Origin of the sequence: Herbidospora sakaeratensis, assembly GCF_001570525.1 — a bacterium.
GTDB lineage: Bacteria > Actinomycetota > Actinomycetes > Streptosporangiales > Streptosporangiaceae > Herbidospora > Herbidospora sakaeratensis.
Genome location: NZ_BBXC01000013.1, coordinates 225,995 through 281,882 on the forward strand (window position 1 = coordinate 225,995; position 55,888 = coordinate 281,882).

The window sequence follows — 55,888 nt, forward strand, 5'->3', positions numbered from 1 at the left end:
GCCGCTGCAGGGCACCGGCCTGATCTGGGAGAAGACGGTCCTGGACGTCCCCTCCGGCGGCCAGGCGGTGGTGACCCTCCCCGACGGCCTGGCCGACGGCGGCCTGCAGGTCCGCTGGCGGGTGGGCGCGTATGGCGGGCCGTTCCAGTCGGGCTGGTCGGACTGGCGGAAACTCACCCTCGACATGTAACCGGCGGCTGTCGAAGCTTGCCGCCGGCTAAACGGTGACGGAACATGACCGAAATCGAGCCGGGCAAAGTCTTTAAATACGGAACGTGAAATCGGGCGCCTGTCTCGATTCGGAAATCCGTCGAATGACGGCGACACCCAGCGGTGGCGGCTGAACCGAGCCGACGACGGGCGGCACCTGGTGAACGTCGGAACCGGGGAATGCCTCAGCACCGCGGAGCGGACGTCGCGCCGCCCCTCCGGCCGCCCCGGAGGGGCCGCTGTCCTCCGACGGGCCGGTCCCCGGCCGGGAACGGCCGCGAACGCCGTGGCTGCGGCGTGTGATCACGTCTTCGCCGTTGCCGTGGCGTCGTAAGCGCGCTGGTGATCGCGGATTTCGCAGTGATTGCCGGCGGACCAGGCAGCGAGATCCAGAACGATGGACAGCAACGAGGTGCCCAGATCAGTCAGGGAGTACTCGACGCGGGGAGGGACCTCCGCGTAGACGGTGCGGTCGACGAGCCCGCTGCGCTGCAGGTGTTTGAGGGTGAGGGTGAGCATGCGCTGCGAGATTCCGGGGATGTCGGCCGCGAGGGCGGTGTAGCGGATCGGGCCGTCGGCGAGCGTGCCGATGATCAGTACGCTCCATTTGTCGCCGACCAGGTCGAGGACCTGGCGGATGAAGTCGGCGTCCTCGTCCTCCCAGTGGGCGCACGGGCTGGGGATCCGCCGCACGTTGCCGCGCACGTTGGTGCGCTCCGCTCCGATCTTGCCCGCGCTCATGGCCGCCGTCTCTCCTGGTCACGCACATGGATGTGCCTTTTGTACGGGTCTCGATACTAATGCACAGTGGGGCTGCACACATTTTGTAAGTGACCCACGAGGTGCCGCCATGAAGATCGAGATCTGGTCTGACATCGTCTGCCCTTTCTGCGGGCTGATGGACCATCGGCTCCACCAGGCGCTGGAGCGTTTCGAACACGCCGCCGACGTCAACCTGGTCCACCGCTCCTTCCAGCTCCACCCCGGCCTGCCGCGCGAAGGCGTCACTCAGCTCGAACTGCTGCGGATGGCGGGTGTGCCCGAGGTCGCCGGCCAGGTCCTGCGGCCGATCGAGAAACAGGCGGCGGCCGAGGGGCTGACGCCCTATCACGTGCTGGAGCGCACACTCGGGCCCACCGACCTGGCGCACGAACTGCTCGCCCACGCCACCGAGCAGGGGCGGGGCGACGAGGCGTGGACGGCGATGTTCCGCGCCCACTTCGGGCAGGCGCGCAAGCTGTGGACCGAAGGTGAGGTGCTCGGCTTCGCCGCCGAGCTGGGCCTGGACGGTCGGCGGGCCGCCGAGATCCTCGGTGAGCGTCGGTACGAGGCGCAGGTGGCGGCCGACCAGCGTGACGCCGTCCGGCTGGGCGCGCGGGGGGTGCCGTTCCTGGTCATCGACGGCCACCGGCCCATCAGCGGGGCCGTCGGCACCGACCGGCTGCTCGCCGCGATGACCGAGGCGTGGGACGCCGGCCACGCCGATGGGCTCTGCGCTCCGGACGGCTGCGCCGTTCCCGGCCCGCAGATCTCCTGAGCACATCCATCACCGCCATTCAGGAAGCACCACAATGTCCTACCTTCTGCGCATCGACGCCTCCGTCTCCGGCCGCGCCTCCTTCTCCCGGCAGGTCGCCGACACCTTCACCGACGCCTGGGCCGGCGCCGTCGTCCACCGCGACCTCGCGCTCACCCCGGTTCCGCACCTGGACGCCGCGGGCGTCTGCGCCCGGGCCGTCCCCGCCGACCGGCACACCCCCGAGCAGCGGGCGGCGGCGGTCCTGCAGGACGAACTCGTGGAGGAGTTCCTCGGCGCCGGCGCGTACCTGTTCGCCGTCCCGCTGTACAACTACTCGATACCCTCGGTCTTCAAGGCGTGGCTCGACCACATCATGATCGTCGGCAGGACCATCGCCGTGGGTCAGGCCACTCCCACCACCGGGCGCCCGGCCGTCATCGTCTCCGCCCGCGGCGGCGGATACGGGCCCGGCGCCCCGCAGCACGGCAAGGACTTCCTCCTTCCCGCCCTGGAGACCATCCTCGGCGACACCCACCTCTTCGGCCTCGACGTCCGCTCCATCACCGCCGAGCTGACCTATGCGCCGACCATCGAACCGATGCGGCACCTGATACCGCTCCACGAGGCATCCCTGGCCAACGCCCACGACCTGGCTCGCCGCCACGCCGCGGACATGTCCCCGCTGTCCGAGCCCGCACGCCGGTGACCATGCCGAACCTCGCGCGGCGGAAGGTCTCCGTACACGAGATCGTCGTCTGTCGCCAGCCATACCGCCGATCGTCCGGTTGTCGGTGCCGGGATCTATTGTCCCGATCATGACCTCAGCCACCCCCGCCGCCCTCTGGGCGGAGATCACCGACCTGGTCGTCCGCAACCAGGCCGCCACCCTGGCCGATCGCCTGGTCGCGCTCGGCGATGCGGAGCGCGCCGAGATCGGCGCGCGGTTGCCCGGCCTGGTGAAGGAGGTCCGCCGCCGCGTCGCCGAGCAGACCCCGGAACCGGCCGCGTGGGAGGTCGACGGCCTGCTCGACGATCGGGCCGGGGCGCTGGCGCTGGCGCTGGCCGGTGTCGGCTGCATCGGCGGTTCGGCGGCCGCCGTGACGTGGCTGACCAGCCGCGACGTCAACCGCCGCTGGGCCGGCGACCTCGACGTCGCGGCGGTCGTGCGGGTGGCGGCGGCCCGGCCTGAGACGTGGCGGCTCGACGTGGCCGACCGGCTGGCCCGGCGCATCCGCCGTCCCGCCGACCGCATCGCCCCGCTGGCCATCGCGCTGCTCCGCCATTCGGGCGCGACGCCGCCCGACCACGACCCGCTGGTGGCCGCCTGGCTGACCGTGCCGAGTGTGGCCGGCGACCCCCTGACCCCCGTGTTGTTGCCGCGCGTCTTCGACGCCGACGGCGCGGGCCGGGCTCTCCGGGAGGAGAGGCTCGACCCGGAGCCGACCCGCTGGCTGGCGGCCGCCGCCCGCGACCTGCCGAGAGAGCGGGCGCTCGACGGGTGCGTGAGCCGGTTCCTGCGCGGCGGCGACGTCCAGGACCTGCGGTTCTTCGTCCGCCTGCACACGCTGCTCGACCCGACGCCGCAGGAGGCGGCGGCGCGGTCGCGCGACTACCTGCGGCTGCTGCCCTCGGCCCCGGGCCCGGTCGCCGAGCTGGCCGCCGCGCAGGTGCGCAAGGCGCTGCCGCTCGACCACGCCGACCTGGTGGAGGCGGTCGAGGCGCTGACCTTCCGCGCCGAGGCGAAGCTGGCGGCGGTGGGGCTGCGCTGGCTCGACCAGTGCGTGAAGTCCGCCGGCGAGAGCGCCGGTGACCTGCTGCCCGCGCTGACGACCGCCTACGCGCACACGTCGTTCGACGTGCGCAACCGCGCCGCCGACCTGACCCTCAAGCACGCCGGGGCGTTCGCCCCGCACGCCGGGGCGATCCTCGACGCGCTGCCCCACCTGGGCGCCGAGCTGGGCGCCAAGCTCGCGGCGCGGTTCAGCGGAACGGCCCCGGCCGAGGATCGCGCCGAGCGCAGGGAGTTCCCGCCGCTGCCCGACATACCGGAAGTGGGGCGTTTTCCCGAGCCGTCGTTGTCGCCCGACGACGAGGCGGGCTGGGTGGCCGGGGAACGCTGGCTGGCGGCGTTCGTGGCGGCCGTCGCCGGCGACCGGGAGAAGGCGCGGCGCGACGTGAAGCCCTGGCACGACCAGGCGCCCCACTGGTGGCGGTCGACCGAGGCGCGGACCGACCTCGGCGAGTGGCGGTTCGCGCTGGCCGACGAGCTGGCCGAGCCGGGCCCCGGCGGGCCGCCCGACCTGCCGCCGCGCGAACCGAAGACCGTGTGGATCCCGTGCGCCTCGTCCCACGTGGTCCGCCGGGTCACCCGGGGTGAGGCGGCGCCCGAGGTGAGCATGCCGGTCCCGGCGCGTTCGGCCCGGCGGCCCGACTACGTCTTCGCCGACGAGGTGACCCCCCGCACGGTCGTCATCACCTGGACCACCGACGAGGGCCCGGCCGGGGCCCTCGCCACCGAAGAGGGGCGGCCGCTGCCCGTCGTCGACGGCACGGTCAGGGTGGACGCCGGGAAGCACGTCCTGGACGGCCTCGACGCCATCGCCGCCGAGCTCCTGGAGCTCGGCGTGGACCCCCGCCGGGCCGAGGCCATGCGGCGGTCGCGGCCGGTGCCGCCGCCGGGCCCCGGTGAGCCGTGCGTCGCCGTGACGATGTTCCACACGCTGGGCCACCGGCGGGTCCTGGAGCCCGAGCCGCTGTCGCCGTTCGAGGAGTGGCGGCGGCGCCACCGCATGCCCTACCCGGGGGCCGTGGCGCCGCCGCACGAGTTCCTCATCCACCGCCATCTGGAGCTGCTGACCGCGCTCCGGGACGACGCGCTGCCGCCCGTCCTGCTGGCCACGCCCACCTGGCTCGACGGCCACCTCGACCCCGGCGTCCTGGTCACCCGGCTGGAGACCTGCGCGGCCGCCGGAGTGGAACCGCTGCCCGCCGACCTGGCCCAGGCCCTGATGCGGCTGCCCCGGGGCGGCCACCCCGCCGCCGCCGCGCGCGCCGCGGCCCTCGGCTCCGACGCCGCCCGCTCGGTCGCGCGCTGGCTGGCGCGAGGCGGCCTGCCCGACCCGCGGACCGGCGTCACCTGGGAACACCGCTCCGACCGCAAGTGGGTCGAGCTCGGCGACGACGAGCCGGCCGGCTTCACCACGGCCCGGATCGTCCCGGTCCTCACCGCACCGCCCACCGGCCACCCGCTGATCGACGAGATGCTGCTGAAGCCGCGTGACGGCGCCTTCTCCGCGGACTCGGCCGGGTGGTGGTCGGCGATGATGCCCGCCCACCGCGAGGTCGTGTCCGTCCACCTCCTGCCCGCGCTGCTGCGCGGCCGGTGGCTGCGCTGGACGCAGGTCGCCGAACTGCCGGGGCTGGCCATGGCCGACGGGCCGCTGGGCGAGGCCACCGCCGTGCTGGCCGCCGTGATGCTGGCCGACGGCACCTCCGACGTGATCGCGACGGCGCTGCGGCTGGCCGCGAAGGGAGAGCTGCCCGCCGAGTCGATCGGACGGCAGATGGCCCTGGCGATCCGCCGCACGTCCTGGCTGGAGATCCGCCCCGCCATCGCCGCGCTCACCGACCTGGCCGAGCGGGGCGGGCACCACGAGGTGTGGCGCATGCTGCGCGTCCTGCTGCCCGCGCTGCTGCCCCGCGCGGGCGAGCGTGTCACCGTCAGCCACGCCGACCTCGTCGCCTTCGCGGCCGACGTCGCCGGGTGGACCGGCGCGCGGGGGGAGATCCCGCAGATCGCCGAGTACGCCAACAGCGGCCGCACCACCCGGTTCGCCCACGAGTGCCGTCGGCTGCACGCCCAGCTGACCTGAGCCGGGTCAGGGGTCGTCGTCGACGATGTGGCGCATGTAGAGGTCGGGGCGGGCCAGGAATCGGCGCCAGTCGTCGACCAGCGGTAGTTTCGCCCACTCGCCGGTCCGCGCCCCGTGGTCGCCCAGTTCGACGATCTGGGCGCCGGGCAGGGCGGTCAGGATCGGTGAGTGGGTGGCGCAGACGACCTGGCCGCCCTCGCCCGCCACGCGGTGCATCAGCCCGGCCAGGCGCAGGCAGGATTGGAAGGAGAGGGCGGCCTCGGGTTCGTCCAGGAGATAGAGCCCGGGGCCGTCGAGCATGTAGTCGAGGACGGTGACGAAGCCCTCGCCGTGCGACTGGGTGGTGAGGTCGTCCGCCCAGAAGCCCTTTCCCTCTTTGGTGAGGACGCCGCGGGCGAGGTTGACGAGCGTTTCGGCGCGGAAGAAGAACGCGCGCCGTTTCAGGCGGGGGCCGTGCAGGAGGCGTCCGCCGGTGACGGTGAGGTCGGCGTCGAGGACCTCGCCGAGCGGGGTGGCGGGGCCGGTGCCGGCGTATTTCGTGCCGGCCTTGCCGCCTTCGGCGTTGATGCCGCCGACGTCCGCGATCGCCTCCATGAGGGTGGACTTGCCCGATCCGTTGTCGCCGACGAGGAACGTCACGGGGGCGGTCAGCGGCACGCCCCGCTCGGCGAGGTGGCGGACCACGGGCAGGGCGGCGCACCAGCCGTCGGGGAGTCGCCGGGCGCTCAATCGGGTGATCAGCACGGGAGGTCTCTCGTTTGTCGGTGGGGGGATCTATTGTCCCGGCCATGACTTCTGCGACGCAGGCGTACACGTACGCCGCGCCCTCCTCTCTTGTCGACGGCCGGCTCGGGTTGGCGACCTCCGGCGGCCGGGCCCTGACCGGCCCGGCCGTGGCGCCGCGGTTCTTCAGCGGCGTGGTGACCCAGGCGGCGCCCGCCGCGGCGGCGCTGCTCGGGGTGGCCGACGTGGCGCTGGCGCGCTACCACCAGCCGCAGGCGCGCAGCTGGGTGCGCGACCCGGTGGTGACGTGCAACGGCGACCGGTTGCGGTTCGAGTCGTTCTCGGCCTGCGGCGGGGTCTACTCGCGGCTCGACCTGCTGGGCGGCGCGCTCGACGGCGAGGTGTTCGACCGGGGGACCACCAACGTCGACGTGAACGCGCCGCTGCGGGAGGCGCTGGCGCGCGTCGGCGCGCGTGATCCGCTGCACCTGGGGGTCGGGCTCGACGAGCTGGTCGTGACGACGATGGACGGCGCGGTGGTGGAGAAGAAGGTGCCGCTGCCCGAACGCTGGTTGCGCGGCTTCGCCGAGGTGCAGGTCATCGCCTCGCGCATGGACCAGCGCGGCGAGCTGGCGGGCCTGGCGGCGGTGCGGTTCCTGCGCGGGCTGCCGAAGAAGGGCATGGTGTGGGTGACCCCGTCGGGGCGTGACCTGAAGGTCTGCGACCGCGAGGTCGCCGGTTCGGTGCGGCTGGCCGCTCCGAACCGGCTCGGCACCCTCCTGCCGCTCCTGCGCTTCGCGAAGAGCCTTCGGGTGTACGGCCCCGCCGACGCCGCCTCCAGCGCCTGGGAGCTGGAGCTGCCCGGGATGCGCTACACGCTCGTGTTGTCGCCCGAACGCTGGCGCGGCTTCTCCGGCGAAGGCGCGGTCCTCGACGACCTGGCGACCGACGAGGCCGAGAACGACGCCGACGTGGTGGGCATGCTGCTCAACTTCGAGCCCGAGGTCGAGATCGGGCTGCTGGCCGACCGCGCGGGCCTGCCCGCCGACCGGGTGCGGGCCGCGCTGACCCAGCTCGGCGTCGCCGGGCGGGTCGGCTACGACCTGGCCGAGGCCGCCCACTTCCACCGCGAGCTGCCCTACGACAAGGACAACGTGCTCCTGCTCAACCCGCGTCTGGCCAAGGCGCGCACGCTGGTCGAGGCGGGCGCCGTGCGGCTCGAGGGCGAGCTGGCCACCGTCACCACCTCGGGCGGGGCCCGGCGCGTCTCGCTGACCGACGGCTCCTGCACCTGCGAGTGGTGGTGGGACCATCGCGGCTCCCGCGGCCCGTGCAAGCACGTGCTCGCCGCCCGCATCGCCGTCCGCGCCGCCGTGGAGGTCTCCCGGTGAGCCTGCTGGACGAGATCGCGCAGCTGCTCACCGGCCCGTCGATCACCCGGCTGGCCGACCGGCTGGTCACGCTCACCGAGCACGAGCGCGCCGAGCTGGCCGGGCCCCTGCCCGATCTGGTCAGGAGCGTGCGCGACCCGGACGAGCCGCCCGACCCCACCCTGGTGCTGCTGACCGCGGCGGGCGTCGTCACCGGCCCGGCCGCCGCCGTGACGTACATGACCGGCCGCGACGTCACCCGCCGCTGGGCCGCCCCCATCGACGTCGCCCTGGTGTGCCGGGTGGCGGCCACCCGGCCACCGCAGTGGCGGAGCGACGTCGCCGTCCGGCTGGCCCGGCGGATCCGGCGGCCCGGCGACCGCATCGCGCCGCTGGCCGTGGCGCTGCTGCGCGAGTCCGGCGCGACACCGCCCGACCACGACCCGCTGGTCGCCGCCTGGCTCACCGACCCGGGCGTGGACGGCGACCCGCTGACCCCCGTGCTGCTGCCGCGCGTCTTCGACGCCGACGGCGCCGGCCGCGCCCTCCGGGGGGAGAGGCTGGCGCCCGAGCCGACCCACTGGCTGGCCACGGCCGTCCGCGAGCTGCCCCGAGAACGGGCGCTCGACGGGTGCGTCAGCCGGTTCCTGCGCGGCGGCGACGCGCACGACCTGCGGTTCTTCGTCCGCCTCCACACCCTGCTCGACCCGACGCCGCAGGAGGCGGCAGCGCGGTCGCGCGACTACCTGCGGCTGCTGCCCTCGGCCCCGGGCCCGGTCGCCGAGCTGGCCGCCGCGCAGGTGCGCAAAGCGCTGCCGCTCGACCACGCCGACCTGGTGGAGGCGGTCGAGGCGCTGACCTTCCGCGCCGAGGCCAAGCTGGCGGCGGTGGGGCTGCGCTGGACCGACCAGACGATCCGGGCCGCCCCGGAGCGCGCGGGCGATTTCGTCACCGCGCTGACCGTGGCGTACACCCACGGCTCCTTCGACGTGCGCAACCGCGCGGCCGAGCTGACTTTGAAGCACGCCGGCCTGTTCGCGGGTCACGCCGAGGCGTTCCTGGCGGCGATCCCCGCACTGCCCGCCGAGCTCGGCTCCGTGCTGGCGAAGCGGTTCGGCGGGGAGATCCCGGCCGGGGAGGTCGCGGAACACAGGGAGTTCCCGCCGCTCCCGCAGCCGGCGGAGGCGCAACCGTTCCCCGAGCCGTCGATCACGTCCTCCGGCCTCGACGAGTGGGTCCGCTGGGAGTGCTGGCCGGCCGCCTTCGTCGCCGGGATCCACGCCGACCGGGCGGAACTGCGCCGCGTGCTCACGCCCTACGTCCAGCAGCGATCGGGCTACCTGCAGGTCGGCGACCAGCGCACCGACCTCGACGCGTGGCAGGCGACGCTGGCCGCCGAGCTGGTCTCACCCGGGAGCGTGCCGGTGGCGCCGCCGCTCGGGCCGCAGCGGTACTGGGAGGGCGAGAGCCACTCGACGCAGGTGCTCGCCGTGACGCGGGGTGCGCGGATCGCCGCGCCGAGACGGGTGGTCCGGGGCGTCAGCATCAGCTTCGGCGGCCCGGAGCGGGGCCGTTTCCTCGACGACGACGCCCCCGTGCGCTCCATCTCCGTCACGTGGACGAGCGACGAGGGCCCGTCCACGGCCGAGGCCCGGGAGAACGGCGAGCAGATTCCCTGCGCGAACGGCTGGGTGTCCCTCAACGGAGAACCGGTCGTCGGTGTCCCCGAGCCGACGTGGCACCGTTTCGACCACGAAGAAGACCACGAAGAAGACCACGGAGAAGACCACGGAGAAGAGCAGGACGAGGGCCCCGCCGCCGGGGAGGCGATGCCTGACCACGTCCTCGACGGCGTCTACCACCGCATGGCGGAACTCGGTGTCCACCCCGCCCGGATCGAGGCGATGCGCGCGGGCGGCCCGGTGCCCCCGCCCGGCGACGACGAGCCGTGCGTGGCGGTGACGGTGACCTACTTCCCGGCCCGGCGGCGCTCCTTCCAGCCCGACCCGCTGCCCGACGCCGAGGAATGGCGGCGGCAGCACCTGCTTCCCCATCCGACCATGCTCTCCCCGCTCCACGACTTCCTGCTGCACCGCTACGCCGAGATCCTCGACGCCCTGCGCGCCGGCACGCTGCCGCCCGTGCTGCTGGCCACCCCGACCTCGCTGCGCGGCCACCTCGACCCCGCCGTGCTGGTCGACCGCCTGGAGAGCTGCGCCGCCGCGGGCCGCGAGCCGCTGGAAGCCGACCTGGCCCAAGCGCTGCTCCGGCTCCCGAGGGGCAGCCACCCGGCCGAGGCCGCCCGCGCCGCCGCGATCGGCTCGGCCGCCGCCCGGCAGGCCGCCGCCTGGCTGGCCGGGGAGGGCCTGCCCGACCCGGAGTGCGGCGCCGCCCGGCCGAAAGGGGCCGAAGGCGGCGAAGGCCGGCTGACGCCCGTGCTCCGGGCCGCGCCCACCGGCGTCCGGCTCATCGACGACGTGGCGCTGCGGGAGCCGTTCTCGTGGACCGACTACGACAAGGGCGGGGCGATGGCCGCCTGGCCTGCCATGCTGCCGTCCCACCGGGAGGTCGTGGCGGTCAACTTCCTGCCCTTCACCTTCCGCACCTACTGGAGCGGCAACGTGCGCCAGCCGGAGGTCTCCCGGATGGTCGCCGCCGACGGCCCCCTGGGCGACGCGACGGCGCTGATCCTCGCCTACCTGCTCGGCGCGGAGCCGTCCCCGACGATCCCGCTGGTGCTGCGCATGGCCGCGCGCGGCGACCTGCCCGCCGAGACGATGGGAGCGCAGCTCGCGCTGATGATCCGCGGCACCCCGCTGGAGACCCGGCCCGTCATCGGGGCCCTGACCGCCCTGGCCGAGGCGGGCGGCCACCACGAGGTGTGGCGCATGCTGCGGGCGATGCTGCCCGACCTGCTCGGCGAAGGCCGCTGCATCACCGCCCCGCTGGCCGAACTGGTGGCCTTCGCCACCGAGGTCGCCCGATGGACCGGTGCGCGCGGGGAGATCCCGGTCGTCGCCGCGTACGCCAGGAGCCGGCGGACGATCCGCTTCGTCCACGAATGCGGGCGCCTCCACGCCCAGCTCACCGAGGGCCGGGAAAGCCCACCTTCGTAAGTTCCTGGGAGACCTGCCAGATACGCCGGGCCTCCTCGGCGCCGCGCAGGCGCGAGTAGAGGTCCTGCTCGCCGGGAGGGCCGCCCAGGTGCCGGAATCCGCGCGGCCCGTAGAACGCGCCGCGCCGGGCGTCGGGGGAGGTGGCGGCGTACAGGGCCGGGAGTTGCGCGGTGTGCACGGTGCCGGCCAGGACGCCGTAGCCCGACAGCAGGCGGATCAGGCGCGCGCCCATGGTGGCCCTGGCGCGTCCCATTTCGGGGCGGGCGGCCAGCAGGTTCGTCGGGGCGACGCCGGGGTGGGAGAGGTTGCTCGTGATGCCCCAGCCGCCGGCCTGGCTGCGCCGGTCGAGTTCGAGGCCGAAGAGGCCGAAGGCGATCTTCGACTGGCTGTAGGCCCGCATGCCGTCGTAGGAGCGGTCCCAGTTCAGGTCGTCCCAGTTGATGGCCCCCCGGTCCGCCGCGATGCTGACCTGCGAGGTCACGCGCGCCTGGCCGGCGCGCAGCAGCGGCAGCAGGTGGGCCACCAGGGCGACGTGGCCGAGGTGGTTGGTGCCGAACTGGAGCTCGAACCCGTCGGCGGTGGCCTGCCGGTCGGGCGGGGTCATGACGCCGGCGTTGTTGATCAGGATGTGGACGGGCCGGCCCTCCTCCAGCAGGGTCTGGCCGAGGGCGGCGACCGAGGCGAGGGAGGACAGGTCGAGCGTGCGCAGCGACACCTTCGCGTGCGGGGCGCTGCGGCGGATGGCGGCGAGCGCGGCCTCGCCCTTGCCGGGGTTGCGGACGGGCAGCAGCACGTCGGCCCCGGCCGCGGCGAGCCTGGTGGCCAGTCCGAGGCCGATGCCGTCGCTCGCTCCGGTGACGACGGCGCGCTTGCCGGACAGGTCGGGAACGGTGATGTCGATGGGTCGGCGTGGCATGGAGGCACTCCCTGGTCGTGGTGTTCCTCCACCGTCGCAGAAGGCGCGAACGCCATTCAGGGCCCCGCGATCCACTGATCAGGACGTTGAGGGGGACTGACAATCCGTGGATGTCGCCGGGCGCGGGCGGTAGACATGAGCATCGAATCCGGCACGTACGGTGAGGAAGCGCACGCGGTGATCGATCGAATTGGACTGGCGGAGTTCCTCCGGCGCCGCCGGGAGTCGCTGCAACCCGAAGACGTCGGCCTTCCCCGGGGGCGACGCCGCCGGACGAGCGGCCTGCGGCGGGAGGAGGTGGCCGGGTTGTGCCACATGTCGACCGACTACTACGCGCGGCTGGAGCGGGGGCGCGGACCTCACCCGTCCCCGCAGATGATCGCCTCCATCGCGCAGGGGCTGCACCTGTCCCTGGAGGAGCGCGACCACCTGTTCCGGCTCGCCGGGCACACCGCGCCCCCGCAGGGCGCGCACGGCGACCACATCAGCCCCGGCATGCTGCGCATCCTCGACCGCCTGCAGGACACCCCCGCCGAGATCGTCACCGAGCTGGGCGAGACGCTGCGGCAGACCCCGCTGGCCGTCGCGCTCACCGGCGACCTGACCGTGCACACCGGCCCGGCGCGCAGCATCGGCTACCGGTGGTTCACCGACCCCGCCACGCGGGAGCTCTACGCGGCCGGCGACCACGCGTTCCTGACCCGCATGTTCGCCTCGGGCCTGCGCGGCGTCGCCACGCTGCGGGGGCCCGGTTCCCGCGCGGCGCACTACGTCGACCTGCTGCTGGCGCGAAGCGAGGAGTTCCGTGCGGTGTGGAACGACCACGAGGTCGGCATCCGGCCCGACGACGTGAAGAACTTCACCCACCCCGAGGTCGGTGCACTGCAGCTGACCTGCCAGACCCTGCTCGACCCGCACCAGTCCCATCACCTGATCGTCTACACCGCCGTGCCCGGCAGCGAGAGCTACGAGAAGCTGCAGTTGTTGTCCGTCCTGGGCGCGCAGACCCTGCGCTGACTTCAGTCGATGACGCCGTGGTCGCGGGCGTAGACGGCCGCCTGGGTGCGGTCGCGCAGGCCGAGCCGCTGGAGGATGCGCGAGATGTGGTTCTTCACCGTGCCCTCGCTGAGGTAGAGCCGGTCGGCGATCTCCCGGTTCGACGCCCCGGCGGCCACCAGGCGCAGCACGTCGAGCTCCCGCTCCGTCAGCGGCGCCCGCGCCTGCGGGGCGCGGGCGCCGTCGGCCGCCACCAGGCGGGCGGTGACCGCAGGGTCGAGCTGGGCGACCCCGGCGTGCGCGAGCCGCACCGCGGCCGCCAGCTCCCGTACCGGGAGGTCTTTCAGCAGGTAGCCGACGGCCCCCGCGCGCAGGGCCTGCAGGACGTACTCCTCGTCGTCGAAGGTCGTCAGCATGACCACGCGGACCTCCGGCGCGCGGTCGCGGAGCGCGGCCACGGCCCGCACCCCGTCCAGGCGCGGCATGCGCACGTCCATCAGCACGATGTCGGGCCGCAGGGCGGCCGCCCGCTCGACCGCCTCGTGGCCGTCGGCCGCCGTGCCGACCACGGTGACGCCGGGCTGCACGCCGAGCAGCGAGGCGATGGCCTCCCTGATCAGCCCCTGGTCGTCGACGACCAGCACCCGCACCGGCTCGTCGCTCACGGCGCGCCCCTGCGGGGGATGGTGACGGTCAGCCGGGTGCCGCCGCCGGGCGGGCCGGCGATGTCGACCCGGCCGCCGGCGAGCTCGACCCGTTCGCGCATGCCGAGCAGGCCGTACCCCTCGCTCCCCGGCGCGAAGCCCCGTCCGTCGTCGCTGACCACGAGCTCCGCGGCCTGCGGGCCGAGCGACGCGGCGACCGACACGCGGGTGGCGCGGGCGTGCCGCCGGGCGTTGGTGATGCCCTCCTGCGCCGCGCGGTAGAGGGCCCGCAACGCGGCCGGGTCGTGGCCGCCCTCCTCGCCGGAGAACTCCAGGACCACGTCCGCCTGGCCGTCGACCAGGGCCGACAGGGCCTCTTCGAGGTGGAAGGACTCGCGCAGGGTGCGCACCGAGCGCCGCACGTCCTCCAGCGCCCGCCGCGCCGAGCCGTGCGCGTCGGCGACCGCGCGATCGGCCGCCTCGGCGTCGAGGTCGCGGAACGCGGTGGCCTTCTCCAGCAGCACCACGATCGCGGTCAGGTGGTGGCCGAGATCGTCGTGGACGTCCCGGGCCACCCGGTTGCGCTCGGCCGTGGCCGACAGCTCGGCGACCGCCGCCGCCGAGGCGGCCAGTTCCACGCGGGCCCGGCGCTCCTCGGCCGCCACCGCCGCCATGGTCACCGCCAGCACCAGCCCCACGCAGAACATCAGCAGGTCGGAGACCTGCCCGGCGTCGGCGAGCCAGTTGGGGTCGTGCACCGTGCCGGCCACCACGAAGACCACGACGCATGCCACGGCGAGCGCCACGGCGACCGTCCGCCCGAACACGAAGTAGGCCGTGAACGGCACCAGCACGAACAACACCCGCGACAACCCGGCCCCGTCGGCGGAGGCGACGAGCGTGAATAAGCCCACCCGCAGGGCCAGCAGCGGCACCGGGTCGATCCGGTGCTCCCACCGGTCGAGGACGGCCAGCGCCGCCAGCCCCGCCACGAACGGGACGGGCCGGGTGTCCCCGAGCCCGGCCAGCCAGGCGTACAGACCCGCGAGGAGGACCGCGCCGTAGAGCACCGGCGACACCCACGGCACCGGACGGGACAGGGCCATGCCCGAAAGACTACGGTCGGTCCGCATACCGCCGCACCGACAACGACAACCAGATGAGCGTCGCGGCGACCAGGACGTGGAGCAGGCTCGTCAGCACGCTGTCGGGCGACGACGCGGCCAGCGCCAGCGCCGTCAGCGTGACGCCGTATCCGGCGGCGGGCACTTTCGGGAAGACGCCCGCGCGCAGCATCGCCGCCGAGAACAGGATCGTGCCGGCCACGAACACCGCCGTCCCGCCCAGCAGGACGATCTTCGTGGGTCCCCGGAGCAGCTCCCGCGTCACCGCGTCGTCGAGGAAGAAGACGACCACGTTCAGCGCGAGGGCGAGGCCGGCGAAGAGGGTCAGACCGATCATGTTGACGGCGTACGCGACCGCGCCGAACCGCCCGGACACCTCGCTCTGCCGCAGGTGGAAGGCGGTGAGCGCGGGCGGCCCGAAGGCGACCCCGAGCCCGATGACCAGGCTGGTGGCCGTCGTCTCGCCGGTGAACGCCTCGACGGCGCCCGGGACGCCGACCGACAGGCCCATGACGACGCCGCAGACGACGCCGAACCGAAGGAGGGAGGAGGGCATGGGAGAACTCCTTGACCGAAGGGATTCCGACGGTAGGAGCGGTGGTCGGGCCGGATAAGTGCCGCAGGTCATGGTGACGTCACGCCTTCGGCGGCGACGGTCATGTGCCGGACGCGGCGAACGCGGTGACGATCCAGATCGCGGCGTCCAGACGCACCCCGCCGGGACCGGCGTGCTCCGCGAGGGCGGCCCGCAGGTCGCCGAGCGCGGCGTCCCGGCCGGCGTCGGCCACGGCGGCCAGCTGCGCCCGGACGGGCCCGGTGCCGGCCAGGTATTCGGCCGCGTCCGCGACCTCGGCCCCGACGTGGAGCGGCACCCGCACACCATCGAGGTGGACGTGGCCGAACCCGGCCCGCGTCAGCAGCCGCTCGACCACGGCGGGGTCGGACTGGCTGAACATGCTGCGCCCGCGCAGGTCGACGGGGGCGGCGGCGTGGCGCAGGATCGCCGTGCCCGGGACGGTGAGCCAGGGGTTGGCGTCGGGGGGCTGCCAGGTCGCCAGCACCAGCCGCCCGCCGGGGACCAGGCCGCCGGCCATCGCGGTGAAGGCGCGGGCGGGGTCGGTGAAGAACATGGTGCCGAACCGGCTGATCACCACGTCGAACGGGCCGGGCGGCGTGTGGGTCTCCGCGTCGGCGTGCACGAACCGCGCGTTGGCCGGGCCGCCCGACTCCTGACGGGCGCGGGCCACCCGGAGCATGGGCGCCGAGACGTCCAGGCCGGTGGCCGTGCCGCCGGGGGCGACCTGGCGGGCGGCCTGAAGCGTGGTGGCTCCGCAGCCGCAGCCGACGTCCAGCACCCGCTCTCCGGGCCGCAGCCCGGCGGCGGTGAGCAGCGTCTCGCCGACCGAGGCCAGCACCCGGTCGCGCCGGTCGGCGTCGGCGGCCCACCGTTCGCCGTCGTCGTCGTTCCAGATCTGCGCCATGCCCTCACCGTAGTCAGCGCGACGACGGGTGTCGTGACCGCCGGAACCGCACGAACGCCCAGTACGCGAGCGAGGCCACCGCGAACGCGGCGAACAGGCCCAGCATCTCCCGCACGGAGTCCCAGTCGAGCTCGACCGCCTTCTCCGACTCCTTGCCGTACACGATGTGCACGAAGGCGAACAGCGCGACCGCGACGATCACACCCCACACCCGACGGCTCCACCGGGTGAGCTTGTAGCCGTCGAGGAACGGCAGCGGGATCAGGCCGAACAGCACGCTCTGCACGCCCATCACGAAGACGGCGGCGAAGATCGTGTCGGCCCGCAGGACCGCGGGGTCGACGCTCGCGCGCAGCGCCTCGTCGTGCGAGGGGGTCCAGGCCAGCCAGGCGACCAGGCTCAGCGTCAGCGTGGCGACCGCCGCCACGAGCACGGCCCGCGCCCGGTCCTCCTCGGCGCCCCGCTCCTGCGCCGAGACGAAGACGGTGATGATCCCGTACACGTAACCGGGATCGAGCCCCAGCCAGAACGACCCGAGCGCGCAGACGGCGGCCACCGCCAGCCCTCCCGGCAGCACCCGGAACGAGCCCGCGATCCCGGTCGCCCACCGGATGAACACCTCGTTCACGACCGTGTACGTGAGGCAGGTCAGCAGGAACGCCACGAGATACCCCAGAGCGGTGTCGAGGGTCCGGTCGTCCGGCGGCGACACGAGCGTGAGCAGCCCCGCCCCCGCCGCCCCGGCCACCAGGAACTGGACGACGACCGGCACCCGGCCCAGCGCGTCGCGGACGCCCCGCAGCATCCGCGACCGCTCGCCGAGCTCCCTGCTGTGCTCGTAGGCCTTGTTGAAGATCTCGGCGGGGAAGCCGAGCAGCAGCACGATCAGCACGCCGAGCACCAGCGATCCGGCGAGGTGGCCGAGCCGCCACGACACCTCCCCGGGCCCCTGGACCGCCGTCGCGAACGCCGGCCTGACCCACACCTCGGGGATCGTGTACGTCGCCGCGGCCGTGGCCCGCCCGCCGCAGACCAGCGACACCGAATAGACGCCGGCGCCGCGGTCGGGGACGGTGAAGTCGCCTCCGGCCGGCACCTCGCGCAGCCGGGTCAGCGGCCGGTCCTCGTCGTCGAAGCGCAGCCGGAAGGTGGTGCACTCGGCGGGGAAGGCCCTGCCGATCGCGGTCACCAGGGAGCCGGGCGGGCCGACGTTCCTGACCAGCTCCAGCGTGGCGTCGGTCGTCGGAAGCACGTCGTACTGCTCGTGGCTCACCGGCTCGACGGCCCCGGCGCAGCGGGCCGCGACCTCGTGCCGCCCCAGGGGCATGTTCTCCGGGACGGGCAGCTCGGCGTGGAAGACCCCGTCGGCCGGCCACGCGCTCCGGGCGGGCCGGCCCGCCCAGCCGAACCTCACCTCGCCGCAGGCGAAACCGCTCCCGTGGAGGGTGACCCGCTCACCGCGCTCCCCGTGCCCGGCGCCGAGCCGGAGCCTGACCGGGGCCGGACGCGGCGTGGGCCGAGGAGCGTCGCGGGGCGTGACGGCGGTGACGGTGAGCCGCCCCTGGGCGGCGCGCCGTTCATCGGCCGCGCACCACGCGCGGATGGTGCGGGGACCGGGCCCGGCGTCGCGTGGCAGCCGAACGCGGGCCCGGAAGCCGCCGTCGCCGCCGGTGGTCGCCGAGCCCCAGGTGTGCCGCACCTCTCCGGCGGCTCCGGCCCGGTCGCCGCAGTCGAACATCGTTCCCTGGACGACCACCTCCGCGCCCGGCCCGGCGCGCTGCGGCCACACGTCCAGCCGGGGAGTGCGCGGGACCACGTCGAAAGACGCGGTGAGGGGCGTGCCGCCGCAGGTCAGCACGATCTGGCGGGGACCGAAAACGGCGTCGGCGGGCACCGGAACAGACGCGGTGAACGCCCCGCCGGTCACCGTGACGGGCCGGGCCGTCTCCTGGACGCCGTCCCAGGCCAGAGTGGCGTTCGCGCAGGTCAGACGGGTCCCGCGCACCGTCACGAGGCTGCCGGCCGGGCCCTTCGCCGGGGATCGGGCCAGCACGGGCCGCGCCGGCACCTCGACGACGCCCGTCGCCGCTTCCGGCGGCCGGGAGTCGCAGAAGGCGCTGATCCGATGCGTCCCCGGCGCCAGGTCCTCGGGCAGCGTCAGGACGAACGTGCCGTCGGGCCCCGCCGACGTGGGGATCGACCGGGTTCCGCCGATGGTGACGCGCATGGGCCCGGCGTGCGCCCCGGGTCCGGGGCCGCAGGAGAAGCCCGCGCCCGTGATCTGGATCGCCGACCCCGGGTGCGGGGACGGCGCCTGGCCGACGGCGACGACTCCGAGGGGAATGCGCGCGACCTCCTGCGTGCCCTCGGGGCAGTGCGCGACGACGTCGATCACGTGGTGGCCGGCCTCGACCTCCGGCACCGTCAGGGAGGCGGTGAGATCGCCTTTCTCGCCGACCCGGGCGTCGGTGCCCGTGCCCGCCAGCACGAGTCGCACCGCGCAGCGGTAGCCGTCGCCCCTGACGGTCACCGTGGAGCCGCGCATGGCCATGGCGACGTCGGCCGCGGCGGTCACGACGGTGAAGACGCCGCTGTGGTCGCCGAGCTCCTGCCCCAGGCAGCGGATCGTCACCTGGCGCGGCCCGGGGACGGCGTCACCGGGCACGGCGAACCGCACCGAGGAAGGGTCCGACTCCATCGGCTCCACGAAGGCGCCGTCGACCGACACCGAGTAGCCGGCCTCGCATCCACCGGCGGGCTCGGCCCTCACCATGGTGCCCGCGACACCCCACCGGGGTGTGAGCGTCAAGTCGGCCGCCGCCGGCCCGAGCAGGCTCGTCACGACGCCCAGACCGATCACGACCCACGTTCGCATCGGCGGATCCTCCTCCCACACCGCGCCCTTCATGAGTGGGGAGTGCGGGACCGGCCCGGAGATACAGGGGGACGTGAAATCATTCGGCACATGATCATTCGATTACTGAGCACGACGTAGGCCGCCGTGGAACGCGCACGGCAGCTGACCGGCGAGGTGCTTCTGTGCCTCTTCCTGGTCCTCCTGGCCACCGGCGTCTACTCGGCGACGCGGCCCACCCCTGCGATCCTCGACTACGACGGGTCTCTGGAGTCCGTGTACTCGATGGTGAGCTATTACAACGGGCACGAAGGCCTGTCCGCCTACGTGCTGCACGCGGACGTCTCCACGATGTTCCTGGCCGGCTCGGTCGTCTGGGCGCTGCTCGGCCGCTACCGCGAGGGCCCCGCCGTGTTCGCGCTCGGCCTGCTGATGCTCCTCGTCGGCAACACGTGGGTGCACCTGGTCGCCGCGCTGGTCATCGCGGTCATCCTGGTACGCAGCTCGTGGCTGGAGGCCAGAGTCAACCGGCGCACCCCGGGTTACCTGGCCGCGACCCTGGCCTTCACGGCGTTCCTGGTCGTCGTGATCTAGTGTCCTGAGGCGTTAATGCGTTGTCAGTGGGCAGCGAGGTCACATGCCGTTGCCGACAGCAGTACCGATCGTGCTCACTGACGACGAGCGGAAGCAGTTACTCGCCTGGTCCCGGCGCCCTTCCAGCGCTCAGGCCATCGCGTTGCGATCACGAGTGGTGCTCGCCTGCGCGGACGCATCCGGGACCACCAACGGGTCGATCGCCGAAGGCCTGGGGATTTCCCGCGCCACGGTGACCAAATGGCGCAACCGCTTCGCCGCCGATCGGCTCGAGGGGCTGCTGGACGAGCCGCGGCCCGGCCGCCCCCGGACGATCACCGACGCCGAGGTGGAGAAGGTGATCACCACGACCCTGGAGTCCGCCCCCAAGGACGCGACCCATTGGTCGACCCGGTCTCTGGCCGCTCAGGTGGGCTTGTCGCAGACCGCCGTGTCCCGGATCTGGCGGGCTTTCGGGCTCCAGCCGCACCGGCGCGAGGCCTGGAAACTGTCCAAGGATCCGCAGTTCATCGACAAGGTCCGTGACGTGGTGGGCTTATACCTCGACCCGCCTGAGCGCGCCGTCGTGCTCTGTGTGGATGAGAAATCCCAGATCCAGGCCCTGGACCGCACCGCCCCGGTACTGCCGATGCTGCCCGGCACCCCGCAGCGGGCCAGCCACGACTACGTCCGCGCCGGGACCTCCAGCCTGTTCGCCGCGCTGGACCTGGCCACCGGCAAGGTCATCGGCAGCCTGCACGCCCGCCACCGCGCGATCGAGTTCAAGAAGTTCCTGGCCACCCTCGACCGTCAGGTGCCGCCCGATTTGGAGGTGCACGTGGTGCTGGACAACGCCTCCACGCACAAAACCCCGGCCGTCAAACGCTGGCTGGCGGCCCATCCCCGCTTCGTCCTGCACTTCACCCCGACCAGCGCCTCCTGGCTCAACCTGGTCGAACGCTGGTTCGGCGAGCTGACCACCAAGAAACTGCAGCGCGGCACCCACCGCAGCGTCCGCGAACTGAACCAGGACATTCTCGACTGGATCGAGACCTGGAACGACGCCCCGCGACCCTACGTGTGGACCAAGACCGCCGACCAGATCCTCGAATCCATCGCACGCTACTGCAAGCGAATCAACGACTCACGACACTAGGTGTACTTGGTCATGGACTTGGTGACAGTCGGCTGATGGGCGGCCTGCCGCCAAGGGCTGAGTGTGGCCGGGTGGTGTTGTAGTACTCCAGCCAGGGGCCGAGAGCCTGGGTGCGGTGCTGGTTGCTGGCGTAGGGCCGGCGGTAGGCCCATTCGGTGGCCATCGTGCGGTTGAGGCGTTCGGCTTTGCCGTTGGTCCAGGGGCAGTGTGGCCGGGTGAACTTCTGCCGGGCGCCCAGTGCGGCGCAGGCCTGCTGGAAGGCGTAACTGATCCGGTAGTTCTTGGCGTTGTCGGTCATCACCCGCTGAATGCGGGTGATGCCCTGGCTGGCGAGAAAGGCCGCGGCCCGGGTCAGGAAGGCGGCGCAGGTGGTGCCTTTCTCGTCGGTCAGGACTTCGATGTAGGCCAGGCGGGTGTGGTCGTCGATGGCGGTGTGCAGGTAGTCGTAGCCGATGCCGCGGCCACGCGGGGATCCGTCGCGGCCGTGTGCGCGGTGGCCGCCGCCCTCGGGGATGCGGCCGAGTTTCTTGACGTCCAGGTGGATCATGTCGCCGGGCGCGGGATGCTCGTAACGGCGCTCGCCTTTGCGGCTGGCGCGGATCGGTTCGCCGGTCAGCGGGTCACACATCGCCAGCCGGGCGACGCCGTGGCGGCGCAGGATCCAGGTGATCGTCCGGGCCGGCACCCCGGTGGCCACGGTGAGCCGATCGGGTCCGGCCCGCAGGTCGGCGCGGGCCTGGATCACCGCCTGCTCGACCTCTGGCGGGGTGCGGCGCGGGCTGGTGCGGGGCCCGCTGCGCCGTTCCCTCAGTCCTGGCCAGCCTTCCTGCCGGTAGCGGCGGACCCACCGGTGCGCGCATTGTCGGGAGACGCCCAGCTCGGCGGCCACGTGCGCGACCGGGCGGTCGTCGAACACGACACGGCGAACCAGCAGACATCTGCCGTGAAACGTCAACCGGGCATTAGCGTGACCCATCAAGACCTCCGTGCGTGCGTGAAGCGGCTAACTCCACTACGCCCGGAGGTCTTCTCCATGATCAATCGCCGATGGCCATGTGTCACCAAGATCTCGGCCAAGTACGGCTAGCCCGGCGTCATTCGGCGCGGAAGACCCCCTGGACACCGATGAGGTTTCCGCGCCGCGCCCGTCTGTACGTGAGAGAACCCACTGACGAAAGGCCGGCACGATGCGGAAACTGACCTTCGCCATGAACACGACCCTGGACGGCTACATCGCCGCGCCCGGCGGCGACCTCGGCTGGAGCGCGGGGGAGGGACCGGACTCCTCGCCGGGCGCCGAGCTGTTCCGGTTCTGGTCCGACCGGGTGGGGGCGACCGGCCTGTCGCTGTACGGGCGCAAGTTGTGGGAGGCGATGGTCCCCCACTGGCCGACCGCCGACCAGCGGCCCGGCGCCACCCCGGCGGAGATCGAATACGCCCGCCGCTGGCGGGACATGCCCAAAGTGCTGTTCTCCTCGACGATCGGCGCGGTCGACTGGAACACCCGCCTGTGCGCCGGCGACCCGGTCGCGGAGATCACCCGGCTGAAGGCCGAGGACGGCGGCCCGATGGACATCGGCGGCGCGACGCTCGCCGGGGCGGCCATGCGGGCCGGCCTGATCGACGAGTACGTGCTGGTCACCAGGCCGGTCCTGGTGGGCGGCGGCACCCCGTTCTTCACCGCGCTCGACAACTGGGTGAACCTGAACCTCGTCGAGACGCGGACCTTCCCCGGCGGCGTGCTGCTGACCCGCTACGAGACGAGGCGCTGACCGGTCTGATCACAACGTCGCGGGCAGGCCCAGCCATGCCTTGCCGGCGACCTCGAATCCGGTGAGCTCGGCGATCTTCCCGTCGACGACGCGCAGGACCGCGAGGTTCAGCAGGCGGTGTACGGGGTCGCCGGGGGTGCGGACGTACAGCGCGGCGGCGGGCATGCGGTTGACCGTCGTGGCGACGCAGCGCCAGTCGTCGTAGCCGCGCTGGAAGAGCCCCCCGGCGACCCACCCGTCCACCGCGTCCCTGGCCGTGACGTCCACGGCGCCCGAACCCGGCAGCATGACGAAACGCAGGTCCTCGCGCAGCAGCGCCGTCAGCCCGTCGAGGTCGTTGCGCTCATGGGCGTCCATGTACGCCCTCACCACGCCGCGCTCGCCCTCCGACAACTCGTGCGTGGCCGGGGTGCGCCAGTCGAGCCTGCCCTGGGGCAGCTGCTCACGCACCGTCACCCGCGCCCGCTGCAGCGCACTGGTCACCGACGCGACGGTCAGCTCCAGGACGTCGGCGGCCCTGGCCGCCGGCCAGCCCAGGACGTCACGCACGATGAACACCGCCCGCTGCCGGGGCGGCAGATGCTGGACGGCGACGATGAAGGCCAGCTCGATCGTCTCCCGCGCCACCGCCGATTCCTCCGGCAGCATCCGGTCGGGGTAGGGCTGCAGGTAGAGCAGCTCGTCCGGCACGGGTGCGCGGCCGTCGCGCTTCTCCAGGAAGTCCAGGCAGGCGTTGGTCGCGATCCGGTACAACCAGGTCCGCAGCGCGGCGTCGCCCTTGAACGACTCCCGCTTGTGCCACACCCGCAGGAACGTCTCCTGCGTCAGGTCCTGGGCGTCCTCGTAGTTCGCGGTCATGCGATAGCAGTGGACCTGCAGCTCACGCCGGTAACGCTCGGTGATGAGCGCGAACCGTCCCGCGTCGTCGGAGCGCGCCGCCGCGATGAACGCGGCCTCGTCGCCCGGCAGTCTGGCGTCGGTCATGGTCGTCAATCCTTCCGTAGGTGACCACCAGAACTGACGACGCGACGACGGATTTCTGAGCGGTCCGACGGGGGGTCCCCGTCCACATGAGCGAAGGCGGGCAGGGCGCCCTTGGCGACCAGGGCCATGGCCTGCGCTTTGACGCCGAACATGGCGGCCACGGCCGAGCCCATCTGCTGCGGGCTGCCGTCGAAGGCCTCGTCCAGGGCCCGCAGCAGCGCGCGGTAGGCCCGGTTGAACTCCTCCGACGAGGCCGTCGTCGTGATCGGGTAAACGCCCGCCGGGTCGACCGTGATCGGGTCGCCCGTCGGGCCGGAGTTCGGCGTGTCGCCCCGCTGGTAGCGGCGGCCCGCCTTGAGCTCCAGGAAGCGGTAGTAGTGGGCGACCTCGTCCCGTTCGGGGTGGAAGACGTCCTTGTCGCCGTCCCAGACCTCGTCGCGGGCCATGCCCTCGCCCTGTTCCACGATCTCCTCCAGCGCCGCCAGCCCCGACTCCAGGTCGGTGACCGCGATCAGCCGGCCGGCCGTGTGGCGGAAGTGGCTCGCGCCGATCTGGCGGGAGGGATCGCCGGCGAAGACGGCCTCCTCGCCCAGCCGGGCGCACAACGCGCGCAGGCCCTTCTCGATCGCGGCGTAGAACTGGCCGATCGTCTCGTAACCCTCCGCCCGCGCCGGAGTGCCCTCGGGCGTGGGCGCTTCGAGACGCAGGAAGTTCTCCAGCGCCTCCGGGCCGAACGGCTCCAGCGACAACGTCAGGTTGCCGTGGGGCAGCGTCCGCGGGAACGGCTTCATGTTCTCGGGCGTGTCGAGCCGGGGCCGGCCGCCCACCGCGTTCAGCAGGTTGGCGGCCAGTGTCAGGTGCAGCATCTCCTCCGCGAACACGCTCCCGACCACGTCCACCGCCTCGGGGTTGCGCTCCGGATCGAGCGTGTAGAGCGCGCACAGGTAGGGCGGGAGGGTGGCGTGCTCGAGCTCGACCGCCCACTGCAGGTGCTCTCGCAGATCGTCGAGTGTCTCGGGCGTCCATGCTCCGGACATGTGATCACTTCCCCTGGTCGTTTCGTTGCCGGACGTCAGCCAGGACAGGGGAGAGCCGGGAATTGTGACAGGTGTCAGAGAAGCTGAGGGCGACCACGTGCGTGGTCGCCCTCAGTGACGATCACGTGCCGGGCAGGACCTGGATGGTCTTCGAGGTCGTGATCGGCGCGAGCGAGTCGTCGTCGGTGTAGGCGCGCATCGAGTCGTTGGTCACCGTCACGGTCACCGTGCCGGGGTTCAGCGCGGTGAGGGTCCGGGTCTTCGGGTCGAGGATCGCGACCCTGCCCTTGCGGACCGCCGTGTCGACGGCGTCCTGCCCGCTGCCGATCGCCAGATTGGACGACCCGCTCCAGTCGACCGACATCGGGTAGCGCAGCGGCACCACACGGGTGCCCGCCGACACGCCCGACGGCTGCACGATGCTGCCGGAGAGCTGCGCCGTCTCGTCCACCTTGAGCGAGTCGGGGGTGGTCAGCGTGATCGACTGGGCGAAGGCGCGCACCTCGGCCTCGAGCCACTGCTTGTCCGCGTCCCGCCGCGTGTCGACCGACCAGTTGACCCAGCCGGTGAAACCGCCGCGGTCCGGCGTGCCGTAGGGGTCCTTGCCCGACGACGGCAGCACCATGTACTGCACGCCTTCGAGGCGGTGGACGTCGGCGATCTGGGCGTGGGAGCCGACCATCGCGGTGCCCTTGCCGGTGTCGTCGCGGAAGTCCGTGAGCAGGTTCTCGATGAGCGCGACCTCGTCGCGGTCGCCGAGCTGGCTGGAGTTCGTCTCGGCGGGGTCGTCCACCGGGTGGTGGGCGAAGACCACGACGTTGTGCACCGAGGTGTCCTTCTCGGCGTCGCCGAGCGCCTTCTGCAGCATCGGCAGCTGGTCCCACGCCGTCGAGCGCAGGGACCCGAGCGAGCTGGCGAGCAGGATGAACCGCGTGCCCTTGTGGTCGAACGTCCGGTACGGCCGGCCGAACTCGTTGGTGAAGTTCGTCAGGTCCGACTGGACGTTGTTGAGGCCGTAGGACTCGTGGTTGCCCGGCACGTAGTAACACGGGATCGAGCCGGCGTCCGGGTTCGGCGTGCTGTCCGCCGCCGGCTCCTGGCCGACCGGGATGAGGTCGCACCCGGCGTCGGTGAGCACCTGGCGGGCCAGCGCGAGGTCCTGCGGCAGACCGCGGTCGGTGATGTCACCGTTGAGGACGAGCAGGTCCGGCTCCGTCGTGCGGATCCGCTTGATCGCGGCCGTCGCGACCTGGGTCAGCGCCGGGTTGTCGGCCGTGAACTGCACGTCCGACAGCGTCGCGAACCGCCACGTGCCGGCGCCCTCGGGCAGCGTGCCGTCGTCGGAGATGAGCGGGTCGGGCCGCAGATCGGGCTGGGCGGGCAGGTCGATCGACGTCGGGACGTCGGCCTCGATGCGGTCCAGGACGAACGTGCCCGCCTTCTGCTGGGGGACGCTCGTGTTGATGCCCTGGAAGCCCGAGATCGAGATCGGGAACGGCGTGTTCGCCGGCAGCGTGAACGACGCGTACTGCCAGTCGGCGCTCGCGGCCAGGGCGGAGCCGTAGATGCCGGTGCCCTTGCCGGTCGCGTCGGTGTAGGCCATGTAAGTCAGGCCGTTCGGCACGCTGATGCTCGACTTGATCCGCATCCGCAGGCGCAGCGGCTGGCCGGGCACGGGGACCCGCCGGGCCGCCGACGCGGCCGTGATGCCCACGTTGCGCATCGCGGCGAAGTCGATCTTCAGGCCGTCGGGGTCGGCCGAGAACGTCGTGGCCGCGGTGCTGTTGTTGCGCCAGCGGGCGAGCACGTCGTCGTCGAAGTCGTAGACCGTCTTGGTCTCGACGCCGACCGTGATCGGGAGCTGGACCGACGCGCCGCCGACCGAGACCGTGAGGATCGTGCCCGCGGCGGTGAGCGGGATGATCTTCAGCTTGCCGTCTGCCGACTGGATGTCGACGACGTCGTGGTCGTAGTCGAGCGCGAGGTCCCGCGGGTCGATCGGGGCCGTGTACCCGTGGCCGTCGCGGCCGGTCACGGAGACGGTGACCGCGTTGGCGGGCGTCGCCTCGGCGATCGACAGGCGCTGCGACGACAACTCGACGTTGTCGACCGGGTCGAGGACGGTGACCTTCGCGGGCTGCGCCACGGCGGAACCCACCCGCGCGTCCACGGTGATCCGGCCGTTCGGCTTGGCCGGGGCCACGAGGGTGCCGCCGTCGACGGACGCTCCGCGCGTGGACCACCGCACGGACTCGGAGTCGACGTCCACCGGCGTCTGGTGGTCGTCGACGCCCTCCGCGACGAGCGCGAGGCGCATCCCCGGGAAGACCTTCAGGTCGCCGTCGGCCGACGCCGCACCCGGCGCGGGCTTGATCAGGAGCTCGTGCAGCTTGCCGTCGCCCTTCGCGACGAACACGCCCACGCCGTTCGGGTCGTTGCGCTCGCGGCCGTCGGACGGGACGTTGCGGACGGTCGCCTCCTCCTGGCCGAGCGCGCGGGCGACCATCGTGGTCGAGCCGCCGCCGTCGAGGTTGACCGCGGTCTGCACGCCCATCGCGACGAGGTCGCGCGCCTCCTTGTCGATCCCGACGCCGCCCTTGCCGGTGCCGCCCGGCCCGTCCCAGGTGGCGAGCACGAGCGTGCGGCCGTCGTCCTTGAAGCCGAGCGCGGTGCGCGGGGCGATCGAGGGGTCGAGGCCGGGGACGACCTGGCCGCCGGTGACGACGGTGCCGCCGTGGCCGAGCGCGAACTTCATCGTCTTCGCGGCGTCGTCGGCGAGCGCGTAGCTGAGCGTCACCGGGTCGCCGGGCTGCAGCGCGCGGATCGCGGTCGCCGCGGCGCCGCGCCCGACCAGGGAGAACCCGTCTTCGGGAATGGCCCCCGAGCCCGCGGGACCGTTCGGGGTGACCGACACCACCGAGCCGTTCCGGACCAGCACCTCGGCGATCTGGTCGTTGGCCACGCCCGTCAGGCCGCGGTTGCGGCTGTATTCGCCCCACGCGGAGGTGAACGCGATCAGGCCGTCCGCGGGGACCCCGCCGCCGTTCGCGGCGTTGACGGACAGCACCTTGTGGTCCGCGCCGGCGAAGTTCGCGGCCGCGTCGACCATGAGGTTCACCAGCTGGGCGACGCCGTCCTTGCTGACGCCGACGTGCTGGCGGCCGCCGATGTCGGCGGTCTTCCTGAGCTGCCCGTCAAGGACCTCGCCACCGAGCGCCGCATTGGAGTTCCCGATGTCGAAGAACTCGCCGTTGACGCCCGCGACGGCGCCGGCCTTGTTCGCGGCCACACTGAGCGGCCCACCGGAGGCGACCGGCCCGGCGGTCAGCAAGTCGGTGCTGACCGCCTTGTTCGACAGGTCCACGGTGAGGAACTGCGCGTCGTACCAGCCCTTCTGGTCGACCGCCTTCACGTGCTGTAACTTGATCCCCGGCCCGATCTTCTCGGTCGTGTTGATCAACGGGATTCCGCCGGTGACCGGTTGACCGCCGTCCGCGTACACGGCGGCGGGTGTGACCGCCAGCGTGGTCGCCGCGGCGAGCGCCACCAGCAGGAACTTCGTACGTGGATGGTTCGGGACCATCGATTTCATGGGTACCTCGGGTCACGTGATGACACGGGGGCGACGCCCCCGCTGCGCCCAGTTGGATCAAGGGCACAAGCACCTGATTAAAGAGATCACCGAAGAAGTGCTGGTGACGCCCTCACGAGCAGGCAATGAAGGCTTGCGGAAGAGGCGTCATGTGACATGCCACTGGAGACGACCGCTCGCGAATCGTTTGGAGATCAGGGCCCCCGCTCTGCAATCTTGCTCCGAAGGCGTCGACCCTCTGCTATTCAGCGAGGTGGTCCTGGCACTCGGCATGCCGGAATTGGTAGATCGGGCCGCCCGCGCGAGGGTGCGCGGGCGATGGGTGGGTTTGGGTCTATTTTGCGGGGTATGGCCAGCCCGAACGGGCCGCGCCCTTGATCGTGGATGACGCGGTGAACCTGATCTCGCTCGGCCGGACGGCGCCCACCATGGCGTGCGCATCCGGCGGCGGCTCGTCGGTGTCACAGGCGTCGTTGCCGGATTCACAGTGGTGGACCTGCCTGGCCGGAGCGCCGGCCAGGCAGGCAACCCAAGATTGTCTCCCTGCTGGTGTGCGAGGCATACGCAGAGGAGATCCGATGGAACTGACAGCCACGACGACCATCCGCAAACCCACATCGGAGGTCTACGCCTTCTGGCGTGACCTGGAGAACCTGCCGACCTTCATGGCACATCTCGAGGAGGTCCGCACCACCGGCGACCGGACGAGCCGCTGGGTCGCCGACGCGCCGTTCGGCAAGGACATCGCGTGGAACGCGGAGATCGTCGACGAGACGCCCGGCGAGAAGATCGCCTGGCGGTCGACCGGCGACGCCGACGTGCCGAACGCGGGCACGGTCCGGTTCGTGCGCGCTCCGGACGGCGTGAGCACCGAGGTGCACATCTCTCTGGTGTACGACATCCCAGGCGGCACGATCGGCAAGGCGGTCGCCAAGTACTTCGGCGAGGAGCCCCACCAGCAGCTCGACGACGACCTGCGCAGGCTCAAGCAGGTGATAGAGACCGGCGAGGTGGTCAGGTCGGACGGCGCCCCGTGGGGCAAGCGGGCCCGCGAGGAGTTCCCGCAACGTCCGGCGCAACCGCTGTCGGACGCCGAACTCGCGAAGGGAGCGGACCGATGAGGGCCAACACCTGGGCGGGCCGCAACAAGGTCGAAGTCCGTGACGTGCCGGACCCGAGGATCCTGAACAGGCGCGACGCCATCGTCAAGATCACCTCCACCGCGATCTGCGGCTCGGACCTGCACCTGGTCGACGGCTACGTCCCCACGATGCAGGACGGCGACGTCATGGGCCACGAGTTCATGGGCGAGGTGATCGAGGTCGGCCCGGACGTCCCGCCGGAGCGGCTGCGCGTCGGGGACCGGGTCGTCGTGCCGTTCCCCATCGCCTGCGGGGCGTGCGGCGCCTGCGCCGCCGAGTTGTACTCCTGCTGCGAGAACACCAATCCCAACGCCGGGATCGCGGAGAAGATGTTCGGTCACCCGGTCGCCGGGATCTTCGGCTACTCGCACCTGACCGGCGGCTTCGCGGGCGGTCAGGCGCAGTACGCGCGGGTGCCGTTCGCCGACGTCGGCCCGCTGAAGATCGAGTCGGATCTGGCCGACGAGCAGGTGCTGTTCCTGTCCGACATCCTGCCCACCGGCTACATGGGGGCCGAGATGTGCGACATCCAGCCCAGCGACGTGGTCGCGGTGTGGGGGGCCGGTCCGGTCGGCCAGTTCGCCATGGACAGCGCCCGGGTGCTCGGCGCCGCCAAGGTCATCGCCATCGACAAGGAGCCCTACCGGCTGCAGATGGCCGAACGGGCCGGCCACATCCCGGTCAACTTCGAAGAGGTCGACGTACGGTCCCGGCTGCTCGAACTGACCGGAGGCCGGGGACCGGACAAGTGCATCGACGCCGTCGGCCTGGAGGCCACCCACGGCAGTGCCCACGTCGCCGCCTACGACCGGGTCAAGCAGGCGGTCCGGTCGGAGACCGAGCGTCCGCACGCGCTGCGCCAGGCGATCATGTCGTGCCGCAGCGGCGGCGTGGTCTCGGTGATCGGCGTCTACGGCGGCCTGATGGACAAGTTCCCGGCCGGCGCGTGGATGAACCGGTCGCTGACCCTGCGCACCGGGCAGTGCCACGTGCAGCGCTACATGAAGCCGCTGCTGAAGCGCATCGAGGGCGGGGAACTGGACCCGACTCGGATCATCACCCACAGGCTGCCGCTGGAGGAGGCGGAACACGGCTTCGAGATCTTCAAGAACAAGGAGGACCACTGCGAGAAGGTCGTCCTCAAACCCTGACAGCCAGCCGCATCTGCCCGCCGAGGCCTCGGGATCCACCAACACGATCGCCGACCAACTGGTGCCAGATTCGCCACCCGTGACCACCCGCATCCGTCGAGTGTGAAGCTCTGATCTTCACTTCGGCGGCGAGGTGCTCCGGGAAGCCAACTCGCCAGGCAGCCCGATAGGTAGCCACCGGATCCGCCCGCCGTGCATGGCCGCGACTTCTCCTGAGAGCGCTCTCGGGGCTAGGGTCCAGAGCGCTGTGGCGATGGAGAGCGCAGGTCCCCATGAGCAGGTTGAGGCCGACGATCGAGGATGTCGCACGGGCTGCCGGCGTGTCGCGCGCGACGGCGTCTCGTGTGATCAACAATGCCCCGGGTGCGTCCGGGCAGCTACGCGCCCGGGTTCAGGCGGTGGTGGCAGAGCTGGGTTACCGGCCGGACGAGGCGGCCAGAGCGCTTGCCTCGGGTCGGCGGCGCGCTGTCGACCTCGTCGCGGTGACCTACGGCCCGGGCATCGGCTGGTTGGGTACCCATCCGTACTTCAGCCGTGTGCTGGCGGGGATGATGCCCGTGCTCGAAGGTGTCGGGGCGCAGGTGCGGCTGCACGCCGTGCCCGAAGAGAAGGCCGCCGAAACGATTGATGAGATCGCCGCCGACGCCACCCTCGGGGCCGTGCTGGCCGACATCACCCCGGCGCTGGCGGCGCGGTTCTTCCGCCGGTGCCGCCGGGCCGTCTCAATGGTGCCCACCGACTCATCGGTCCCCAGAATGGAGGCCGACAACGTCGGCGGTGCCTACGCCGCGGTCAAACGGCTCCATGAGCTCGGCCGACGGCGGATCGCGGCCGTGCACGGGCCCGCACTCAACCCGTGCGCCATCGACCGGCGTACCGGATATCTGCGCGCGGTGCGAAGCCTCGGGCTGACGGAGCTGAGCGCCGAGGGCGGCTTCCACCGGGATGGCGGACACCATGCCGCGACCCGTCTGCTCGAAGAGCACCCGGACATCGACGCGATGTTCGTGGCCTGCGATCTGGCGGCCGCCGGAGCCGTCCAGGCCATCACCGCCAGTGGCAGGAGGGTGCCCGGCGACGTGAGCGTCATCGGCTTCGACGACAGCATCGCCGCTGTTTGCGCGAACCCGCCGCTGACCACGATGCGGCTGCCCGTCGAGGAGATGGCGGCGGCCGCGGCCCGCCTGCTGCTGGAGGACAACGTGACACCGGGCCACCGGCGACGCTTCCCGGTCGAGCTCGTCATCCGCGACAGCGCCTGAACCCCCGGGACACGGACATGCACACCTCGGCGCTCCGGCTGACGGTCACCTCGCCCCTGTATCGCGGCGCGACGATCGCACTGTTCCTGTCCGGGCTCGGGTTCTCGGCGGCGGCACCTCAGATCGCGTCGTTCCTGGTCGAGGACCTGGACGCCTCGCTCGCCGCAGCGGGCCTGTTCTACCTGACCAACCTGACCGCGCCGGTGGCCGGCTATCTGGTCGGGGCCCGGTCCGACCGCACCGGCAGGCGCCTGGGCCTCTTCCGGGTCTGCGCCGTCGTGGGATTCGTCGGCTGGTCGGCCATCGCGTTCTCGACGCGGTTGTGGATGCCCTACGTCATCAGCGCCGTCGTGCTCGCGTTCGCCGGCGCGGCCACCTCCCAGCTCTTCGCCGCCGTACACGACGAACTGAAGGCTCACCCCCATCCGAACGGCGACGGCGTGATAGCCGTCGTGCGGATGGCCCTGACCGGCGGCTGGGTGGTCGGTCCGGTCGCAGGAGCCTTTCTCGCCGCGCACACCTCGATGCGGTTCATGCTTTTCGCGACGGCAGTCTGCACCCTTGCCCAGATCCTCCCGCTTGGTGCGCTCAGGACAGTGCCCGCCCCGCCCGCAGCTGACGATTCCGTCCCGCGCGGGCCCGGACTGCGGGCGATGGTGCCACTGCTCGCATTCACCACGTTGTACGTGCTCGTCTACGCGGGGGAGCCGATCAAGTACGCATATCTGCCGATCTACATGAGGGAGCAGCTGGGCTTCCCCGCTGGGCTCAGCGGCGCGATCATCGGGATCCAGCCACTGGTCGAGATCATTCTCATGCCCGTGGCCGTGCTCGCGGCCCGGAAGGTCGGGATGATGCGGCTGATGGTGATCGGCGCGGCCTTCGGGGTCGCCGCCAACGTGTGCTTCGCTTTGGCCGGCACGGCGGCCGGGTTGTTCGCCGGTCAGATCCTCATGGGCGGCGTCTGGGGGATCTTCGCCGCACTCGGGATCATCGTCGCCCAGCGTCTTCTTCCCACGGCCGTCGCCACCGCTTCGGCCATCTTCCTGAGCAGTACCGCTCTGGCCTCGGCCCTGGGCGGAGCCGCCGGAGGCGTCGGAGCGGCCGTCACCGGACTGCCCATGGTGTTCCTCGTCCCGGCGGCACTCGGGCTCTTCGCGGTCCTCGGCCTGACCGTCATGACCGGCTGGACCGGCACCACCAACGTGTCGTTGCGGTGAGGACCGTCGCACACCTCCATCTCCGCGGGGGGCAACGGCATCCGGCTCGCATCCACCAGCCAACCGGTCAAGGAGTGGTGGACGCCTGCGGGCGACAGCAGGTCTCCCGCTTCCTCATCGCGTAGATGAATACGACACAGTCGAGTACGTCATGGTGCCAGGCGTGTTGCACACTGCGACCAGCCGCTACCCGGATTCGGCCGCCTGCCACGCGGTGAGAAGCTCGGCGCTGAGCGCCGCGGGCGCGTCCTCGGCGACGTCGGAGTAGAGCTCGGGCAGGCGCGGGTATCGCCTCGGCCGGCACGCGCTGGTGGTGCGCTTCCAGCCCGGTCAGTGCGGTGTGGACGAGGACGGCATTGGTACTCCTCCAGCACGCTCCCTGTTTACTCTGCGGCGGCGGGAGTCAGCTGGGGCGTACGGACGGCTTTGCGGGCCGGGGCGAGGGCAGCGGCGAGGGCGGCTCCGAGCAGGAGGAGGGTCAGCGCGGAGAAGCTGTGGATGTAGCTGGAGTCGTACGGCAGGCCGGAGGGCTGGAGGTGGCTGGTGACCAGGAGGCTGGTGATCGCGGTTCCGATGGCGCCGCCGACGGAGCGGAGGTTGGCGTTCATGCCGGTCGCGGCGCCGGTCTGCTCGGCAGGTACGCCGCCGACGATGAGGTTGGCCATGGATGAGAAGGCGAGACCGACGCCGAGGCCGAAAACGCCCGCCGCGACGGCGATCTGCCACTGCTGGGTGTGCCACAGGGCGAGGATGGCGCAGGCGACTGCGGCGAAGACGGCCCCCGAGATCAGCAGGCGTCTGGCGTCGACCTTGGGTTCCAGGCGTCCGCTGACCACACCGGCGACGAACATCGCGATCAGCATGGGCGACATGAGCAGTCCGGACGTGGTGACGCTGGCGCCGAATCCGTAGCCGGCGGAGCGGGGCGTCTGTACGAAGCCGGGCAGGAACGACCAGACTGAAGACATGCCTGCGCCGAACAGCAGAGCGGCGGCGTTCGTGGTCCACACGGACCGCACACGCATGATGCGCAGGTCGATCAGCGGGCTGCGGGAGTGGGACTCCGCGAACAGCCACAGGGCGAAGAGCACGACGGCCGCGGCGAACAGCGCGATCACAGCAGCGGAGCTCCAGCCCCACCGGCTGCCGCAGCTGACCGGCAGGAGCAACGCGACCAGCCATCCGGACAGCAGCACCGCGCCGGACCAGCTGACCCGTCCCTTCGCCCGTCGGGGCGACTCGGGGACATGGCGCAGGGCTAGCAGGGCGGTGACGGCGACGATGACGACGGGAAACCAGAACAGCCAGCGGTAGTCGAGCCCGGCCACGATGGGACCGGCAGCGACTATGCCGACGCCGCCGCCTGCGGCGATCACGGCGGACAGGTTGCTGATGCTGCCGCTGACCCTGCCGGGTTCGAACTGGTCGCGGATGATGCCGAAGGACAGTGGGAACACCGCGCCTCCGGCGCCCTGAATGACGCGGGCGATGATCAAGACGCCGACGTTCGGAGCGAGGGCGGCGAGCAGACAGCCGGCGAGGACGGTCAGCAGGACGGCGACGAGGGTGCGCTTCTTGCCGGCCAGGTCGCCGACCCGGCCTATGATCGGGGTGCACACCGAGGCGGACAGCAGGTAGGCCGTCATTACCCAGGTGGCGGTGGATTGGGAGGTGTGCAGTGCGTGTTGGATGGTCGGCAGAGCCGGCGCGATCAGTGACTGCAGCATGGAGAACACGCCCGCCCCGCTCGCGAGGACCGCGAAGATGAGGCGGGTGGACTTGCTGGGCATGGGGTCGTCTCTCCGGGGAAACAGGGGCGTCTTGACGACGGCGCGGGACAGGTCGCGGGTCTCGCGCATGCGGGTGGCACGCCGATACAGCGATCGCGGGGAGCGGTCACGGCCAGGAGGTGGGCCTGCCGACCGCACTGCGGGTGGTTCCGGCCCGGTAGGTCTGCGCCTCTCCGGTCGGCTACGGCTGCCGGAGCCGGGTGATGGACTTGTGCTCGATGTAGCCGGTGAGTCCGACCTTGCCGTACTCGCGGCCGAGGCCGCTGGCCTTGTAGCCGCCGAAGGGGCCGTCGAAGCTGATGGGCGAGCCGTTGAGGGTGATGGTTCCGGTGCGCAGCTTGCGGGCGACGGCCAGGGCGCGCTCGGGGTCAGCGCTCCAGATGCCGCCTGAGAGGCCATATTCGGAGTCGTTGGCGATGCGGACGGCGTCGTCCTCGTCGTCGTAGGCGATGACGGCCAGGACCGGGCCGAAGATCTCCTCCTGGGCGATGCGCATGGAGTTGTCGACGTCGGCGAAGAGGGTCGGGGTGACGTAGTTGCCCTTTTCCAGGCCCTGGGGGACGTGCGGGCCGCCGGTGACCAGGCGGGCGCCCTCCGCTATGCCGATGTTGATGTAGTCGATGACGCGCTGCTGCTGGTCGGGGCGGATCATCGGGCCGATGAAGGTGTCGGGGGCGGAAGGGTCGCCGACCTGCAGCGATTCGACCATGTCCTTGAGCGCGGCGACGACCTCTTCGTGACGCTCGCGGGGGACCAGGATGCGGGTCTGCAGGATGCAGGCCTCGCCGTTGTTGCCGAGGGAGCCGAAGCGCAGGCCCTGTACGGCGGCGTCCAGGTCCGCGTCCTCCAGGATCAGAGCCGCGGACTTGCCGCCCAGCTCCAGGCTGACCCGCTTGAGGTGCTCTCCGGCGATGGAGGCGATGCGCCGGCCGGCACGCGTGGAGCCGGTGAAGGCAATCTTGTCGACGTCCGGGTGGGACACGAGGTACTCGCTGGTCTCGCGGTCGGCGGGAAGGATGCTGAGCACGCCCGCGGGAAGCCCGGCCTCGTGCCACAGGTCCGCCAGCAGCATCATGCTGAGGGAGTTCTCCGGGGAGACCTTCAAAACAACCGTGTTGCCGGCCAGCAGGGCCGGGATCAGCTTGGCGGTGGCGGCGGAGAACGGCGAGTTCCACGGGATGACCGCGGCGACCACGCCGATCGCCTCACGCCGCACGATGGTGTCGAAGGCCACCGACGGGTCGGAGGGTTCGATGACCTCCTCCCAGCCGAACTCCTCGGCCGCCTTGAGGTAAGCGTTGACCTGGCGGGTCAGGAAGAGCTGGCCGACCTTGGTGAACCAGCCGGCCGAGCCGTTCTCGACGGAGATTGCCTCGGCGACCTCGTCGGCGCGGGCGGTGCGCAGGGCGTCGTAGCGCCGGATGATCTCCTGCCGCTCCTCGGGCGTGGTGCGCGGCCAGAGGCCGTGGTCGAAGGCCTCGCGGGCCGCGGCGACGGCCGCGTCCACGTCGGCGGGTGCGGCCTGGGCCACGCGACCCAGCACCGACTGGTCGTGGGGGGAAAGAATGTCGAGCAGCTCCGGGTTGCTGGGGGTTACCCAGGAGCCGCCGATGTAGAGCCTGTCGCGAACAGTCATGTCTGTCGATTTCTTCGTGTGAAACGTGGTGGGTGCGGGGCCCGGGCGGGAGTGCGTCCCGGGCGATGCCGCAGGGGTGGAGGAGACCACCGGAGCGAGCGGGTATCCGCGCTGTCGCCGGGCCCGTGGCCGCGTGCCGTCGGGCAGGCGACCGACGGCACGCGAAGCTGCGGGGTCGTTACGCGGTCTGGTGGTCGGTGGAGCGGCTGGCTTCGGCCCATGTGCCGGCCTCGGCCAGGCGAGCCTTTTCCGCGCTGACGGCGATTTCCAGGGCGTCGCTGCCGAGCAGGAGCCGGCGCGGGGGCTCGGGCGCGTCCACGGCGGCGATGACGGCCCGGGCCATTCGGGCGGGGTCGCCGGGCTCGTTGCCGCTGTAGGCCGCAAACTGCTCCAGCCATGCGCCGACCGTCTGCTGATAGTCAGGAGCGATGGGTCCGGACGGCTTCGCGGCGCCGGCGGCCCAGCCGGTGCGGATACCGCCCGGCTCCACGATGATCACCTTGATGCCGAACGGGGCCACCTCGTTCGCCAGCACCTCGGAGAAGCCTTCGACTCCGAACTTCGCCGTCTGGTAGGCGCTGAGCCCGGGCGTGCCGCCGACCCGGCCGCCGATGGACGAGATTTGCACGATGTGCCCGGACCGCTGGCCACGCAGTACGGGCAGGGCAGCCCGGGTCACGTTGATCACGCCGAACAGGTTCGCCTCGACCTGCGCCCGGAACTCGTCCTCCGGGAAGTCCTCGATCGAACCGCTGGTGGCGTAACCCGCGTTGTTCACAACGACGTCGACGGTGCCGAATCGCTCCACTGCGGCCGCCACCACGCCCCGAGCCTCGGACGGCGACGTGACATCCAGCGCCACGGTTTCCAGCCGCTCCGGATACGTCGCCTTCAGATCAGCCAGAGCCTCCGGCCTGCGGGACGTCACGACGACTCGATCACCGTCCTCAAGAGCCTGAAGAACCAGGGCCCTGCCCAGCCCCTGGGAACCACCAGTGATCAGCCAAGTCCGTGACATGGCGTGCTCCTCTCATCTCGCTTCTTGCCGCCCTCCAGGGCGCAACCCCAATGTAGCCGTTTCCTCGTCAACTGCAACATCGATGTTGCATTAGGCAGATGAGGTGAATCTCACCGTGGGATGATGGCGCTGTAATCACCACTGCTGGTTAGGATCGCCGGACCATGAGAGCCGATGCCGCACGCAACCTGTCCTCCGTCCTCCGCACCGGGGCCCGCCTCCTGGCGGAGGATCCAAGCACGTCGATGGCGGCCATCGCCGCTGCGGCGGGGGTCGACCGCACCACCGTTCATCGCCGCTTCGCGAATCGGGAGGCGCTGCTGCGCGCCGTCTTCCAGGCCAAACTCGACTCGGCCGAGCGGGTGTTGGACGAGGCGCGGCTGACCGAGGCCCCGGTGCCGGTCGCTCTCCACCGCTATCTGGAGGGGATCATCCCGGTCGCCCGCGAGTGGCCCGTCGACACGCGCCGCATGATGCAGAAGGACCCCGAGGCCAGCGCTCGCCGTGAAGCGCAGAGTGCGCGCCTGAGCACCTTCATCCAGCGCGCTTGCGATGAGGGCTACCTGCGCGCCGATATCGATGCGGCCTGGGCACGTGCGGTCCTCGACGCACTCGTCGACAGCATCGCCCACCAGTTCCCCGCAGTGGATCCCCCGCAGGCGGCCGACCTCGTCGCGGACGCCTTCCTGCGCGGCCTCGGCGTGACCTGACCATGCGGGTGAGCCAGCCGCCGGCGCCGTCGGTACCCCGGCCGGCGAGACCATCGCCGTGTCCTGCGGTGCGGACCAGACCCTGCGGGTGTGGATCTTGGGATCGCCGTAGCCGGTCCCCGGGCCGATGCTCGGTGAAGTTCTTTGGTTGGTCGGGTCACGATAGGGCCCATGGCCGGCGGCCGGAACGGCATAAAGGCGTGGCGACGCTACGCCCCGGGCGACGACCACGCATCAGTTCAGACTCATTGAATAGGCGACACCTGAATAGGCGAGGTCGCCAGTGTGACAACCCTCCTGGCCCGGCACGGCGACGGAGCGGGCGTCCTCGCCCGACTCGACACCCACCGACGAGTAGGGCACCGCCGACCTGGGTGGACTCAATCGCGGGTACCTGGTTGCACGAGTCTTCGACGCCGCGAAGCCGGCGCCGTCCCAATCGCGCTCGTCCCACACCCCGGAGCCCTCAAGCGGGCCCATGTCCCTGGCCCAGGCGGCGCTGGGCCTCGCCGCGCATGCTGCACAGGAGGTCGTGATGGTGGGCCGCCCCATCCGCTGGGCCGCATGTCGGGAGACGTCGGGAATGGCGATGGCGGGTCAGGCGCCCGGGGCGATCGCGCAGGCGGAGACGCAGAACCAGACGCCCTCGCGCTTCTGGTACACGTCCGTGTACAGAGCTTCCTTATCCGCTCCGTCGGCGATCATCGTGTACGTCGCCCTGCCGTGGATCAACGCCACATCGCCGAGGATGCGGATCCTGGCTTCGCGCAGAGTCAGATCTCTGAAGGGCCGGGGCTTGGCGATGTATTCGAGGTACTCCTCAAGATTGCGGGTGACACCCGGTGTCTGCACGATGAAATCCTCGGCGAGGAATTCGCTGAAGCGCTTGGCGTCACTGGCCTGGTCTGCATTGACGTAGTCGAGGTTCAGTTGCTCGAGGATCGCCAGATCTTCGACTGACTGCTTGGTGTCGTTCATTTCGCTCCTTTTTCACGCGGTTTGGTTTTCGAGCGGCGGCAACGGCGTGAGTGACTGTTCTGCTCGGTCAGTGTCGGGTGCGTCGCACCGCCTCGCTCCGGCATCGGCCCGACCTGCGGTCGATGCCCCTGTATGCCCTGTCCGCGAGCGCCCACTGAAGGTCTGACCCCATGGATTTCGGGACTATTTAGTCCAGATTATGACACCGAGGCACCGTTGCCAAGTGTGCGCACCCGGCTCTGATCATCTCGGCCTGCGGTGTGCCCCGATCATGGCGGTTACGTCGATCTGAACTGGTAGAGCCCTGTCAGGCAACCCTCCTTCGGCCGCGGTCGGACACTCGAACCTGGCTCGTGAAGTGATGCGTGCCGCTGACCGCTCGCCTGCCGAATCCAGTAGTAGTGTGGACTGTATAGTTCAGGTACCGCTGTCTACGGCCTTCCGGGCCTCATTTCGTCAAGTGGATGGACTGAGCGCTGAGTGGAATCCAAACAGGAGATCCAGATGCTTTATCCAGTCGCCACTTGAATAATGATCTCGCCGCAGTCGCGAGAGATGGTTGGCCCCCGTCTTTGACGGGAGGCGAGGGCATGCCACGTTTTTAGTCAATGGCGATATCGCGGCGCCGATCGACAATGTTCTTGGGACGGCGGCGCGACAGCCCGCCTGGCGATGACCTGCTTTCACGTGTGGCATCCACGACCATAACGATCACGATGCCGGAGCGCGGCTCCAGCCCGGCGACCTTGCTCGCCGCGTGGCCGGTCGCAAGACGATCTCGACACCGGCGGTCGCAAGGATCGCCAGAAAGGAGTGGATCATGCTCGCTCTCCTGGTGGACCACGACGTCCCGGCCGGGTTGCGGCTCGGTGAGACCGCGGATCCCGTCCCCGCGTCCGACGAGGTGCTCGTCGAGGTGCACGCGATCTCGCTCAATCACGGCGAGTTGCGTGGCGCGATCTTGAATCACGGTGAGGTGCGCGGCATCGCCCGGCAATCGGTGGGTTACGTTCCCGGGTGGGACGCCGCGGGTGTGGTGCGCGTCCCCGCGGCCGACGGCTCCGGGCCGCCGGTGGGCAGCCGGGTCGTCACGTTCGGGCCGTCCGGTGCGTGGGCGCGGCTGCGGGCGGTCCCGGCCGCCGAGCTGGCGGTCGTGCCCGAAGAGGTGGACCTCGGAGCGGCCGCGACGCTCCCGGTGGCCGGGGTCACTGCGCTGCGTGCGCTCCGCCGGCTCGGCTTCGTGACGGGGCGGCGGGTTCTCGTCACCGGGGCGTCAGGCGGGGTCGGGCGGTTCGCGGTGCAGCTGGGAGCGGCGGCCGGGGCGCACATGATCGCCTCGGTCGGCAGCGCGGCCCGCAGCGAGGGCCTCGCCGAGCTGGGAGCGGCCGAGGTCGTGGTCGGGCTCGACGGGGTCGAGCCGGGGCTGCACGGCGTGCTCGACAACGTCGGCGGCCCCCAACTCGCCCAGGCGTTCGCCCTCCTCGCCGAGGGCGGGTCGGTGCAGGTGATCGGCGCCACGTCCGGTGAGCCCACCGTGTTCGAGCCGTATGCGACGGTCGGGGAACTGCGCAGCATCCAGTCGTTCCTCATGGGCGCACAGCTGGCCGGGGACCTCGCCATCCTCGTGGGGATGCTCGCCGCGGGCCGCCTCGACCCGCAGATCGGCCGGCGCATGGACTGGAGGGACGTCGCCTGCGCGGTGGAGTCGCTCTTCGCCCGCCAGATCGCGGGCAAGGCCGTGCTCGACGTGAGCTGACCGGTCACGCGAGTCAGTCGGCGCGTTCGCGTGGTGCGCGGTCGGGCACCGCCGCGTGACCCGGGAAGCGACTGTCGATGAGTTCCTTGTACTCGGGGTGGTCGGCGATGTAGTCGGCCACGAAGGCGCAGTAGTTGGTGAGTTTCAGACCCCGCGCCCGCAGGTCGTCCAGGGCGTGTTTGACCAGCCGGGTCGCGATCCCCCGGCCACGGTACTCGGGCTGGATGATCGTGTGGCTGAACGTCACGCGTTGATCGCCTCGCTGCGGGTGGTAGACGATCATGCCGACGACCTGTCCGTCGACGACGGCGTCGTAGGAGCCAGTGTCGCCGTTCTTCTGTACGTCCATCTCGGTTTCTCCTTGTTCATGGGCGAAGTTCATGGGCGAACGCGGACGATGGTCTTGCCCTTCGCCCGCTCGGTCGGGTTGAAGGCCGCGACGGCGTCGTCGAGGGTCGCGACGGTTCCGATGACCGTCCGCAGCCGTCCGTCTCGCACCCTCTGGACGATCTCCTTCAGCTGGACGCGATCAGCCTCGACGACGAAGTCGATCGCCCGTCCGTCGTCGGGCCGCGCTCCGGGCGGGCCGGCGATGGTCACCAGCGTTCCGCCGGCTCGGACCAGACCGGCCGACCGGTTCCCGATGTCTCCGCCGATGACGTCGAACACCAGATCGACCGCACCGGCGTCTTCCAGGGTGTCGTTCTCGAGGTCGACGAACTCGCGCGCGCCGAAATCGAGCGCCGTCCGCCGGTCGGCGGCGCGTCCGGTGCCGATGACGTAGGCGCCCGCCTCACGGGCCAGCTGCGTCACCATCGAGCCGACAGCTCCGGCGGCACCGTGCACGAGGACGCTCTGCCCCGCCTGGACGTCTCCGTGCTCGAACAGTCCCTGCCATGCGGTCAGGCCCGAGATCGGCAGGCTCGCGCCCACCGTGAAGTCGACGTCGCCCGGCAGCGGCGCGAGGTTGCGCGCCTCGACGGCCGCGTACTCCGCCAAGGTGCCGTCGCGGGTCCAGTCGGTGAGGCCGAACACCCGCTGGCCCACCGACAACCCCCTCGTGCCGTAGCCGAGGGCGCTGACCACTCCGGCCAGCTCGTGGCCGGGGATCGACGGTGTCCGGTCACGGCCGAGGCGGTCGGTCCAGGTCGAGGGCCATGTCAACTCCCCGGGAGTGAATCCCGACGCGTGCACCTCGACCAGCACGTCGTTCCCCGCCGCCTCGGGCCGGGGCCTCTCCGCCAGCACCATCCCGGCCGTGCCCGCAGCCTCGTCCATCACCACGATCGCCTTCATCCCACGCCTCCCCGCAACCTGATTTGAGGACTATTTAGTCCAGAAAATGACTATGGAGATGCACGCTATCAGACAGTTGTGCACCGCGACGCCTCACACCTTTGGTGTGCTGGAGTCCAGTTTGATGTGCGTGAACGCGGCCTATCCGTGGAGCAAACTCTCGGCAATGGGTGGACACCAACCATCGAAATGGGACCATATAGTCCATACAGCGCCGTCAGTCAAACACGGTAACCTGAGGTCGTGAGCACGCCGGAGAACGCACAGCCGGGGCAGCGGCTGACGCCACGTGGGGCCGCCACCCGTGCGCGCATCCTGGCGGCCGCTCTAGAGCTGATGTACGTGAAGGGCGTCAACGCGACCACGCTGGACGACGTCCGGGCCGCGAGCAACACCAGCAAATCCCAGTTCTACAACCACTTCCCCGACAAGGAACAACTGGTCCGCGAGGTCGTCGCGGCGCGCGCCGCGCAGATCCTCGAACGTGAACGCGGCAACCTCCAGCGCCTGAAGTCGTTCCGCGGTCTGGTCCGCTGGCGCGATGCGCTCGTGCAGCGAAACGCGTTGCGGAACGGCGCTTACGGCTGCGCGCTCGGCTCAATGGCCAGCGAGCTCGCCGACCAGGACGACCAGGCCCGCGCCACGCTCGCCCGGTCGTTCGTGGAATGGGAAGGGCTGCTCGCGGCGGGCCTGCGGCGGATGCGGGACGGCGGGGTGCTCAGGCTCGACGCCGACCCGGAGAAACTCGCCACGGGTCTCATGGCCGCCCTGCAGGGCGGATACCTCCTCGCGGAGACCGCACAGGACATCAAGCCCATGGAGATCGCCCTCGACATGGCGCTCGACCACGTGAAGTCGTTCCTCACGACGTGACGGCGCGCGCCCGGCCCCGTCGTCGCGTCTCCGTCTCAGGCAGACGCGGCAGTGGCTGCCGCTCCGCGCCGGTACCACAGGCAAGGATCATGGTGGAGGAAGCATCGAATCCGGACCATAGGGTCCTCACCTGGGTGATGGCGCCCTCGGAGACACGATCACAGTCGGCTTCCGGGCCACCCACACCAACGGCGTGCCCCGCGGGTGCACCCTGCCGCCCCGATTCGCCAGGTCAGTCGTGCGTAGAGCCGCCCGTGGCCGATGTGTTCAGTTGCGCGCTCGTCCGGCCGGTGAGCTCCTCGAGGGAGACGTTGTGCCGTGATCCGTCCCGAAGGATTGCCGTGACGCTCTTGACACCGCCACGAGGCGAGGTGTTCTCCCGCTGCTCCGTCATTGGCGCGTCCGGCCACCAGGCCGCGAAGTAACCGCCGGTGACGGTCGCGGTCACGCTGCCTCTCGCCTCCGTGGAGAGTTCCAGACCCATCACGTCGGCGCCGACCCTGCCGGTCACGATGCGCAGGCTTTCCTCATTCGTACTCATGACCGCGCCGAGGGCGGCCCGCGCCGACCCCGTAGGAACCGGCGGAAGCGGTTGTGCGCCGGGCCCCGGCGTGCTGCCCTGCGAGCCGACGAGGTCGCCATCCTGGAGCAGGCAGGTGATCTCAGCCAGGTGCCTGCTGTCGTCGTTGACGTAGACGAGCGTCCATGGCCCCCGCCCCTCCGTCACCACCGGCCGGAAGCCGAGCACCTGCCCGGTTGTGCGCTTGGTGGTGTCTCGGGCGCTGTCGAGGCACTTCTCCTGGGCGTCGGCGGCCCGGTCACCGCTCACCGGGTGCGGCGTCGCGGTCCACGCCGCCATCGCCGAGCCGCCGCCGAACACGCTGGGCAGCAGCAGCGATGCCGCGATGCCGGCGGCCACCCCTGCGCCGGCAGCGGTGAGGCGCCTGGTGGTGAGCAGGCGAGGGCTGCCGGTCGTCGGTGCAGGTGCCTCCATCGGGTCGGTGGCCACCACCCGGGCCAGCAGGGCCCGAGCCTTGGAGTCGACGTCGGTATCCAGGTCAGCGGGGGTGACGGCCGGGTCGAGGTCGCGCAGGGCGTGGTCGAAGGTGTCGTTCATCGCATGCTCCTGGAGTCCACGATGGCGGTTGCCGCGGGCCGGGTCGTAGTGGCGGGGGCCGCGTCGGCGTGGTGGCGCAGGGCACGCCGGGCCCGGGTGAGCCGAAGCCGGAACGCGACGGGAGAAATGCCGAGCACCCGCGCGGCCTGTGGGGCGGTGAGGCCGTCCCACACGGCCAAGGCGAGCGCCTCCTGGTGGCGCGGGCTGAGCCGCCGCCACGCCTGAACGAGGTCGAGCCGGCGTGTCACCGACTCGGGGTCCAGCCCGGCCGCCGCAGCGCCGGTCAGCTGGTTGTCGGCGATGCGAACGGTGAGCGCCTGCCGCCGCTGGTCGGCCCGCAGCCCGTTGCGCAGAGTGCGGTGCGCCACGCCGAACAGCCAGGCCCGTGCCTCCTCCGCCGCCGGCGGCACGTCATCCAAGCGCCGCCAGGCGACGAGGAACACGTCAGCGACCACGTCCTCGGCATGGGAGGGGTGGACGCGACGCTCGACGAAGCGCAACAACGCGGCATACGTCTGCTCGTAGAGGTGGGCGAAGCGCTGGGTGCGCGGCGGCCCGGTGTCGGTGACGTTCATGTCTGGGTCATGTCCGGCAGGCTCCCAGGTGTGTCGCGACCCGACATGACGCTGCCTCCGGCTCGCCGCAGAGCTGACTTCCGGCGGTGCCTGCACCGGACCCTGCGACCTCATCATGACGCCAGGCCCCCGCAGCGCCTTGTCGGCCGTCAGGTGCGGAACGATACGTCAGGGTGCCAGTCGAAGCTCTGGTATCCGCATCGGATGCGAACACGGCACACCTGAAGGAAGAGCTCAGGGTCCGGTCTGGGCCAGCAGGGCGATGAGTTGCAGCGTGCGGTAGACGGCCGGCATGGTGTCGGCGTCGAAGGTGACCGTGCGGCCGGTCCTGGTGATGCCGGGGATGAGGGCGGCCAGGTCCGCCGAGCGCGGCTGGTGCAGGTCGACCTCGACCCGGAGCGGCCCGGAGGCCGGGATCGTCGACACGCGGTCATGGAGTCCGATCGCCTGGCCGGCGGCTGTCCGCAGCCGCTCGCAGGCCTCTTCCGGGTGGAGGGTGTCGGCGGCGTGCTGGCCGAGCCCTCGCTTGACCGGCACGGTGACCGCTCGGGGCACCAGTGCGCTGAACTCCGCGCAGGCGGCCTCGTCTCCGCTGGCCAGGACGACCGGCACGTCGTAGGAGGAGGCGAGCAGGGTGTTGATGCCGATCTCGCCGTGCGAGGCGCCGTCGATGCGGACGTCCAGGATGGCGTCGGTCATGGTGTGGGCCAGGACGGCGCCGCTCGTGCCGGCTCGGGCGTGGTATCCGACGAACATCGCCGCCCGGGTGCCGTCCTGCAGGCCCGCCATCATGCCCAGTTCCCGGGGCTTTCCGCGGATCAGCCGGGCGCGCCGGTCGAGGTCCTCGGGAAGGAGGTTGCGGTAGGGGCCGTGCGCATCGGCCACCCAGACCTCGGCCCGCGGTTCGGTGGTCAGCACCCCATCGACGACGGCGTTGGCCGCCGCCGTCATCAGCCTGCGGCCCCGCTCGTAGTCGTAGCGCTCCGGGTTGATCTCCGCCGGGTGGACGATGCCGGCGATGCCCTCGAGGTCCACCGAGACCAATACCTTCATGGCCATGTGCTGTTCCCGGCTGCTGTCGCCGCATGCACGGCACGGGCCGCTCGCAGATGACAGTCCGTCACGCCGAGGCCGCGCCGCTGCTGGAGTCGGTGGTTTCACCCCATCTGCATTCCTATAGTCCCGATTATGGACTCGCTATCCGGCCGCTACACCGGCGACGTCGCATCCGCGATGGCCGCCGTGCTCGGCTCACGCCTGGTGGGCGTCTACCTGCACGGCTCCGCGGTGCTCGGCGGCTTCGACGCCCGGCGCAGCGACATCGACGTCCTTGTCGTCTGCGAGCACCCCATGACGGCGGACGAGCAGGCGGCAGCCGCGGAACTGCTCAGCGACGACCGCCTGCCCTGCCCCGCTCACGGGCTGGAACTGAGCGTCGTCACCCTCCCGGTCACCCGGCGCCCCACGGCACAACCGCCGTTCGAGCTCCATGTCACGACGGCTCCCGACGGCGCCAAGGTCGTCGATGGTCATGAGCACGGGGGAGATCCGGACCTGGTGCTGCACTTTGCCGTATGCCGCCAGGCTGGGCTCCTCGTCGGTCCCGGCCGCGCCTCGGCCGAGGTGTTCGCTCCAGTCGACCGTGATTTGATCATGGGCCAGCTGGTGCCCGAGTTGCGCTGGGCCGCCGAGCACGCGCCTGGTGAATACGCGGTGCTCAATGCATGTCGTGCCTGGCGGTTCGCAGCGGAGGGCACCCTCGTGTCCAAAATCGACGGTGGGCAGTGGGCGCTCCACCGCCTGTCGACCATGGACCCTGAGTTGGTCCAGTCGGCCCTCGATCACCAGCGAGGCCTGCCCGCTGCCGAGCTCGACCCGCGCGAGGTCACGCGATTCGTTCACCGGATCCTTTCGAGGATCACCGACGCATCGGCATGACGGGGCCTCCGGTTCCGCCGATAGAGCGCAGACGAAGAGGGTGCCGGCTTTCCCTCGTTCAGAGCTGTCGGCGGAGCCAGTCGAGGCCCTCTTCGGCGTGGCCGGTGATGGTGAAGTGGCTGTCGTCCGCGCGGAGCCGGAGTTCGGCGGTGGGGCAGTGGGCCGCCAGCCAGGTCCCGTGAGAGGCGGGGATGACCCGGTCGGCGGTGCCGTGCAGGAGCAGGATGGGGGCGCTGATGGCGCCAGGGTCGCAACCCCAGGCGCGGGTGTAGGAGACGTCGTCGTCGATCTGACCCCAGGGACCGGCGGCCAGCGCCGGCTCGCTCACCTTCCCCAGCCAGCCCCACGGCCCCTCGAAGAAGGCCAGGTCGGCGGCGGTGAACTCGCAGTCGTAGGCGAAGCCCGACTCCTCCAGCGCCGCCCGCACCTCGCGGCCCGCCGCCGCCGTTCCCAGGGCGGCCACCCCCGATGGGATCATCCCGGCGAACCAGTCCAGGCCGTCCGCGCCGTAGGGGGCGATGCCGGCCAGGCTCACCACCGCGCGGACACGATCACCCAGGACGGCGGCGCACCCCAGGGCGTACGTCCCGCCGCCGGAGTACCCCATGACGGCGAACCGGCCGAGGTCGAGCGCGTCCGCGACGGCCGCCGTGTCGGCGGCGACGGAGGCGACGGTGCGTCCCGGCACGACGTCGGACCCGCCGTAGCCGGGCCGATCGAACCCCACCCAGCGCAACCCCAGCCTGTCGGCCGCGGCGAAGAGCGGCTCGGGTGGCGCCCCGAGGCTGGGGGTGCCGTGATGCCACAGAACCGGCAGCATTTGACCCTCCGCCGGGCCGGTGTCGTACACGTGCAGCGTGCGGCCCCCGGCCGCCTCGACGTCCAGCTCGATCATGCCGCGATGGTAGCGACCACCCTCAGGATCGCTGCTTCGAGGAGGCGAACTGTCCCGTGGCGATCAGGATGACGACGAGCGCGAGCGGCGCGATCCAGCCGCTCCAGCCGAGGATGGTCGCCTGCGTGGTGTCGACGTGCTCGCCGGCCTGGGCGAACAGCAGGTAGGTTCCGCCCGCGCCGTTGAACGCGGCGTGCGCGAGCGCCGCGGGCCACACGGAGCCCGATCGCAGCCGCAGCCAGCCGAAGACCGCGCCGACCAGGACGCACATGCCGACCATCGCGGTGAGGCCCAGCCAGCCGGGCGCGTCCGGGTAGTTGTACCCGAGGAGAATGAGCGGGGCGTGCCAGAGGCCCCAGATCACGCCCGAGATGAGCAGGGCCGGGAGGGTGCCGAGCGGCATCAGTTTCGGCAGCAGCCACCCTCGCCACCCGAGTTCCTCCCCGAGGGCCGGGATGAGGTTGATGAACGCCGCCGGCGGGAGTGCGGCGAGCTGGATGGCGACGAGCGCGCCGATCGGGATGGGGACTTCGGCCGCCTGCTCGTCGAGCACCTGCTCGAACGCGGAGAAGTTCACGAAATCGGCGGGGAAGACGCCCAGGAGCGCGCCGACCGGGAGCGCCAGCAGAACGAGCACGATGGACACGAGGATGCCCAGCGCCCCGTAGCCGACCACTCCCCGGACCGGGCGCAACGGCCACAACCCGAGCGTCGACGTCTTCTGCCGCGGCCGCTCCACGAAGAACACGACGATGAGGGCGGCGATCGCGGGGGTCGTCATCGTGGCGACGGCCACGACGGTGAACCAGGGGCTGGCGAGTCCGTCACCGAACCAGAGCGGCAGCGCGAGCAGCCAGGCGAGCCCGAACGCCACGGCGGTGAACACGCCGATGGATCGCAGATCACGGCCGCTCATGCGGGGTCCGCCTTTCGAGGATGTGCAGACCGGCGATGGTGCGGTCGTCGCGGAACACGATCCGGGCCGTGTAGTCGCCCGCCTCCATCGAGAGCGGCGTGTTCGTGATCGTCAGGTCGCCGGCCCGGGTGATCTCCGGCTCGCCGAGCCCCTCGAACGCTCCCGACAATCCGACGATCTGGGCCCACGCGGCCGCGAGCGCGTCCTCCGACAGGCCGTCGCGCATGGCCGGATCGAACTGCTCGGCGACCCGCGTCCACTGCCCGGACGTGAGGTCCTCGATCACCGCGACGGCCAGTTCGGCGACGCCGGGCAGGGGCGTGGTGGTCATGGGTTCTCCCGTCCTCGGGTCGATCGGTTTGCCGTAACGCTGGAACGCCGCCTGCCGGCTCACGCCGAGCGCGTCACCGATGACCTGCCACGTGGCGCCGTTCTGGCGCGCCTGCTGCACGACGGCGCGCACGATGTCATCGGCGGCCGCCTGCATGCCCATGGCGTGCCCGATCGAGCCGGCCCAGTCGTCGCTTCTCGCCAGGACACGTGCGGCGAGGAACGCGTCCATGCGCGCTTTCAACGCCCGCACCGCCTCTGTCAACGTATCTTTCATCTGTAAAGCATAGCTTTACAGATGGACCGCTGCCGTCAGGGGGCGCCGAACTGGTGGTAACCGTTGAGCGTGACATCGGTGCGGGCGGTCATGGACGACGTGCTCCACAGGTCGCTCATCGTCATCAGCCGGGCCTCGGGGGAGTAGGACGCCAGGGTGAGCCGGTTCGCGTCCCGGGAGATCCAGATCGGGAACAGCCAGTTGGGCAGCAGCCGGGTGCGCCGCGCGGCCATGTCGAACAACATCGCCGGGTCCTTGAACTCCGGCACCTTCGAGAAGGCCACATAACGGCCGTCGTCGCTGATCACCAGCTTGGCCATCGAGCCCATCTTGCCGAGCGGGATCTTCGCGGGTGACGATCGTGCCGGCGGCGAGGCTGTAGCAGGCGATGGTCCGGCCGTCTTGGGTGATCGCCAGCGGGCCGTTGCGACCGGGCAGGGCGTCGTCCAGCGCATAGGCCCGCTGATGGTGGCCCACGAACTCCCGGAAGCGACGTCACCTGGGCCACGAAAGGTCGGCGGTCTCACCTGACGTGTTTTCATGATCACTGGCGGTAACGTTCCGATGGAATTGATCTTCGTGAACGGAGCTCGTCTTGATGTCACAACCGCGCACGTCCGCGCTCGCGGCCGCCCTGCTCACCCTCGTGACCGCCTCGGCGGTGTCCGGAGCCGCCTCGGCGCGGCCGGAGACGCACGTCAACGCCGCGCAGTGTGTACGGCAGGGCCAGGCGAACTACCCGGTGAACTACTTCTGGAAGAACGTCATCGGCATGCAGCTGGGCCGGGGCAACGTGGCGGTGACCACCACGCCGTCGTTGTGGGGCGGGGAGATCGCGCCCGGTTCGACGTTCACCCTCCGTCTGGCCCACAGCACCGCCCAGTGGCCTTTGCTGGTGCGCACCTACACCACCACCTGGGACATCTCCTCGCTGCTGGCCAGCGCCGACGTCATCGGCCAGTCGGGGACGGGCAGCATCAGCGGCACCACCCTGACGATCCCGTCGGGCACCAAGACCGACCCCGCCGCGAAGGTCATCACCTTCCGCGTCAAGCCGGGCACCGCCGGGCGGAGCATGACCATCCGCCCGAGCGGCATCAGCAGCGTCATCGCCTTCCCCGGCCAGCTCGGCAACAACACCCCGGCGCCGCCGATCAGGATCGTCACCGGCAACACCATCTCGCCGACCACTGCGGCCGACGACACCGCCGCGACCCTCCAGGACACGGCGGTCACCGTCCCGGTCCTGGCCAACGACACCGGCGCGGGCGCGACGATCACCGCCGTCGGCACGCCCGCCCACGGCACCGCCACGGTCTCCGGCAACGGCATCCTGTACACGCCGCCGGCGGGCCTCAGCGGCACCGACACCTTCACCTACACGATCAGCACCCCGTGCGGGACCAGCACCGCGACCGTCACCGTCGTGGTCGCCTGCGTCACCAACCCGATCGGCCTGGCGAACGGCAGCTTCGAGGACCCGTACGTCGCCTCGGCCCGATGGGACATCCCCGACGCCGCCACCAACCCGGCCGTCGGCTGGCGCACCACCGCCACCGACGGGATGCTGGAGATCTGGCGCAGCGGCTACCAGGGCGTGCCCTCGGCCGACGGTCAGCAGTTCGCCGAGCTCAACGCCACCCAGCCGTCCACGCTCTACCAGGACGTGCCGACCGTGCCCGGCACCGTCATGACGTGGTCGATCTGGCACCGCGGCCGGGCCGGCACCGACGTCATGCACGTGCTGATCGGCGCACCGGGCGCGACCGTGGCCCAGACCCCGGACGGGGCGACCTCGCCCGACATCGCCACCGGCAACACCGCCTGGCGTCAGTACACCGGCACCTACACGGTCCCGGCCGGGCAGACGACGACCCGGTTCTCCTTCCAGGCCGTCTCGTCGGCGGGCGGCGGCGCCTTCGGCAACTTCCTGGACGGCGTGGTCTTCCAGACGCCGCCCTGCAAGCCCATGAAGTAGAACCTCACCGCGGGCCGAGGAAGCCCGACAGCAGTCGCCTGAACGCGTGCGGATGCTCCAGCGCCGGCACGTGCCCGCATCGGCCGAGCACGTGCAGGCGGACATCCGCCAGGTGGTCGAGCAGGGGCAGGGCCGTCTTGAGCGGGGTGACCCGGTCGTTGGCGCCGTGGACGAGCAGCACGGGCGCGCGGATCCCCGCCAGCGTCTCCGCCGAGAGGGTGAGGTCGTCGGACCAGCGGGCCCTCGGGGGAGGGAACAACGACGCGAACGCGGCCGCGCCCGCTTCCATCGCGGCCGCGCGGGCGGCGACGGCCGGCTCGGTGACGAGCGCCTGGTCGAGGACGAGGCGGCTCAACATGTCTCGTGCCCCGGCCGGGCCGGCGGGGGCGGCCCAGATCGCGTCGAGGTCGGGCGAGAGCGGCGCGCCGGGGGCGCCCATCGTCGAGACGGCCACGACGTGGGTGACCTGCCGGGGACGCGCGGCCGCCAGGGCCAGCGCCACGGCGCCGCCCATGGAGTGGCCCACCACGGCGTACTGCTCGGCGCCGAGGGCGTCCATCAGGCCGGCGGCCTGCTCCGTCCACGACCGGAGCCCGCCCCGGGAGCCCGGCGGAAGCGGGGTGCGGCCGAAACCGGCCTGGTCGGGAGCCACGAAGCGCCAGGACGCGCCCAGCGCCTGGGCCGTCGCCGTCCAGGCGCCGGAGCCGGTCGTGCCGGGGCCGGAGCCGTGCAGCATCAGCACCGCGGGGCCGGCGCCCACGTCCATGACATGGACGGGGGATCCGCCGACTGTGACGGTCTCAGGTTCCGTCACAGTCGGCAGGTCCGGTGAGCTCATGCCGACAGGGACTTCGAGAAGACGTCCATCATCGCGCGGCCGAACTGCGGCATGTCCGGCCAGCCGCGGCACGAGACGAGGTTGCCGTCGATGACGTCGGGAGCGTCGATGACCGTCGCGCCCGCGTTCTCCATGTCGCCGGTGATGGGCGGGAAGCAGGCGGTCTTCCGGCCCTTGAGCAGCCCGTACACGGCCGGCACCTGGGCGCCGTGGCAGATCAGCGCGATCGGGAGGTTGCGCGCGAAGAAGTGCTCGGTGATGCGCCGGACGTCGGCGTCGACCCGGATCCACTCGGGGGCGCGGCCCCCGGGGATGATGAGGGCGTCGTAGCGCTCGACGTCGACCTCGGCCCAGGGCACGTCGACCGGCAGCTTGCGGCCGTTCTTCTCCACGTAGGCGTCGGAGTTGGGGTCGAACTCGTGGATGACCAGCTGAACGTCACGCAGCGTCCGTGACGAGACGTCGACGTCCCAGCCCCCCTCCTGCACGCGGTAGTAGGGATACATGGTGTCGAGCTCTTCGGCGGCGTCGCCGGTCAGAAGCAGCGCTCTGGGCACCTACTTCTCCTCGCATTTGGGACGGGTGAAGTGGATCGGATCCAATCCGATCCGGTTGAGTTAGCATTCCTCGACCCGGCCCGCCCGTCAAGCCTTTGCCGCCATTCCGTCCGCGCCGTCGGCCTCGTCGAACAACCGCCGGAACCGCTCGCCGGACCGCAGGATGTGCCGGCGCATGGCGTAGGCGGCGGCGTCGGGGTCGCGCGCGGCGATCGCGTCCAAGACCGCTTCGTGCTCGGCCATGGCCAGGTGCGTGACCTGCGTGTCATGAAGGAGCCGGAACAGGTGCACGTGCGTGTGCAGGCGCGCGAGCGCCTCGCGGATGACCTGGTTCTCCGCGCTCAGCGCGACGAGATCGTGGAAGGCGGCGTCGCGCAGCCCGAAGGCGCCGTAGGCCATGAGCCCGTCGCCGCCCTCCAGCTCCGCCATCTCCTCCAGCATCCGCCGCAGCCCGGCGACCTGCTCGGAAGTGGCGCGTTCTGCGGATCTGCGCGCCGCCGCCGGCTCCAGGAGCAGGCGGAGTTCCAGCATGTCCTCGAACCGGTTCCGGGTGATCTGCGGGGGGATGCGATAGCCGGCATGGGGCACCCGCACGACCAGGCCCTCGGCCTCCATACGGTTCAGCGCGTCTCGGATCGGCGTCTGCGAAACCCCCAGCTCGCGGGCCAGGACGTCGATCGTGACGCGGGAACCAGGTTCGATCCGCAACGACATCAGCTGTCCGAGCAGCGTGTCGTACACCTCGTCGGCGAGCCGGCCGCGCGATCTTCCCGGCGGCTTTGCGCCCGTCGTGGCCCCATGGCGCCGCGCGATCATCACTTCGTCGTCCATCGTGACGTGAGGTCCTTCCTTGCGCCTTCGGGAACCTGTTGACATCGGTCGCCACGCTGAGGGATGCTGACGGCCACCTCGGATCGTATAGGAAAGGTGATGGATGCCACCCATCCTTCACCCAAACGCGGAACCGCCCGCCATCGCTCTCGTGACGCCGGTCTGCGGGTCAGCCCCTGCGACGGCCGGCACGACGCCAGAACCACCCAGCCACTGCTCGGCGAAGCGCGCAGCACGGCTCTAGAGGTCCCCACCCCCCAGAAAGCAGGCAAGAAGATGCGGTATCCGAAGCGAATAGGACGACTGGCGGCGGCCATGCTGGTGGCCACGACCTTGGCGGCGTGCGGCGGCGGGGACGACGGCGGGAACGCGAGCACCCCCAAGGCGCCGGCGGACATCCCGGAGCTCACCAAGGAGCCGCTGACCCTCAGCTTCATCTGGTTCGACTGGCCCCCCGCCAAGGCGCTGGAAGCCTTCGCGAACGCGGAGTACACCAAAGAGCGGTCGAACGTGACCGTCAAGGTCAACGTCGTGCCGAACGCGAACTGGCATGACGCGATGTTCACCCAGTTCGCGGCACGCAAGACCGACTTCGACATCCCGATTCTGGACTCCCAGCACATCGGCGAGGCCGTGACGAACGGCAACATCCTCGACATCACCGACTTCGTCAAGAAGAACATCGACGTCAACGCGTACAACCCGTACCTGCTGGCAGCCTACGGCCAGTTCCCCCAGGCGGAGACCGGGCAGCGCGACGAGAACGCCAGCCTGTACGGACTTCCGCTGCTCGGCGACACCTGGACGATGATCTACCGCAAGGACCTGATCGGCGAGACGCCGCCGGCGACCTGGGACGAGATGATCGCGGCCGCCCAGAAGTGCCAGACGGAGAACCCCGGCGTCAGCGGGCTGGCCTTCCACCAGGCCAACGGCTCCGACGCCGCGGCCGTGACCTACAACACGGTCAACGGCGTCTACGGCGGCAACCTCTGGGACTCCAAGGCGCGCAAGATCGAGGGCGTCATCAACGACGCCGCGGGCCAGGAGGCGATGGACGTCCTGGTCAACAAGATGAAGCCGCTGACCGCCGCGGGCTCCGGCAACTGGTTCATCGACGAGGTCAACGCGGCCGTCGCCCAGGGCAAGGCCTGCATCGCCTTCAACTGGATCGCCGCGAGCGGCGGCCTGCTCGACCCCGAGCAGTCGACGCTCGGCAAGACGCGCGAGGAGATCCTCGGCAAGCTGGGCTTCGCCACCCTGCCCAAGCAGAAGACCGACCTCGTGCCGCTCGGCGGCATGGGCATGCACGTCTCGGCCTACTCCTCCCCGGAGAAGCAGGCGGAGGCGCTGAACTTCATGAAGTGGTTCGAGCAGGCCGACATCCAGAAGAAGTGGGCCGCGGCCGGTGGCGTGCCGGCGCGTACGGACGCCCTGTCGTCGCCCGAGTTCCTCAACGCCGGGCCGTTCAACAAGGTGTACGCCGACTCGGTCTCGCGGATGCGGGACATGTGGAACGTGCCCGAGTACGCGCGTCTCATCGACATCGAGAACACCAACGTGAACGCGGCCCTCAACGGCGCCAAGCCGCCGAAGGACGCGCTGAACGACATCGCCAAGGAGCAGCAGGCCGTGCTCGACTCCGCCGGCAAAAAGGGCGGCGGCGGACTGTGAGTGACCCCGTCTCTCTGACGGACCACCCGGTGCGGGAGGCGTCCTCGACGCCGCCCGCACCGGGGCGGTCCCGCCACCTGAGCGATCGCTGGCTCACGGTGGCCTTCATCTCTCCCGCGTTGCTGCTGTTGCTGGCGATGTCGGTGTTTCCGCTGCTGTGGGCGCTGTACCTGTCGTTCACCGACTACTCGGCCACCCGCGGCGGGCCCGCCACCTTCGTCTGGTTCGAGAACTTCACCGCCATCCTGACGTCGGCGCAGGTCCACCTGAGGGCCTTCACGACGCTGCTGTACGTGGTCGGCGCGGTCACCCTGCAGACCGTGCTGGGCTTCTCCATCGCCTATCTGATCTCGCGGCGGGTGCGCGGGCGGGGCGTGCTCACCACGCTGTTCCTGGTCCCGATGATGCTCTCGCCGGTCGTGGTCGGCCTGTTCTGGCGGTTCATGCTCGACGCGCAGTTCGGCGTGATCAACAGCATGCTCGGCTCGATCGGCCTGGGGCAGGTGGAGTGGCTCACCAAGCAGAACACGGCGCTGATCTCCCTGATCGTGGTCGACACCTGGCAGTGGACGCCGTTCATCATGCTCATCGCACTCGCCGGCCTCACCGCGGTGCCGAAGTACCTGTACGAGGCCGCCTCGATCGACCGGGCGTCGGAGTGGTTCCGGTTCCGCACCATCACCCTTCCGCTGGTGTGGCCGCTGCTCCTCATCGCCGTGTTGTTCAGGGCCATCGAGGCCTTCCGGCTGTTCGACCTCGTCTACATCCTCACCAGCGGAGGTCCGGGGGTCTCCACCGAGACGTTGTCGTTCCACGTCTACAAGGTCGCGTTCCTGGGCTTCAACACCGGGACCGCCTCGGCGTACGGGATCCTCATGGTCCTCATCGTCATCGTCCTCGCGCAGCTCTACATGCGCTACCTGAACAAGCTCAAGGAGGACTGATGGCCGTCTCCGTCGACGAGGCCGTGTCGCCAGGTCCGGTCCGAGATCGCCGGCCTCCGCGTCGCCGCTCCGGCGGCCGGGGCCGCGTCGTGATCGAGGTCGCGGTGCTGGCCGTGCTGGCCGCCGTGATGCTCTTCCCGGTGTTGTGGATGATCGAGACGTCCATCAAGGAGAACCGGGACGTCTACGCGATCCCGGCCAAGTTCTTCGACTTCACGGTCACCCTGGACCACTTCAAGGACGTGTT

General features: G+C 71.2%; 50 protein-coding genes (2 of these 50 cut by a window edge). 22 read left to right on the forward strand and 28 right to left on the reverse strand.

Annotated elements, in window-relative coordinates:
• Positions 1-190 carry the end of a DNRLRE domain-containing protein gene (locus tag AW271_RS22240; RefSeq protein WP_062339321.1) on the forward strand. The gene continues 1,121 nt to the left of window position 1, outside the view, so only the last 190 of its 1,311 coding nucleotides appear in the window; its start codon lies beyond the left edge, outside the window; the stop codon is at positions 188-190.
• Positions 191-513: 323 nt separating this feature from the next.
• Here AW271_RS22240 and AW271_RS22245 read toward each other — a convergent pair whose 3' ends face one another.
• Entirely contained in the window at positions 514-951 is a 438-nt protein-coding gene (locus AW271_RS22245; RefSeq protein ID WP_083977040.1) for a winged helix-turn-helix transcriptional regulator, read from the reverse strand.
• 109 nt (positions 952-1,060) lie between these two features.
• Here AW271_RS22245 and AW271_RS22250 point away from each other — a divergent pair, with 109 nt between their 5' ends.
• From AW271_RS22250 to AW271_RS22260, 3 genes are all read left to right on the forward strand, one after another.
• A complete protein-coding gene (locus AW271_RS22250) occupies positions 1,061-1,747 on the forward strand; it encodes a DsbA family oxidoreductase (RefSeq protein WP_062339322.1) in 687 nt (228 codons plus the stop codon).
• A gap of 34 nt (positions 1,748-1,781) precedes the next feature.
• A complete protein-coding gene (locus AW271_RS22255; RefSeq protein ID WP_062339323.1) occupies positions 1,782-2,435 on the forward strand; it encodes an FMN-dependent NADH-azoreductase in 654 nt (217 codons plus the stop codon).
• Between the two features lie 109 nt (positions 2,436-2,544).
• Positions 2,545-5,601 (forward strand): hypothetical protein, encoded by a 3,057-nt coding sequence (locus AW271_RS22260; protein ID WP_062339324.1) that lies wholly within the window; start codon positions 2,545-2,547, stop codon positions 5,599-5,601.
• A gap of 6 nt (positions 5,602-5,607) precedes the next feature.
• Here the strand turns inward: AW271_RS22260 and AW271_RS22265 are convergent, their stop codons facing one another.
• Positions 5,608-6,345 (reverse strand): AAA family ATPase, encoded by a 738-nt coding sequence (locus AW271_RS22265; protein ID WP_062339325.1) that lies wholly within the window; start codon positions 6,343-6,345, stop codon positions 5,608-5,610.
• Positions 6,346-6,389: 44 nt separating this feature from the next.
• Between AW271_RS22265 and AW271_RS22270 the strand changes: the two genes are divergently transcribed.
• Both AW271_RS22270 and AW271_RS22275 read left to right on the forward strand, forming a co-directional pair.
• On the forward strand, positions 6,390-7,715 hold the full coding sequence (locus AW271_RS22270) for an SWIM zinc finger family protein (RefSeq protein ID WP_062339326.1): 1,326 nt from the start codon (positions 6,390-6,392) through the stop codon (positions 7,713-7,715).
• Complete coding sequence (locus tag AW271_RS22275; protein WP_062339327.1) at positions 7,712-10,810, forward strand: DUF7824 domain-containing protein; 3,099 nt, start codon at positions 7,712-7,714, stop codon at positions 10,808-10,810. The genes AW271_RS22270 and AW271_RS22275 overlap by 4 nt, the downstream gene beginning before the upstream one ends.
• Here the strand turns inward: AW271_RS22275 and AW271_RS22280 are convergent.
• A complete protein-coding gene (locus AW271_RS22280; RefSeq protein ID WP_062339328.1) occupies positions 10,779-11,726 on the reverse strand; it encodes an SDR family oxidoreductase in 948 nt (315 codons plus the stop codon). The two genes, AW271_RS22275 and AW271_RS22280, sit on opposite strands and share 32 nt — an antisense overlap.
• Before the next feature lie 135 nt (positions 11,727-11,861).
• Here AW271_RS22280 and AW271_RS22285 point away from each other — a divergent pair, with 135 nt between their 5' ends.
• A complete protein-coding gene (locus AW271_RS22285) occupies positions 11,862-12,743 on the forward strand; it encodes a helix-turn-helix transcriptional regulator (RefSeq protein WP_245653157.1) in 882 nt (293 codons plus the stop codon).
• A gap of 2 nt (positions 12,744-12,745) precedes the next feature.
• Here AW271_RS22285 and AW271_RS39935 read toward each other — a convergent pair whose 3' ends face one another.
• From AW271_RS39935 to AW271_RS22310, 5 genes are all read right to left on the reverse strand, one after another.
• Positions 12,746-13,387, reverse strand: coding sequence for a response regulator (locus AW271_RS39935; protein ID WP_062339329.1), 642 nt, complete (start codon positions 13,385-13,387; stop codon positions 12,746-12,748).
• On the reverse strand, positions 13,384-14,472 hold the full coding sequence (locus AW271_RS39940) for a sensor histidine kinase (RefSeq protein WP_062339330.1): 1,089 nt from the start codon (positions 14,470-14,472) through the stop codon (positions 13,384-13,386). The genes AW271_RS39935 and AW271_RS39940 overlap by 4 nt, the downstream gene beginning before the upstream one ends.
• A 10-nt stretch (positions 14,473-14,482) precedes the next feature.
• On the reverse strand, positions 14,483-15,046 hold the full coding sequence (locus tag AW271_RS22300; protein ID WP_062339331.1) for a hypothetical protein: 564 nt from the start codon (positions 15,044-15,046) through the stop codon (positions 14,483-14,485).
• A gap of 100 nt (positions 15,047-15,146) precedes the next feature.
• Complete coding sequence (locus AW271_RS22305; protein WP_062339332.1) at positions 15,147-15,971, reverse strand: class I SAM-dependent methyltransferase; 825 nt, start codon at positions 15,969-15,971, stop codon at positions 15,147-15,149.
• 13 nt (positions 15,972-15,984) lie between these two features.
• The gene (locus AW271_RS22310) at positions 15,985-18,846 is read right to left on the reverse strand and encodes an FGLLP motif-containing membrane protein (RefSeq protein ID WP_062339333.1); all 2,862 of its coding nucleotides are present in this window, start codon (positions 18,844-18,846) and stop codon (positions 15,985-15,987) included.
• 126 nt (positions 18,847-18,972) lie between these two features.
• On the opposite strand from AW271_RS22310, the gene AW271_RS22315 reads away from it, so the two are divergent.
• Positions 18,973-19,419 (forward strand): hypothetical protein, encoded by a 447-nt coding sequence (locus AW271_RS22315; RefSeq protein WP_062339334.1) that lies wholly within the window; start codon positions 18,973-18,975, stop codon positions 19,417-19,419.
• A gap of 43 nt (positions 19,420-19,462) precedes the next feature.
• A complete protein-coding gene (locus tag AW271_RS22320; RefSeq protein WP_062339335.1) occupies positions 19,463-20,554 on the forward strand; it encodes an IS630 family transposase in 1,092 nt (363 codons plus the stop codon).
• A gap of 10 nt (positions 20,555-20,564) precedes the next feature.
• Here AW271_RS22320 and AW271_RS22325 read toward each other — a convergent pair whose 3' ends face one another.
• Positions 20,565-21,530, reverse strand: a complete 966-nt coding sequence (locus AW271_RS22325; protein WP_062339336.1) for an IS481 family transposase — start codon at positions 21,528-21,530, stop codon at positions 20,565-20,567.
• Positions 21,531-21,741: 211 nt separating this feature from the next.
• Here AW271_RS22325 and AW271_RS22330 point away from each other — a divergent pair, with 211 nt between their 5' ends.
• Positions 21,742-22,326, forward strand: a complete 585-nt coding sequence (locus tag AW271_RS22330; RefSeq protein ID WP_062339337.1) for a dihydrofolate reductase family protein — start codon at positions 21,742-21,744, stop codon at positions 22,324-22,326.
• 9 nt (positions 22,327-22,335) lie between these two features.
• Here AW271_RS22330 and AW271_RS22335 read toward each other — a convergent pair whose 3' ends face one another.
• From AW271_RS22335 to AW271_RS22345, 3 genes are all read right to left on the reverse strand, one after another.
• Positions 22,336-23,310, reverse strand: a complete 975-nt coding sequence (locus AW271_RS22335; RefSeq protein WP_062339338.1) for an RNA polymerase subunit sigma-70 — start codon at positions 23,308-23,310, stop codon at positions 22,336-22,338.
• Between the two features lie 5 nt (positions 23,311-23,315).
• Complete coding sequence (locus AW271_RS22340; protein ID WP_062339339.1) at positions 23,316-24,347, reverse strand: ferritin-like domain-containing protein; 1,032 nt, start codon at positions 24,345-24,347, stop codon at positions 23,316-23,318.
• Positions 24,348-24,468: 121 nt separating this feature from the next.
• Positions 24,469-27,939 (reverse strand): phosphodiester glycosidase family protein, encoded by a 3,471-nt coding sequence (locus AW271_RS22345; protein WP_083977042.1) that lies wholly within the window; start codon positions 27,937-27,939, stop codon positions 24,469-24,471.
• 578 nt (positions 27,940-28,517) lie between these two features.
• Between AW271_RS22345 and AW271_RS22350 the strand changes: the two genes are divergently transcribed.
• The 4 genes from AW271_RS22350 to AW271_RS22365 all read left to right on the forward strand — a co-directional run bounded on the left by AW271_RS22350 (position 28,518) and on the right by AW271_RS22365 (position 32,714).
• Positions 28,518-29,060 carry an SRPBCC family protein gene (locus AW271_RS22350; protein WP_062339341.1) on the forward strand — a complete coding sequence of 181 codons (543 nt, stop codon included), beginning with the start codon at positions 28,518-28,520 and terminating at the stop codon, positions 29,058-29,060.
• Positions 29,057-30,232 carry a zinc-dependent alcohol dehydrogenase gene (locus tag AW271_RS22355; RefSeq protein ID WP_062339342.1) on the forward strand — a complete coding sequence of 392 codons (1,176 nt, stop codon included), beginning with the start codon at positions 29,057-29,059 and terminating at the stop codon, positions 30,230-30,232. Before AW271_RS22350 ends, AW271_RS22355 begins: the two co-directional genes overlap by 4 nt.
• Before the next feature lie 272 nt (positions 30,233-30,504).
• Complete coding sequence (locus AW271_RS22360) at positions 30,505-31,494, forward strand: LacI family DNA-binding transcriptional regulator (RefSeq protein WP_063818070.1); 990 nt, start codon at positions 30,505-30,507, stop codon at positions 31,492-31,494.
• Between the two features lie 17 nt (positions 31,495-31,511).
• A complete protein-coding gene (locus AW271_RS22365; protein ID WP_062339344.1) occupies positions 31,512-32,714 on the forward strand; it encodes an MFS transporter in 1,203 nt (400 codons plus the stop codon).
• 383 nt (positions 32,715-33,097) lie between these two features.
• On the opposite strand, the gene AW271_RS22370 is transcribed toward AW271_RS22365, so the two are convergent.
• From AW271_RS22370 to AW271_RS22380, 3 genes are all read right to left on the reverse strand, one after another.
• A complete protein-coding gene (locus tag AW271_RS22370) occupies positions 33,098-34,573 on the reverse strand; it encodes an MFS transporter (protein ID WP_218008126.1) in 1,476 nt (491 codons plus the stop codon).
• A 112-nt stretch (positions 34,574-34,685) separates the two neighbouring features.
• Positions 34,686-36,140, reverse strand: a complete 1,455-nt coding sequence (locus tag AW271_RS22375; protein ID WP_062339345.1) for an aldehyde dehydrogenase — start codon at positions 36,138-36,140, stop codon at positions 34,686-34,688.
• A gap of 178 nt (positions 36,141-36,318) precedes the next feature.
• Positions 36,319-37,158, reverse strand: coding sequence for an oxidoreductase (locus AW271_RS22380; protein ID WP_062339346.1), 840 nt, complete (start codon positions 37,156-37,158; stop codon positions 36,319-36,321).
• 164 nt (positions 37,159-37,322) lie between these two features.
• Here AW271_RS22380 and AW271_RS22385 point away from each other — a divergent pair, with 164 nt between their 5' ends.
• Positions 37,323-37,868 (forward strand): TetR/AcrR family transcriptional regulator, encoded by a 546-nt coding sequence (locus AW271_RS22385; protein WP_062339347.1) that lies wholly within the window; start codon positions 37,323-37,325, stop codon positions 37,866-37,868.
• Between the two features lie 597 nt (positions 37,869-38,465).
• Here the strand turns inward: AW271_RS22385 and AW271_RS22390 are convergent.
• Complete coding sequence (locus AW271_RS22390; RefSeq protein WP_062339348.1) at positions 38,466-38,846, reverse strand: nuclear transport factor 2 family protein; 381 nt, start codon at positions 38,844-38,846, stop codon at positions 38,466-38,468.
• Positions 38,847-39,666: 820 nt separating this feature from the next.
• Here AW271_RS22390 and AW271_RS22395 point away from each other — a divergent pair.
• Positions 39,667-40,602, forward strand: a complete 936-nt coding sequence (locus AW271_RS22395; RefSeq protein ID WP_062339349.1) for a zinc-binding dehydrogenase — start codon at positions 39,667-39,669, stop codon at positions 40,600-40,602.
• A 13-nt stretch (positions 40,603-40,615) separates the two neighbouring features.
• Here AW271_RS22395 and AW271_RS22400 read toward each other — a convergent pair whose 3' ends face one another.
• Positions 40,616-40,951 (reverse strand): GNAT family N-acetyltransferase, encoded by a 336-nt coding sequence (locus AW271_RS22400; RefSeq protein ID WP_062339350.1) that lies wholly within the window; start codon positions 40,949-40,951, stop codon positions 40,616-40,618.
• 29 nt (positions 40,952-40,980) lie between these two features.
• Complete coding sequence (locus tag AW271_RS22405; RefSeq protein ID WP_062339351.1) at positions 40,981-41,898, reverse strand: NADP-dependent oxidoreductase; 918 nt, start codon at positions 41,896-41,898, stop codon at positions 40,981-40,983.
• A 243-nt stretch (positions 41,899-42,141) separates the two neighbouring features.
• Between AW271_RS22405 and AW271_RS22410 the strand changes: the two genes are divergently transcribed.
• The gene (locus tag AW271_RS22410; protein WP_062339352.1) at positions 42,142-42,771 is read left to right on the forward strand and encodes a TetR/AcrR family transcriptional regulator; all 630 of its coding nucleotides are present in this window, start codon (positions 42,142-42,144) and stop codon (positions 42,769-42,771) included.
• Positions 42,772-43,003: 232 nt separating this feature from the next.
• On the opposite strand, the gene AW271_RS22415 is transcribed toward AW271_RS22410, so the two are convergent.
• The 3 genes from AW271_RS22415 to AW271_RS22425 all read right to left on the reverse strand — a co-directional run bounded on the left by AW271_RS22415 (position 43,004) and on the right by AW271_RS22425 (position 45,516).
• On the reverse strand, positions 43,004-43,888 hold the full coding sequence (locus AW271_RS22415; protein ID WP_062339353.1) for a hypothetical protein: 885 nt from the start codon (positions 43,886-43,888) through the stop codon (positions 43,004-43,006).
• Complete coding sequence (locus tag AW271_RS22420) at positions 43,885-44,463, reverse strand: RNA polymerase sigma factor (RefSeq protein WP_062339354.1); 579 nt, start codon at positions 44,461-44,463, stop codon at positions 43,885-43,887. The genes AW271_RS22415 and AW271_RS22420 overlap by 4 nt, the downstream gene beginning before the upstream one ends.
• Before the next feature lie 234 nt (positions 44,464-44,697).
• Positions 44,698-45,516 (reverse strand): M55 family metallopeptidase, encoded by an 819-nt coding sequence (locus AW271_RS22425; RefSeq protein WP_062339512.1) that lies wholly within the window; start codon positions 45,514-45,516, stop codon positions 44,698-44,700.
• A 135-nt stretch (positions 45,517-45,651) separates the two neighbouring features.
• On the opposite strand from AW271_RS22425, the gene AW271_RS22430 reads away from it, so the two are divergent.
• Entirely contained in the window at positions 45,652-46,401 is a 750-nt protein-coding gene (locus AW271_RS22430) for an aminoglycoside adenylyltransferase domain-containing protein (RefSeq protein ID WP_062339355.1), read from the forward strand.
• 58 nt (positions 46,402-46,459) lie between these two features.
• Here the strand turns inward: AW271_RS22430 and AW271_RS22435 are convergent, their stop codons facing one another.
• From AW271_RS22435 to AW271_RS22450, 4 genes are all read right to left on the reverse strand, one after another.
• Positions 46,460-47,296: an alpha/beta fold hydrolase gene (locus AW271_RS22435; RefSeq protein WP_062339356.1), complete on the reverse strand. Its 837-nt coding sequence runs from the start codon at positions 47,294-47,296 to the stop codon at positions 46,460-46,462.
• Between the two features lie 22 nt (positions 47,297-47,318).
• On the reverse strand, positions 47,319-48,212 hold the full coding sequence (locus AW271_RS22440) for a CPBP family intramembrane glutamic endopeptidase (RefSeq protein ID WP_062339357.1): 894 nt from the start codon (positions 48,210-48,212) through the stop codon (positions 47,319-47,321).
• The gene (locus AW271_RS22445; protein ID WP_062339358.1) at positions 48,199-48,774 is read right to left on the reverse strand and encodes a DUF3887 domain-containing protein; all 576 of its coding nucleotides are present in this window, start codon (positions 48,772-48,774) and stop codon (positions 48,199-48,201) included. Before AW271_RS22445 ends, AW271_RS22440 begins: the two co-directional genes overlap by 14 nt.
• An 80-nt stretch (positions 48,775-48,854) precedes the next feature.
• Positions 48,855-49,139 (reverse strand): hypothetical protein, encoded by a 285-nt coding sequence (locus tag AW271_RS22450; protein ID WP_157554490.1) that lies wholly within the window; start codon positions 49,137-49,139, stop codon positions 48,855-48,857.
• Positions 49,140-49,417: 278 nt separating this feature from the next.
• Between AW271_RS22450 and AW271_RS22455 the strand changes: the two genes are divergently transcribed.
• Entirely contained in the window at positions 49,418-50,797 is a 1,380-nt protein-coding gene (locus AW271_RS22455; RefSeq protein WP_062339360.1) for an Ig-like domain-containing protein, read from the forward strand.
• A gap of 4 nt (positions 50,798-50,801) precedes the next feature.
• On the opposite strand, the gene AW271_RS22460 is transcribed toward AW271_RS22455, so the two are convergent.
• From AW271_RS22460 to AW271_RS22470, 3 genes are all read right to left on the reverse strand, one after another.
• Entirely contained in the window at positions 50,802-51,563 is a 762-nt protein-coding gene (locus AW271_RS22460; protein ID WP_218008127.1) for an alpha/beta fold hydrolase, read from the reverse strand.
• Positions 51,564-51,631: 68 nt separating this feature from the next.
• Positions 51,632-52,192 (reverse strand): DJ-1/PfpI family protein, encoded by a 561-nt coding sequence (locus AW271_RS22465; protein ID WP_030455858.1) that lies wholly within the window; start codon positions 52,190-52,192, stop codon positions 51,632-51,634.
• Between the two features lie 87 nt (positions 52,193-52,279).
• Positions 52,280-53,023: a GntR family transcriptional regulator gene (locus tag AW271_RS22470; RefSeq protein ID WP_083977046.1), complete on the reverse strand. Its 744-nt coding sequence runs from the start codon at positions 53,021-53,023 to the stop codon at positions 52,280-52,282.
• A gap of 276 nt (positions 53,024-53,299) precedes the next feature.
• Between AW271_RS22470 and AW271_RS22475 the strand changes: the two genes are divergently transcribed.
• The 3 genes in view from AW271_RS22475 to AW271_RS22485 are tightly spaced (at most 29 nt apart) and all read left to right on the forward strand, a layout consistent with a single transcriptional unit that may run on beyond the window.
• The gene (locus AW271_RS22475; protein ID WP_062339361.1) at positions 53,300-54,697 is read left to right on the forward strand and encodes an extracellular solute-binding protein; all 1,398 of its coding nucleotides are present in this window, start codon (positions 53,300-53,302) and stop codon (positions 54,695-54,697) included.
• A gap of 29 nt (positions 54,698-54,726) precedes the next feature.
• Positions 54,727-55,641, forward strand: a complete 915-nt coding sequence (locus tag AW271_RS22480) for a carbohydrate ABC transporter permease (protein WP_063818080.1) — start codon at positions 54,727-54,729, stop codon at positions 55,639-55,641.
• Positions 55,641-55,888, forward strand: partial view of a carbohydrate ABC transporter permease gene (locus AW271_RS22485; protein ID WP_062339363.1) — the beginning only. 664 nt of this gene lie beyond the right edge of the window; 248 of the gene's 912 nt are visible here — the first part of the coding sequence; it begins with the start codon at positions 55,641-55,643; its stop codon lies off the right edge, out of view. The genes AW271_RS22480 and AW271_RS22485 overlap by 1 nt, the downstream gene beginning before the upstream one ends.

What these genes read in the sequence shown, in the direction of transcription:
- AW271_RS22245 (WP_083977040.1), bottom strand. Translation starts at nt 951, where the DNA reads ATGAGCGCGGGCAAGATCGGAGCGGAGCGCACCAACGTGCGCGGCAAC.
- AW271_RS22250 (WP_062339322.1), top strand. Translation starts at nt 1,061, where the DNA reads ATGAAGATCGAGATCTGGTCTGACATCGTCTGCCCTTTCTGCGGGCTG.
- AW271_RS22255 (WP_062339323.1), top strand. Translation starts at nt 1,782, where the DNA reads ATGTCCTACCTTCTGCGCATCGACGCCTCCGTCTCCGGCCGCGCCTCC.
- AW271_RS22260 (WP_062339324.1), top strand. Translation starts at nt 2,545, where the DNA reads ATGACCTCAGCCACCCCCGCCGCCCTCTGGGCGGAGATCACCGACCTG.
- AW271_RS22270 (WP_062339326.1), top strand. Translation starts at nt 6,390, where the DNA reads ATGACTTCTGCGACGCAGGCGTACACGTACGCCGCGCCCTCCTCTCTT.
- AW271_RS22280 (WP_062339328.1), bottom strand. Translation starts at nt 11,726, where the DNA reads ATGCCACGCCGACCCATCGACATCACCGTTCCCGACCTGTCCGGCAAG.
- AW271_RS22285 (WP_245653157.1), top strand. Translation starts at nt 11,862, where the DNA reads ATGAGCATCGAATCCGGCACGTACGGTGAGGAAGCGCACGCGGTGATC.
- AW271_RS39940 (WP_062339330.1), bottom strand. Translation starts at nt 14,472, where the DNA reads ATGGCCCTGTCCCGTCCGGTGCCGTGGGTGTCGCCGGTGCTCTACGGC.
- AW271_RS22300 (WP_062339331.1), bottom strand. Translation starts at nt 15,046, where the DNA reads ATGCCCTCCTCCCTCCTTCGGTTCGGCGTCGTCTGCGGCGTCGTCATG.
- AW271_RS22305 (WP_062339332.1), bottom strand. Translation starts at nt 15,971, where the DNA reads ATGGCGCAGATCTGGAACGACGACGACGGCGAACGGTGGGCCGCCGAC.
- AW271_RS22310 (WP_062339333.1), bottom strand. Translation starts at nt 18,846, where the DNA reads ATGCGAACGTGGGTCGTGATCGGTCTGGGCGTCGTGACGAGCCTGCTC.
- AW271_RS22320 (WP_062339335.1), top strand. Translation starts at nt 19,463, where the DNA reads ATGCCGTTGCCGACAGCAGTACCGATCGTGCTCACTGACGACGAGCGG.
- AW271_RS22325 (WP_062339336.1), bottom strand. Translation starts at nt 21,530, where the DNA reads ATGGGTCACGCTAATGCCCGGTTGACGTTTCACGGCAGATGTCTGCTG.
- AW271_RS22330 (WP_062339337.1), top strand. Translation starts at nt 21,742, where the DNA reads ATGCGGAAACTGACCTTCGCCATGAACACGACCCTGGACGGCTACATC.
- AW271_RS22335 (WP_062339338.1), bottom strand. Translation starts at nt 23,310, where the DNA reads ATGACCGACGCCAGACTGCCGGGCGACGAGGCCGCGTTCATCGCGGCG.
- AW271_RS22340 (WP_062339339.1), bottom strand. Translation starts at nt 24,347, where the DNA reads ATGTCCGGAGCATGGACGCCCGAGACACTCGACGATCTGCGAGAGCAC.
- AW271_RS22345 (WP_083977042.1), bottom strand. Translation starts at nt 27,939, where the DNA reads ATGAAATCGATGGTCCCGAACCATCCACGTACGAAGTTCCTGCTGGTG.
- AW271_RS22350 (WP_062339341.1), top strand. Translation starts at nt 28,518, where the DNA reads ATGGAACTGACAGCCACGACGACCATCCGCAAACCCACATCGGAGGTC.
- AW271_RS22355 (WP_062339342.1), top strand. Translation starts at nt 29,057, where the DNA reads ATGAGGGCCAACACCTGGGCGGGCCGCAACAAGGTCGAAGTCCGTGAC.
- AW271_RS22360 (WP_063818070.1), top strand. Translation starts at nt 30,505, where the DNA reads ATGAGCAGGTTGAGGCCGACGATCGAGGATGTCGCACGGGCTGCCGGC.
- AW271_RS22365 (WP_062339344.1), top strand. Translation starts at nt 31,512, where the DNA reads ATGCACACCTCGGCGCTCCGGCTGACGGTCACCTCGCCCCTGTATCGC.
- AW271_RS22370 (WP_218008126.1), bottom strand. Translation starts at nt 34,573, where the DNA reads ATGCGCGAGACCCGCGACCTGTCCCGCGCCGTCGTCAAGACGCCCCTG.
- AW271_RS22375 (WP_062339345.1), bottom strand. Translation starts at nt 36,140, where the DNA reads ATGACTGTTCGCGACAGGCTCTACATCGGCGGCTCCTGGGTAACCCCC.
- AW271_RS22380 (WP_062339346.1), bottom strand. Translation starts at nt 37,158, where the DNA reads ATGTCACGGACTTGGCTGATCACTGGTGGTTCCCAGGGGCTGGGCAGG.
- AW271_RS22385 (WP_062339347.1), top strand. Translation starts at nt 37,323, where the DNA reads ATGAGAGCCGATGCCGCACGCAACCTGTCCTCCGTCCTCCGCACCGGG.
- AW271_RS22390 (WP_062339348.1), bottom strand. Translation starts at nt 38,846, where the DNA reads ATGAACGACACCAAGCAGTCAGTCGAAGATCTGGCGATCCTCGAGCAA.
- AW271_RS22395 (WP_062339349.1), top strand. Translation starts at nt 39,667, where the DNA reads ATGCTCGCTCTCCTGGTGGACCACGACGTCCCGGCCGGGTTGCGGCTC.
- AW271_RS22400 (WP_062339350.1), bottom strand. Translation starts at nt 40,951, where the DNA reads ATGGACGTACAGAAGAACGGCGACACTGGCTCCTACGACGCCGTCGTC.
- AW271_RS22405 (WP_062339351.1), bottom strand. Translation starts at nt 41,898, where the DNA reads ATGAAGGCGATCGTGGTGATGGACGAGGCTGCGGGCACGGCCGGGATG.
- AW271_RS22415 (WP_062339353.1), bottom strand. Translation starts at nt 43,888, where the DNA reads ATGAACGACACCTTCGACCACGCCCTGCGCGACCTCGACCCGGCCGTC.
- AW271_RS22420 (WP_062339354.1), bottom strand. Translation starts at nt 44,463, where the DNA reads ATGAACGTCACCGACACCGGGCCGCCGCGCACCCAGCGCTTCGCCCAC.
- AW271_RS22425 (WP_062339512.1), bottom strand. Translation starts at nt 45,516, where the DNA reads ATGAAGGTATTGGTCTCGGTGGACCTCGAGGGCATCGCCGGCATCGTC.
- AW271_RS22430 (WP_062339355.1), top strand. Translation starts at nt 45,652, where the DNA reads ATGGACTCGCTATCCGGCCGCTACACCGGCGACGTCGCATCCGCGATG.
- AW271_RS22435 (WP_062339356.1), bottom strand. Translation starts at nt 47,296, where the DNA reads ATGATCGAGCTGGACGTCGAGGCGGCCGGGGGCCGCACGCTGCACGTG.
- AW271_RS22440 (WP_062339357.1), bottom strand. Translation starts at nt 48,212, where the DNA reads ATGAGCGGCCGTGATCTGCGATCCATCGGCGTGTTCACCGCCGTGGCG.
- AW271_RS22445 (WP_062339358.1), bottom strand. Translation starts at nt 48,774, where the DNA reads ATGGACGCGTTCCTCGCCGCACGTGTCCTGGCGAGAAGCGACGACTGG.
- AW271_RS22450 (WP_157554490.1), bottom strand. Translation starts at nt 49,139, where the DNA reads ATGGCCAAGCTGGTGATCAGCGACGACGGCCGTTATGTGGCCTTCTCG.
- AW271_RS22455 (WP_062339360.1), top strand. Translation starts at nt 49,418, where the DNA reads ATGTCACAACCGCGCACGTCCGCGCTCGCGGCCGCCCTGCTCACCCTC.
- AW271_RS22460 (WP_218008127.1), bottom strand. Translation starts at nt 51,563, where the DNA reads ATGGACGTGGGCGCCGGCCCCGCGGTGCTGATGCTGCACGGCTCCGGC.
- AW271_RS22470 (WP_083977046.1), bottom strand. Translation starts at nt 53,023, where the DNA reads ATGGACGACGAAGTGATGATCGCGCGGCGCCATGGGGCCACGACGGGC.
- AW271_RS22475 (WP_062339361.1), top strand. Translation starts at nt 53,300, where the DNA reads ATGCGGTATCCGAAGCGAATAGGACGACTGGCGGCGGCCATGCTGGTG.